Consider the following 54,155-nt stretch of genomic DNA (forward strand, 5'->3'; position numbering starts at 1 on the left):
TCGGCACCGGTGTTCCAAACGTCGCCATCAGGCCATCCCCAAGATACTTGTCCAGCGTGCCGTGATGTCTGAACACCTCGGCTTCCATCCGTGCATGAAAGCCACGCAGAACCTCGATCACATCGTACGGATCTCGCCCCGCGGCAAACTTGGTGAATCCCACAATGTCGATGAACAGAACGGCGATGTTTTCCTTTCGCACCTGCTTCAGCGGTTCGTCATTCTGGCTGAGTTCGTCGACCACGTTGGGTGAGAAGTACCGGGACAGGTTTGCACGCTCCCGCTCCAACCCCGCATTGGTCATCAGCAGATGGTTCAGCCGTCGCATCGAAACACCCAAGGTCACGGCAACCATCACGAACACTATGACTTCCTGAATGCGCAGCGACACAAGAAAATTGTTAGGATCGAGCAAGCCCTGCAGGTCCGGATAGCCCTGCAACGCAACAAAAACCCTCTCGCCCAATTCAGGGAACGGCATCGCAACCCACCAGGCTATGATCCAACCAACGGTCCAAATCATCGCCGTCCACGTCCCGATGGCAACAACCGTGCGCCAGGAATAGGCCAGCGTCCCTGCTGCAAGAATAATGAAGAAATACTGGAAGTTATCGAACCGGAATTGCGTCGCCAGAGGCCGCACATCGTCGCTGAAGGGATTTGGAACGATCATCCCAAGCGTCATGATCAGCAGATCGGCAAAGATCAAAAGCAGTTCGATCCTGGATTGTCCAACCCGCCCGGCACGTTGGATCAACCAGCCGTTTGTACAGATCAGCAACAGGATGAAGTGGTAGTACAGGACCTCCCAATTCGGATTCAGATAGATCAGCAAAATCCCGGTCAAACCCATGGCTACCCAACGGGCCCTGACAGCCAGTTCAAGCCCTTCGCGCTTGTGCCGCTCCAGGGCTGCTTCGGCGTATTTATGGTCCAGATCAAAGTCATCTGGCTGGGTTATGAAAAAACGGCCAAAGCGGGACTGTGTGGGTGCGACGTCGGTCAAGAGTCAGCGCTCCTATACGTTCTGACGGGGTTGACGTATGCAATCATTCCTTGGCCAAAAACAAAAGACCCCGCCGTATCATCGGCGGGGCAAGGCTTAGTGCCATGTGTCAGGCCACAGGCACCGGCGGTATTTGATAATCAGCTGTGCATCTCGGCGCGGATCTGCTGACGCAGCACATCAATCGGCACCGTCTTTCCGTCGCGCTTGAAACACCAGTAGGTCCAGCCATTGCACGATGGCGCGTTTTCCAGATGCGCCCCGACCTGGTGGATCGAACCTTTAACGTTTTGCCCGATCAGGGTGCCGTCTGCGCGCACTTTTGCCTTGTGGCGTTGGTTCATCGAAAAGAGTTCTTCGCCCGGGCGCAGCAAGCCGCGTTCAACCAATTGGCCAAATGGAACACGTGGCTCGGCGCGCTTGCTGGCGCTGACTTCCAGCGCTTCCCGGTCAAACTTGCGCACCTTCGCAATCCGCTTTTCGGCCACCTTGCGATAGCTGTCCTCGCGCTCGATCCCAATGAACTCACGGCCCAGCATCTTGGCCACTGCACCGGTCGTGCCGGTACCAAAGAACGGGTCCAGCACCACATCACCAGGATTGGTCGACCCAATCAACACACGATGAAGCAGTGATTCCGGTTTTTGCGTCGGATGTGCCTTGTCGCCATTTTCATCCTTCAGACGCTCATGCCCGGTGCAGATCGGCAGCACCCAATCGCTGCGCATTTGCACGCCTTCGTTCAGGGCCTTCAGAGCTTCGTAATTGAAGGTATATTTGGCGCCTTCCTGCTTGGACGCCCAGATCATCGTTTCATGCGCGTTGGTGAACCGCTTGCCCCGGAAGTTCGGCATCGGGTTCGACTTGCGCCAGACAACGTCGTTCAGGATCCAATAGCCCGCATCCTGCAAGGCCGACCCAACGCGGAAGATGTTGTGATACGACCCGATCACCCAAATCGCGCCATTCGGCTTGAGCACACGATGCGCCGCCTTCAACCATTCTCGCGTAAACTGATCATAAGCCCCAAAACTGGAAAACTGATCCCAATGATCGTCAACCGCGTCCACCTGGCTGTTGTCGGGTCGGTGCAACTGACCTTTGAGCTGCAGGTTGTAGGGCGGGTCCGCAAAGATCAGATCAACCGACGCCTCGGGAAGACTGTTCATCACTTCGATGCAGTCTCCTGATAGAATCGTGTTTAAAGGGAGCGCGGTTGCGCCCTTTGTCTTGGTTGTGGTCATATCACTGCCTCGGTTCCACGGCGCTTTTGCGCTCATTTGGTTGAGACAAGGATGAGTCAAAGACGATTCGGCGTCAAATTCTTTTTTGAATCAGCAACTTACGATTTACTCTTGATACAAGATATTGTGGACCGGTTTGAACGAACGCCTATGATGTGGGGTCACGCCCAGATTTCGCAGCGCGTCTTTGTGTTGTTTTGACGGATAGCCCGCGTTTGTCTCCCACCCATAGCCCGGATGCTGTTGCGCCAAATCCACCATCAGTTGATCTCGCCAGTTTTTCGCGATGACCGAAGCCGCCGCGATTGAAACGGACCGCCCATCTCCCTTGACCACCGCTTCGGATGGGATCAGCACTCCGCCTGGGATCAGGTTCCCATCGATCAGCAGAAAATCCGGGGCGGGATCCAACGCCGCAACGGCACGTTCCATCGCCAGATGCGACGCCCGCAGAATGTTGATCCGGTCAATTTCGGCAACCGACGCCTCACCGATCGCGCAGGCCGCCCGCTCACGTATTGCAGCCTCTAGTCCTGCACGCCGCTTGGCTGTCAGTTTTTTTGAATCATTCAGGCCGTTGGGTATGTCACGCGCATTCAAGATGACAGCAGCGGCGACCACCGGTCCGGCCAAGGGTCCGCGCCCGACCTCGTCTACGCCGGCGATACGGACATAGCCCTGCTTTCGCAGTGACTGTTCAAGGTCATAATTCGGTGTTGTCATGACCACGAAAAACCGCGTTTGGCGCGGGTTCGCAAGAAAAAAGGAGGGGGCAGCGGTCGCCACCCCCTCCCGGCGCGGTGCTTCTGTGGCACCGCTCCTGCTCGAAAACGCTTACTGGTAAACCACGCGGTATCCTTTCTGACGAAGACAGGCGGGCTCATAGGCTTGCCTTACTTTGTTGCCGTCCCAGAAACCAACCTTGCATTGTTGCGGCAGGCTATTGGCGTGTTTGTAATGCTTGTTCAGGCATTTGGGCCTGAGCAAGGGGCGTTGCGCATAGCCATCATAGGTACGCAGGCAGCGTTGAGGCAGATCATAGCGCGCCACACGATTGGGCAAGGGCCGCACCTTGTGTTTTTTTACATGGCGATCAATTGGAACCGGATTGTACTGGCGCGCCACTTCGTCCCGTCGCTTTTCCTTGTTGTAATGATTGACGGCCGCACCAATGATCGCGATTGCGGCCAGACCGCCAAGAATGTCCTTGGCATCCGCTGCGCGCGCCTGAGACGCGGAGACCCCGGTAACAACGACTGCTGTCGCAACGATCAGAGCTATGAATTTCTTGTGCATGATGCGTGTCCTTTTGGATTCTTTTGCGACCCGCATTGGACCGCGTCCTTGATGCACCAACACTGAGTGCGGCACCGTCGGACAGGCAATAACGGCAAAGTGTTATCCGATATCAGGGCCCGCAAACCCCTTGAGTTATTGAATATCAGGCCAACCCATGCGCAGGATGCGGCCTATGAAACAGATCCTCTCTTCTCTGGCCTGCGCGGCCCTGATATCGCTTGGGTCTGCGGCGTCGGCGGCAGATTGTTACGCGGATTACAAGGCCAAGCAGGACAATCCCTTACGCCTGCACTACGGCGTGATGCAGGTCTCGGCCTGCGACAAAGGGCAGGCCCAGCAAGAGGTTGCCCAGCGCCTCAAGGCTTCGGGGTGGACCTTGCTGAACGTCCAGTCCCTGTTTGGACCGGAAGGGTTGGATCAAAGGAAGGCCAATGCCGGAAAATTCTATCTCCGTTTCTGAGGCGCGGCGGTCCGGTGTTCGGCTGGTCGGCCTGGGAATTGCAGCGATTGTCGCGGTCCTGGCAACCGCCGCCGTTTTCCTGTTCTGGTCGCTTCCGGACGCGAACGCGTTTAATGCACGCGTGGAGCGTCTGTTCGTCGAAAGTGATCTGACCTCTCAGGCCGAAATCCGTCTGCTGGAAATTCTGGCACAGTCCGGCACCGCTTTTGCGGACACGCTGGCCAGCTATCGGATGGTGATTTACGTCCTGCTCGTATTCGCCTGTGCGATGCTGATCTCAGCCCTGGTGTTCCTCGTCATGCTCGTATTGCTGAACCGTCGCATGGCGCAGATTGAGCGCACAGGCATTCAGGTCACATCCCTTTTGATCAGCCGCGAAGAAAACACTGTCTACCTCAACAACATGGACTTCAAACTAACGCCGGCGGCCATGGAAACCCTGTCGGTTTTGGCCGAATCCCGTTTGGATGACGAGGTCCTTTCGGGTGCCCAGATCGAAGGCATGATTTCAGGCCGCGACGCCGCGGATTGTGACGAAGCCGCCGGGGCCACACGAATCAAGCGACTGCGCGATGCACTGGGGAACCAGATGGTCAGTGAACTGCTGGTCAAGAACATCGCGAAAAAAGGCTACATGCTTTCCATCGAAAAAGACGTGATTCAAATGGTCTGATTTCGGCGTCTCTTATGGGTTAGCTTGGTTAAATCCCTTTTTACCTCTTGGAATAGCTCCCGCAAGCGCCCATTCTATTGAAGCCCCAGGCAAGGGAGGTCGATCATGAACGTCCACGCCGCACCGAAAATCAAAGGCTATGGAATCTCGATTGAACGGTTGAGAGGCAGAGTCGCCATCTACCGCAACGATGTTTTGTTGGCCGAAAGTCAGAACGCCAAGGTCATGTACGAAACGCGGCTGCCGCCAGCCATCTATTTTCCACGCGAAGATGTTTGCGTGGATCTTGGCGAAGAAACCGATTTGCAAACCTTTTGCCCTTTCAAGGGGACGGCCACCTATCACGACTTTGTGGTGTCCAGTGAACACCTGCCCAACTCCGTCTGGGCATATGAAGACGCCCTTCCGGAAAGCAGAGCGATCCAGGGTCACATCGCGTTCATGCCGGACGCCTACACCCGTGTCGATCTGGGAACCAATCGCCTGCGCGAGCCCGATGACGGAAACATCAGCGGTCCCTTGATCGACTGGCTCATGCGAGGCGCGTCGCAGGCCGACACGCCTGAAGCCTTTACCAGAGACCTTGCGGAAAAGATGCTGGAGCATGGCATTGCCATTCAACGTCTGAGTATCCTGGCATGGTCCCTGCATCCGTTGATCGCAGGCAAGCATTATATCTGGGAAAAGGGTCAGACCGAAATCCTGACCCACGCCCCCACATATGAAATCCACGATCACCCTTCTTTCATCAACAGCCCGTTGCGCCATGTGTCGAACGGGCTAGGCGGTATTCGCCAAAGACTGAATAGCAAGGATCCGCAGTACAATTTCCCGATCATCGAGGATCTGCGGGCCAAGGGCGCGACGGACTATGTCGCCATGCCGCTGCCGTTTTCGGACGGCCGGACCAATGTGCTGACCCTGACCTGCGATCATCCGGATGGGTTCACGACGGAAAACCTCGGCCTGGTTTTCGAATGCTCGACCGTGATCGCACGGTATTACGAGGTATTCATGCAGCGCGAAAACGCGCAGGTGTTGCTGGAAACATATGTTGGTAAACGCTCAGGCGCCCGCGTGCTGGGCGGTGAGATCAGACGCGGTGATGGCGACGAAATCGACGCGGCAATCATGTTCTGCGATCTGCGCAACTCAACAAGTCTGGAAGAGCAACTTGGTCGAGAAGCCTATATCAACCTTCTCAATGACTTCTTCGAAACGGTCTCCGGTATTGCACATAGCAACGGGGGCGAGGTTTTGAAGTTTATCGGCGACGCGGTCCTCGCGGTCTTTCCGGTGGTTGATGATGATGCCGCGTCCGCACGCAAAAACGCGCAGAATACAGCCATAGAGATCGTCGAAAAACTCGCCGACCTGCGCAAATCCGGGACCGATGTGCATTGCGACTGCTCCATCGGCGTGGCGTTCGGACGCGTGACCTACGGTAACGTTGGTTCGCGGGAGCGGCTGGATTTTACCGTGATCGGTCAGGCCGCAAATGTTGCCGCCCGGTTGGGTGAATATGGCAAAGCAGCAGGTCACCGCATCGTCGTGTCGGAAGACATAGAACCTGCCTGCGTCGATGCGCTGCCACTTGGCGCTGTAAACCTGCACAACGTTTCGCAACCTGTGACGTCATACGCATTGCGCACCTCGGCGGACGCCGTTCTAAACGGGTAACCTGATCTGGAATTTAGCTTCGACCAACTTTGAACGGGCCCGCCCCAGCGGCCTGACGGTGTCGAGCGTTTGAAGGTCCGCACATGTTTGTGCCCTGCCACCGACCTGGTGTTGCGGTGCGTGCCTGGCACAAAAGACTCTGAGTTTCGCGCTTCAGCTTGCAGCCCGCAACAAGATGAGGGCCGTCTGAGGCGGCGAAATCGTGTTTTGTAACTCTGCGATCCGACGTCGCGCCAGATAAGTATCTGTCAGTTTCTCAACAGCGTCCTGATCTGCGAACCGAGCCAGATCGTCTGATCCCGTCATCTGAAACAACCGGTCTTTGAACTCCCGTAACTGCGTATCAATGTCCAGTTACGCGAACGCTGCAGGCAGACCAGTCCGCGTGTGGGGATGACAGGCTGAAACGTCATTGCTGATAGGCCATCAACCGCTCTTCGCGCGGCAGCAGCGACCTCAGAGACTTCAGGCATTTGTAATACTGTTCCGCAACCAGCGCTTCGGTCGCCTCGGCCAGAACCCGGCGGCTGTCCGAATCGGTGAACACCTGACTCAACTCCTCCACCCGGCGCAACAGTTGCTGTCGTGCCTGATCTGGCTCCATGTCCCCGGACAAAACCAGTTGCGCGGCATAGCACACGCGTCGAACCGGTGTGTTTACTTCATCCGGGTGGATCGCATCCCTCAGGCGCAGCACGTTTGCCTGCGGTGTCATGATCGAGAACCGTCCACGGCGATCACCGTTTTCGATGACCACACCGTTAATCAGAACCCGTTCCTTCGGGGCAAGCTTTAAGACCAGCCCACTCATCATGCTGCTCCAATCTGACGAAGTCCGCGCAGAACAGCCATGTTGATCTCGAGCAAGGGTTCAACCGTTGCGTTGTTTCCCAGCACCTGGCTGCTGTGCTGTTCGGTGAACTCGGCCAGATAGAAAATCCGGGCGCGCAGGTCATTCGGCAACCCGTTATCGGAATCTGAAACCCCTGTCGCCAGAACCGTCCAAAGCCGCCTGTTTTCGTGCAGCGCATGAACGAATCCGCCAAAATCCGTTTTCCTGCGCGCCGCCGCCGCCTTCAGGCGATGCGTAATCTTCGAAATTGCCTCATACTCCGTATCCCGCGGTGTGCGTGTCGGAGCGGCAGTCTGCGCGTAGGCGCGGTGAGCAAGCGTTTGAGGTGTCACTTGTAGTCCTTCCAATGAGCCATCTTCAGGCGGTCAAGAGGACCGGGGCGCCATTCTTGCGCCCCGGCCAGGTTCCTGAATTAGCGGAACAGAGACAGGATCGACTGCGGTGCCTGGTTTGCAATCGAGAGAGACTGCGTCGCCAGCTGCTGCTGCACCTGCAGCGCCTGCAACCGGGCCGACGTCTCTTCCATATCCGCATCGACAAGCGATCCGATACCGGATTTGAACGAGTCAGACAGGTTCGAGATGAACTCTTTCTGCGTCTCGATCCGTCCTTGTGCCGAACCAAAGGCCGCCGATGCGTCAATCGTCGTGTCGATCAGCGTTTCAATGGTCCCCAGAGCGGCAACCGCACCTGCATCCGTGCTCACATCAATGGATGCCAATGCTCCAAGGCCACCGGAACCGGCGTTGGTGAACTGCGCCGAAACAGACACGTCCCGATCAGCGGCATCCGCACCCGTACCGGTCACAAAAGACAACGTGCCTTCTGCGGTGGGGTCATAGTCGATCGACAAACCCTGAACCCCCAGAGCATCGATCTGGTTCTTCAGCCCAACTGCGACAACCGCATCGGTATAGGCGGCGTCATAGGTTCCGGACGGATCAAGGTCGGAGTCTTGCACCGTATAGGACACGGTCTGATCACCAACAGTGATCGACACGCTGTCACCAACCGCGAAGTTGTCGGTTGAACTGTCAATGACAATTGTCCCGGTGCCCGTGTCCTTATCCATTGTGAAGCCTGCGGCATCGTTATCAGTGGCCGTGTTGTCAGACCCGGCCAGAACAGCCTTACTGACATATCCGCCGGTAGACAGGTCTTGGCTGGCAACCGAAATCGAAGACGCCGTGACGGCGCCCGAGGCCCCCCGATCCAGCGAGGCAAGAATTGACGCCGTGCCGGCAGATCCGTCTACAAGGTTGAGGCCGTTGAACTGGGCGGCGCCAACGACCGAAGCAATCTGATCGCGCAGAGCAGAAACGTCATCATTGATCTTATCACGGTCAACGTTATCCTCCTGTGCAGCAACGATTTTTTCCTTCATCTGCGTCAGCAGGTCAGTTACGGTTTCCGAGGCATTACGAGCCACCGCAACGGTGGATTCACCCAAGGCGAGACTGTCCTTGATGGCGTTGAATCCTTTGACGTCCGATTCCATCACTTTGGAAATCGCCCAGACGGCCGAGTTGTCTTTGGCGGTTGCGATGTCCTTACCGGTCGAGATCGCATTCTGCGTCTGTGCCAGGTTCTTGTTGACCGATTTGAGGGTTTGCAGCGCGACCATCGCGCCATTGTTCGTCAGAATACTGGACATAGTTGTCATCCTTTTCCGTTCGGGCATTTTGCGCCCATGATCGCCCCGCCTGAAACGCGGGCATTGATGTCTTTCTGACCTGTGCGACGAACCGTGCGGTTGTTCGCGCCACCTGCTGTTTCAAGTGCAGCACCACTTTTGATGCTGATCCCCTAACGGAATGCTAAGACGCGAGAACCGGAAATATCGGATTTGAATCAAACCCCGGCTCAAGCCCGTTTTTCCAGCTTTGCGTTGCTGCGCACCGCAAAGCCGTTACGCTGCCCGTCTGCGCCATAGGTAGTGAATTCCTGCCGGACCTTTCGTAGTTCTGCCATCCGACTGACTACGGCGCGAATTCCATCTGCGGCACTGTTCAGCAAGGCCTGATTGCGTTCGACCTTTTTTTGGACACGGATAAGATCATCGCTGTACAAGACCCCAAGGTCGTTGATTGCACCAATCAGTTTTTCTTTCTCGGGCGCCATCGTGTTCAAGCGGTCCAGATCACCCTCAACAAGCGCTGTACGCTCAAGGTCCAGAACCTCTTCAAGTGTTTTGATAAGGGTTGCATCGGATTCAGCCGTCATTGGGTTTCTCCATCATTGACTTGAGCAGAATTTCGGACAGACCGACGCCGCCGGACTGTGCCAGTTGCCGGGCCTGATTCTGAACCAGAAATGAGGCGAACTGATCTTCCCCGGCACCTCCTCCAAAGGACTGGCGGCTTTTGCCTAGCCCTGCGGATTTCAGCATCTCGGTCAAAAACGCTGCTTCCAGTTCGACCGCCGCAGCCTGCAGTCGAACCGAAGGGGATTGAACCTGCGGTATGGTGGCAGATGCCGGAATCTTCATAGCTTTCTCCGAAATTTGCTTCGAACTGTCCCAATCAAAAATGATTGCGGTTAAAAAAAACGTAACTTCCTGAGGGCAGGTTTCGGGTCGAACATGACGGAGCCGGAGCAAATGCCCAACCCGCTAATGCTGGCGACATCAACGCCGAATGGGACTGCCAAACCCGATGCACGCCAGCGGGATCAGCAGGAGTCCAAAGGATCGACGAGTTTTCAGGATGTCCTGTCTCAGGACCCTGAAAAGGGTGAGTCGGATCCCGAAATTGGTAAAACGCAGTCGGTAGACCCTGAACACGCAACGGAGTCACCCACCGTCGAGACCGAGACAGCGTTGCCGCAAGACACAATGACGGAGGCGCGCACGTCTGATCCGATACGGTCGGGTGAGGACGAACCACTGCCATCCGATGTGGGCGACAAGGGATTGCCCCAAAGCACGCGGGCGGATCAGGTATCACCCGTTTCGAACGCTGACACGCTCGGTGGCGCACAAAGTCCCGACCGCCCTAACGCCGCACCTATTGAGGGCAAGACGAGCCGTGCAAATGCGCCGCAAACAGGGCCGGCCTATTCGAGCGAAGGTGATACGAATCGGCCGTCACCCGAAACTGCACCGCCAATTGCCAATCTGTCCGACAGCAGCGCATCCGAGCGGCGGAAGCGTTTAGGTGAGCTCGAAGAAAGGCCATCTTCTGCCGGACGTGCGGAAGACAAAGCAAAACCGGACAGACAGACAGCGCAGCCAACCGAGCCCGCGCAACAGACAAAAGCAACGACCGCTAACAGCAGCCCGACATTGGTGCAAATGCAACTCATGGCATCGGCCAGGGTCGCAGACACCGACCAGACCACTGCCGGTCGCGAGGTGGACAGTCTTCTCGCAGTACCCGACGAAGCCTCCTTCCAGGCCAATCGGGACACGCTCCAGCAATTGAGTTCGGTTCCGGCGGCAGTACGCGCCGAAGTGGCGCGGGCCATTGCCGGGCAGATGGCCGCGATGATCCAGTCTCGGCCCGGTGCCGGAACGGTGGAAATCGCCCTCAACCCAGAAGAGCTTGGACGCGTCTCCATTGTGCTCAACGGTCGGGAAGACGGATTGCACATGACAATCGCCGTTGACCGGCCTGAAACTCTGGATCTGATGCGCCGTCACATCTCGGTCCTGACGGCGGAGTTCCAGAAACTGGGCTATAGCGGGCTTTCTCTGGATCTTGGGACGTCTGCGGACACCAAACAGCAGGATATGGGATCCGGTTCCGGCTCACATTTCGATTCGTCGTCTGACGAGGTGGCGGCACAGGACGTTCCCGTTGTTCCCGGCAAGAGCACGGGCCGTGGCATTGATATGAGGCTTTGACGCATGATCACTCCAACCCAATCCGCACAAGCCGCCGCGCAAACGCAATCCTCCGGGGCCTCGCAAACGTCGGTTGTGACATCGGATTTTGAGACATTTCTGCTTATGCTCACGGCGCAGGCCAGAAATCAGGATCCTCTTGAACCCATGGATTCATCGCAATACGCCTCGCAACTTGCACAGTTTTCGATGGTGGAGCAGCAGGTTCAGACCAACGATCTTTTGTCCGTTCTGGCTGCAACGATGGGCAGCGTCACTCTGGACGAACTGGCCGGCTGGGTCGGTATGGATGTGCGCACAGCGTCAGCCTTTCAATTCGAAGGTGCGCCCGTAAACTTGTATTCCGAACCCGACCCAACTGCGGATGAGGCCGTTTTGGTGCTGCGCAATGCCGATGATGAGGTCATCGATCGAATCACGATCCCTGAGGCTGAACCCGAGTTTGTCTGGGCCGGGACGGACAAGGCCGGAAATCCGCTGGACGCCGGTCGTTACTCGGCGACGCTGGAAAGCTACAAGGACGGAAAGTTACTCTCTGAGACACCGGTCTCAACGTTCAACCGTGTGGTTGAAGCCCAGTTGGGCAGCGATGCGATCCTTCTGACCCTGGAAAGCGGCGAGGTGGTTTCCGCCGGACAGGTCATGGCGATCCGAACAGGCGCTTGATCTGCAGGGCGAGACGGGCCAAAGCTTGGCAAATTCCGACTCGCCCAATGAACTGGTAAAGCACCTGCCCGACCGCCCTCTTCCGCCCTCAGATCTCGTTCACCAACTTTGCGCCCGGAGGTTGGTTGACCAAGGCGTGCAGTTTGAAACCCTGTATGGTGGTCGCACCAATCAGGTGTGGAAAGTGCTGGGCGATGGCGGCGACAAGGTGCTGAAGCTTTATCGCAAGTCCCTGCGCAACCCCTTGTTTCGGAACGATGCGGAACAGGAGGCCGGTTGCCTCCAAGCGCTTGAGGCCACAGGTTTTGCGCCGCGTCTGCGTGCCTTGGGCCAGCATGAAGACAATCATTGGGTTCTCTATGACCACGCGCCCGGCGCGCCCTGGAAGACGGACCCCGCACCCGTTGGCAGATTGCTGCGTAACCTGCATGCGTTGCCGGTTTCGGTCCCTGTCCCGAATGGCTGCAATGGCAGCGCAGATCTGGCGACCCATGGGCAAGAGATACTGGCCAAGTGTTCGCCTGACGCCCGCGAAGCTCTGGCCAAGCTGCGCCCTTCGGGAACGATCCGCCCGACGACCCGAAAGTGCCTGATACATGGCGATCCCGTGCCGGGAAACATTCTGGTGGCACACAGCGGCCTGACGCTCATTGATTGGCAATGTCCGGCAATGGGAGATCCTTGTGAGGATTTGGCCCTGTTCACCTCGCCAGCCATGCAGCGATTGTACCGGGGAGCGCCCCTGAGCCGGGCAGAGGAAGACCAGTTTCTGGAAGCCTATGGACACCGCGAGATCGTCACGCGCTTTTGTGCGCTGCGCCCGTGGTACTCTTGGCGCATGGCCGCATATTGCCTCTGGCGGGTCGAGAACGGGGCCCCCGATTATTCAGAAGGCTTGCGGCTGGAAATGGGCAGGCTCTAGGCCGACCGGTCACCAAAGATCGGCAAGCGCCATGGCCGCATAGGCGGGCGGCATAACAGCCCGGCGCCAGGGTCCGAACGGAAATCGGCGAGGTGTCTGCATCATCGGCTCCGGTAACTCGCTACCCTGCCCCAAAGCCATGCGCGCCAGTGCGCGACCGCAATAGGTTCCCATGGCCACCCCGTTTCCATGGTAGGCAAACCCCGCATACATACCGGTCTGCCCCGGCACAGGACCAGCAAAGGGCACCAAACCCCGCGATAGGCACACCATTCCCGACCAGATATGGGTCACCTCGACTTGGGACCACGCCGGGAACATGGCGTGAAAGTCGTGTTGCACCTTACGCCGGATGGCAGCCTCGGCGGCGGGCGATGACCGCAACCCACCCCGCATGCCGAACAGAAAGCGCCGGTCCGGCATCAGGCGAAAGTAATGCAAAAGGTGTCGTGTGTCGTGGCTCATCTGATCTGACGTCCAGCCCTGCGCATCCAGTTCAGATTGGGTCAGTGGACGCGTCACCAACACGGTGGATTGCGCCGGCATGTATCGACCGCCCAGCCAAGCTGGTACGTCTTCGCTGGAATAACCATTGGTGCAAATAAGAACTTTCGAGGCCGTGATCTGACCGGTCGGTGTTTGCAGTTGAAAACCTGACGAAGTCTTTTGGATGTTCAGAACAGGGCTCTTTTGGAAGAACTCTGCGCCCCGAGATCTTGCGACGTCGGCCAGACCAAACAGGTATTTTCTTGGGTTCAGGCCAAATCCAACCCGTGTGGAATACCCGCCGAAAAACGCGCCGCCCATGCCGAGCCCCGGCAAGTCTTTCATCTCATGCAACACACCGTTTTCATCGGCGGTCTTTCGCAAGTGCTCCATCGCGCGGCGGGAATGCGCCAGTTGCGTTTCCCCCCTTGAATGCGTGTCCGCATCAATGCCGTGTGTCCTTAACAGAGTGGAAACCAGCTGAACGGCATCTGCCTCAGCCCGGGCATAGGCCTGCGCTGCCTCACTCCCATGTCGGCGCACCAGCGAACCGTGGCCCAGCTTCGATCCGCCCAAGCAACAAAACCCGCCGTTTCGACCGGAAGCGCCCCAGCCCGGGGTTTCCGCTTCGACCACGGCGACGGACGTATTGCTCTCAGACAGATGCAATGCCGCAGCGACACCGGTGAAACCGCCGCCGATGATGGCAACGTCGACCGTTGCATTATCCTGAAGAACAGGCCAGTCCGGGGCGGCGATCGTTTCATCCCACCAACACCCCTCTCTTGGACCGGGCCCATAGGTGTAGTTCGGGAAAATTCGTTTCATTCGGCGCGCGCAGCGGCCATCTCATCCTGCCGCTGGCGCATCATCGCCCGCTTGGTTACCAGAGATGCGGTGATCACCCCCACTGTCACAACTGCGATCATTAACGTCGAAAGTGCGTTGATTTCAGGGCTGACTCCAAGCCGGACCGCTGAAAAGATCTTGATCGGCAAGGTCGTGGCGGAGGGGCCCGAGGTAAAGGAGGCGATCACCAGATCATCCAGAGACAGGGTAAAGGCCAGCAGCCAGCCCGATATCACCGCGGGCGCTATGATCGGCAGCGTCACGAGACGAAAAGCCTGCGCCGGCGAACACCCGAGATCCAGCGCCGCCTCTTCCAAAGACTGATCAAAGGTCACAAGGCGCGAGGACACAACGACCGAGACAAAGCACATCGAAAACGTCGTATGCGCCAGCACGATGGTCAGAATACCACGGTCCAGGCCAATGCCGATGAACAAGAGCAACAGTGACAGACCCGTTATCACCTCGGGCATCACCAGCGGAGCATAGATCATGCCGGAAAACAGCGTTCGGCCAAAGAACCGTCCACCGCGCACCAGAACATAGGCGGCTGCAGTGCCCAGAATGGTGGCCAAAGTTGATGAAAAGACCGCAACCCGCAAGGTGACCCAGGCGGCGTCGAGGAAAGCCTCATTCTGCAACAGCTCTCCGTACCACTTTGTCGAGAACCCCGCCCACACCGTGACCAGCTTGCTTTCATTGAAACTGAAGATGATCAGGATGATCATCGGGATATAGAGAAAGGCGAACCCCAGCGTCAGGGAAACCGCATTGAACCAGCTTAGCCTGTTCATTTCTCGGCCTCCGTCTGATTTTGCTGGTTACGCTGGAACAGCACAATCGGGATGATCAGGATCAGCAGCAGAACCACCGCCACAGCGCTGGCAACAGGCCAGTCTCGGTTCGAGAAGAACTCTTCCCACAGCACCTTGCCGATCATCAATGTGCCTGATCCGCCCAACAGCGACGGGATCACGAACTCACCGATCACCGGGATCATCACGAGGAAACACCCGGCGATGATACCGGGGCGAGACAGAGGAATGGTCACGAGCCAAAACGCCTGCAGACGGGAACAGCCCAGATCCTCCGCCGCTTCGATCAGGGATCCGTCCATACGCTCGAGCGCGGAATAGATGGGCAGGATCATAAAGGGCAGATAGGTGTAGACGATGCCGATATAGACCGCCGTGTTTGTGTTCAGAATGGTCAGCGGGGTCGAAATGATGCCCGTCCAGAGCAGCAGTTGGTTCAGATACCCTTCGTTGCTGAGAATGCCCATCCACGCGTAAACGCGGATCAGAAACGACGTCCAGAAGGGCAGAATCACAAGCATCATGAGCGTCGGGCGCCACTCGACCGGCGCGCGGGCCATCGCGTAGGCGATCGGGTATCCGACCAGTAAGGTCAGCACCGTTGAAATCAGTGCGATCCTAACGCTGGACAGATACGCTTTCCAATACAGATCATCCTCGGTCAGCCAGACAAAGTTTTCCAGGTCCAGTTGGCTGAAAAACTCCCGAATTCCTGCCCAGCCTTTCGAGACATCCAGCGTCGGCGTGTAGGGCGGAATGGCCAACGCGGTGTCCGACAACGAAATCTTCAGAACGATGAAAAAGGGCACCAAAAACAGGGCCAGTAGCCAGACATAGGGAATGGCGATCAGAACAGCGCGGCGCATCAGTCTGCCAGCAAAACCGCTGCCGTGGCGGTCCAGGACAGCCAGACCGGGTCTTCCCATGTGAAGGATCGGCGCGATATGCGCCTTGTGTTGGCCGTCTGCGCCTTGATGATCGTGCCGTTGGCCAGTTCGACGTGATAGGTGGACAGGTTCCCCAGATAGGCGATGTCGTGCACCTTGCCCTGGATGGCATTAATGGCCTCTGCTGGGCGCTCTGCCGATATCGTCACCTTTTCGGGTCGGATCGCCAGGTGACAGGATTGGCCGTTAGATAACCCGGCGGACGAGTTCGCCGTTAAAGGTGCCTGCCCTTCGGCCCATTCGATCTGGTAGGTCTCATCTCCTTTGGGCATTACACGCCCTTCGATGATATTCACATCACCGATAAAGTCAGCAACGTAGACCGAGTTGGGGGTTTCGTAGATGCGGTCAGGTGTGGCGACTTGCATCAGCTGGCCCTGATCCATCACCGCAACACGGCTGGCGACGGTCATCGCCTCTTCCTGATCATGGGTCACGATCACAAAGGTCGTACCGGTTTTTTCCTGAATATCCATCAACTCGAACTGGGTGTCCTGCCGCAACTTTTTGTCAAGCGCACCAAGCGGTTCGTCCAGCAACAGCAGTTTGGGCGCCTTTGCCAAAGACCGCGCCAGTGCCACCCGTTGGCGCTGGCCGCCTGAAATCTGGTGCGGTTTTCGCCGGGCGAACTGCTCCAGCCGGGTCAGGCGCAGCATTTCTTCGACCCGGTTTTCAAGATCTTGTTTGGGCATGTTGTCCCGGCGCAGACCAAAGGCGATATTTTCCCACACGCTCAGATGCGGGAACAAGGCGTAGGACTGGAACATCATGTTCACGGCCCGCTTATTAGGCGGGATCGGATCGATGTCCTGCCCGCTCAGCAGTATGTGCCCTTCGGTCGGGGTTTCGAACCCGGCCAGCATCCGCATCATCGTTGTCTTGCCACAGCCCGATGGTCCCAGCAGGGCAAAAAATTCTTTTTCGAAGATGTCCAGCGACAGGTTGTCGATAGCCGTGAATTCGCCGAAACGCTTGGTCACGTTCTGGAACTGGATCAAGGGTTTCGCCTGCGGGTCTTCCCACGGCGCAAAGACGGTAGAGTTCAAAGCGGCCCCCGTATGTCGGTCTGGACAGGAAAAGCGCATGGCGGCTTTGCAACCACCATGCGCAGGAAGATCAGGTCCCTGACTTGATCTTGGTCCAAAGACGGGTCACAACCCGCTGCGTTTTGGCCGGGTATGGCGTTGTGATGTAGAGATTCTGCATCGTGGCATCATCCGGATAGATCGCCGGATCGCCGATCACGTCTTCTTCCAGGAACTCCTTCGATGCCGCGTTGCCGTTGGCGTAGTACACATAGTTCGACGCTGCGGCCATGTTGTTGGCGTCCAGAATGAAGTTCAGAAACTGATGCGCACCTTCCGGGTTCGGAGCATCTGCCGGAATGGCCATCTGGTCGAACCACATCAGGGACCCTTCAGCAAAGGGATGGTATTCGATTTCCACGCCATTGTCGGCCTCGGCGGCACGATCCCGCGCCTGCAGGATATCCCCCGACCAACCAACGGCCACGCAGATATCGCCGTTCGCCAGTGCGTTGATGTATTCCGAGCTGTGGAACTTCTGGATATGCGGACGGACACCGGTCAGAACCTCTTCGGTCTTTGCGATGACGTCCGTGTCGTGGCTGTCCGGGTCTTCGCCGATGTACTGCAACACCATGGGAATGATCTCGGCCGGCGCATCCAGGAAATGCACACCGCATGAGGCAAGCTTTTCCATGTTTTCCGGTTTCAAAACCAGGTCCATGCTGTTCAGAGCGACATCGTCACCCAGCGCTTCCTTGACCTTTCCGACATTGACGCCAATGCCGGTTGTCCCCCACATGTAGTTGATCGAATAGGCATTGTTCGGGTCGTAGCCGGCCGTACGCTCCTGAATGACGTCCCAAAGGTTGCCTGAATTCGACAGTTTCGCCATGTCCAGTTCCTGAAACGCACCCGCCTGGATCTGGCGCTGCAGGAACGTGCCGGATGGCACCACCACGTCATAGCCCGACCCACCGGCCAGCATTTTTGTTTCCAGAACCTCGTTGCTGTCGAACACGTCGTAGATCAGGGTCAGACCCGTTTCTGATTCGAATTTGCTCAGCAGATCCTCATCGATGTAGTCGGACCAGTTATAAACTCGCACCTCTTCGGCAAATGCCACCGAAGTCCCCAATGCGATGACCGCTGTCATAGTCAGCGTTTTGATTGTCATATTCGTCTCCCTGCAAATGTACGGGTATCTTCCCGTTTTTTTGGATTTGATCAAGTTTTGCGTTTTCCCCCGAACCAGCTTATGGTTTCACGAGGCCTGACACCTGGCAAGTCATGAGATAGAAGATTGGGACGAACCACTTGGATTTGATCAAAAATAAGGCATCCGACCCGAGGATGGATAGTGAGAAACGCCCGGCGCATGAACAGGTCTACCAAACCCTCAGATTGCAGATTCTGTACGGAGATCTGGTCCCGGGACAGCCGGTTACAATCCAAGGATTGACCGATTCTCTGGGTGTTGGGATGACGCCGGTGCGCGAGGCGATTCGCCGGCTGATCTCGGACGGGGCGCTCACTTTTCAAGGCAACCGGCGGGTCAGCGTTCCGCTGCTGTCCAATGGTGATGTCAAGGAGATGATTTTTGCGAGAAAATCAATAGAATCAGAACTTTCAAGGCGCGCAGCCGCTAAGATGGCGCCGGCGGATATCGACCAGCTAGAGCGCCTTGACCAGAAACTTGATCGCACGATTTCCGACGGCGATGTCGGTGGGTACCTGCAATTGAACCACGCGTTTCACGAAATGCTGTATTCCCACGCTCAGGCACCAATACTCAGTGATCTCGCGGATCGCTTGTGGTTGAGATTTGGACCGTCGCTGCGGGTGGTCTGCGGCCGGTTCGGAACCCAAAGCCTGCCGGATCGTCACAAGGATATCATCACCGCCTTGCGACACCGGGACGCTGAAATGGCCGCCGTCGCAACCGCGCAGGACATCGAACAGGGTATGGAACTTATGGCTGATGCCCTAGCTCCCACCTGAATCGGTGCGATTCGATTGACAGTGAATAATTTGATCATATTGTGATCCGCAATCGTTTTTGCAGGAGGTTCTCCGATGTCCACGATCACCAACCACATGCCGACCGCCGAATTGCAGGCCCTGGATGCCGCGCATCACCTTCACCCATTCTCTGCCAACGGATCGCTTGGCAAGGAAGGCGCGCGCGTGATCACGCGCGCCAGAGGCGTCTATCTGACCGACAGCGAGGGCGAGGAGATTCTGGATGCCATGGCCGGGCTGTGGTGCGTCAACATCGGCTACGGTCGCGATGAGCTGGCTGATGTCGCTGCGCGGCAGATGCGCGAACTGCCCTACTATAACACTTTCTTCAAGACGACCCATGTTCCGGCGATCGCGCTGGCGGCCAAAATTGCGGAACTTGCACCGGGTGACCTGAACCACGTCTTCTTCGCCGCAGGCGGGTCTGAAGCAAATGACACCAACATTCGTCTGGTGCGGACCTACTGGGCCGAAAAGGGTCAGCCAGACAAGAATGTCATCATCAGCCGCAAGAATGCCTATCATGGCTCGTCCGTGGGTTCGGCGTCTTTGGGCGGAATGGCAGGCATGCACGCGCAAGGCGGTATCCCGATTCCGAACATCCATCACATCAATCAACCAAACTGGTGGGCCGAGGGTGGCGACATGACACCCGAAGAATTCGGCCTCGCCCGTGCACGTGAGCTGGAAGAAGCCATCCTGGAACTGGGCGAGGACCGCGTCGCAGCCTTTATCGCCGAACCTGTCCAGGGTGCAGGCGGCGTGATCGTCGCGCCCGATACATACTGGCCCGAGATTCAGCGCATTTGCGACAAGTACGATATTCTGCTGATCGCAGATGAGGTGATTTGTGGCTTTGGCCGCACCGGGAATTGGTTCGGATCGGAAACCGTCGGGATCAAGCCACATATCATGACCATCGCCAAAGGCCTCAGCTCGGGTTATGCACCAATCGGTGGGTCCATCGTCAACGACGAAATCGCCGAGGTGATCGGCGGCACCGAATTCAACCACGGTTACACCTATTCCGGTCATCCGGTCGCGGCGGCTGTGGCGCTGGAAAACCTGCGCATTCTCGAAGAAGAAAAGATCGTCGACCATGTCCGGGACGTGGCGGCCCCCTACCTGAAAGAGAAATGGGAGGCACTGACGGACCACCCCTTGGTGGGCGAGGCCAAGATCGTTGGTATGATGGCCTCGATCGCATTGACCCCGGACAAGGCCAGCCGCGCCAAATTCGCGTCTGAGCCGGGCGTCGTCGGCTACGTCTGTCGCGATCGCTGTTTTGCCAACAACCTGATCATGCGGCATGTGGGCGACCGCATGATCGTCTCACCGCCGCTGATCCTGACCCCTGCGGATATCGACGAGATGTTTGTGCGCATCCACAAATCTCTGGACGAAGCGCACGCCGAAATCATCGCGCAGGGATTGATGAAGTCGGCATCCTGAACCATCGCCCACGGCGTCATACGCGATGGGAGGCGGCCATGTGAGGCCGCCTCCTGTTTTGCTTACAAGTCTTTTTGGCGAACTGCCTGTCGACCAGCGCCCGGAGTTGCATACCGGGTGCAAGTACTGTCTAGTACGCCAACTGATCGGACAACCAGGTGAGAAGGTGTTCTGTGCTTGGGTGTTGATCCCGCGCCGTGCCCCTGAACACCGAGAGTTCCGTTGGTCGCTTCACCATCTCTCGACACGGCCTGATCAGCTTGCCCTCGGCGATCATACCTTCGGTCGTTCGCCGCCAGCCAAGGGCAATGCCCTGCCCCGTTGCCGCCGCCTGCAACGTCACCGGATAGCTGTCGAACGGAACAATGCGATGGCGGCTGGGCAGAGATGACCCAACACATTTGAACCAGCCCGGCCAGTCCATCCAATCCTGCGGAACCACGGAATGTGACAAGAGGGGAAAGGCCACAAGATCCCGCGGTGACAGAGGGAGTTCTGCTTCTTTCACCAGCGATGGCGCACACACCGGAAAAATGTCATCGGCCGCCGTGAAAGCCAGACGCGCCGATCCGGAGGTGCGGCCCGAGGTCTGGATGGCGACGTCGAAGGCTTCGGAGGAATCCGTAAACGGTTTTAGGGCACTGACGACCCGCAACTCGACGCCGGGGTGCTGTTCATGAAAGCCCGAGAGCCGTGGCATGAGCCAATAGAATGCCTCGCAAAGCTGGCAATGCAGCACCAGTTCACCGGACCGTCTGCGACCACGCAGTAAGGCGATTTCGCCTGCGATATCCGACAGAGACGCCCCAACCACGCGCCCGAGGCGCCGACCGGCATCTGTCAAAAAGACCGCTCTGTTGCGCCGCTCGAACAGTTTTGTGCCGAGTTCCTTTTCCAGCAACGCTATCTGCTTGCTGATGGCGGTTTGAGTTAACCCGAGCTCAGCCGCTGCCAACGAAAAGCTTTCATGCCGCGCGGCCGCCTCAAAAGGTGTCAGGCGCGACAGTGGCGGCAATCTCCGGGCAAGGCTATCCATAACTTTGGCTCATGCAAAAATCCAAATTACTCATTTTTTCTTTCGCAAGATACATGATTTTTGGGTTCTGACGATACGTACGTGAAAGTCGAATTCCATGTCGCGCACCCAGCTTGGCCTCTTCTTCTGTTTTGCTTTTGTCACGCTCGAAGCGTTTCAGGCGGTTTACCTAGGGTCCGTTTTTCAGAATGCGGACTCGTTTCTCACGGGCACGTGGGTGTTTGGACTCTCTGTCGTTGGATGCACGATTGCCACCGCGATTTTCAGACCAAACGAACTCTGGCTGTCGGTTCGATCGTGGAGAATCGTCCTGGTCCTGAACCTTTTTGCGTCCCTGACATGGACCACCTACTTCATCGCGGTCCAGATCATCGAACCTGCGGTTGTCTTTACGATCTTCTCGGGAATGCTGCCCCTTGGCACAGTCGTGGGAGCCTGGATCGGATTGCCCGAGGCACGTATTCCAAAACGCTCGATGGTGCGTATTGGCACTGCAACGATCCTGGTTTCGATTCTGGCACTTGGTACCGTCACGGTTCTTGGGTTTTCGGGATTTACTCGCGGCGGTGCTGCGACTGCTTTGGCGGGTGTCGTTCTGTCGGCCTTGTCGGGCGGCTGTACGGCGTTCGTGATCCTCTACTCGGTTCGCTTGAATCAAAGGGGCGTCGGCCCGCTCGCCCAATTTGGATTGCGCTTTATTCTGTACACGGCACTGGCATTTGCCGCCTTTCTCGCAGGTTTGGACGACAAGGGCATCCCGTTGGCACTTGAAGATATGGCCGTGATTGTCCTCGTCGGCCTGTGCGTCATCGCCTTTCCGCTGTATCTGGTTCAGAAAGCCATCCCACTTGTTCCGGCATCAATAATTGCAGCCGTGGCCGCTCTGGGTCCGGCCTTCGTTTTCTTGATGCAGCTATTCGACGGCCGTATCGATTACTCAACCGCGACCCTTGCGGGCCTGATGATCTACATGGTCGGGGCGCTGCTGACGGCATACGGCGCAACGGCGAGTCTTGAACCCCAAAGCCGAGGATGAAAAACCGTTGCAACGGAATCCAAGACGGCTTTGCATATCACGGAACGCAGATGTCATTCGTGACCATCACTCAGAACCTCAACGCATGCGCTCCAACAGTTTCAGAGTCGCATACCCATCCGGCAGCAGGCCTTCTGCCAGTTGATATGCGCGCACCGCATTGATTGTGTTCGGGCCAATGCGGCCATCAATGCTCTGCGTATCAAATCCGGCCTGTGTCAGGCGAGTTTGAAGCTCTTTACGCTCGGTAAAACTGAGAACACGGTCTCCGCGCGGCCAGTCAGCTTTGAACGAGCTGCGGCCCGCAAGCCTGTCGGACAAGTGGCCGATGCCAATGACGTAGGCATCCGCGCCATTGTATTTTTCGATGACCTGAAAGTTGTCGAAGATCATCAGGGCCACACCTTGCCCGCCCGCTGGCAGCAGAATTGCCGCCTGCCCGTGATCCGGAACCGGATTGCCATCCTTCGCCAGCACGCCGCGCCGCGCCCATTCCGAGGGCGACAATGTAAAGGTCCGCTTGGCTGTCGCGTAATCAAAACCCTGCGGCAGGCGCACCTCGACCCCCCAGGGCTGTCCTTTGGTCCAACCGTGCCGCTTCAGATACGCCGCCGCAGACGCCAGAGCATCCGTCGGGTCCTCGGACCAGATGTCGCGCCGCCCGTCTCCGTCAAAATCCACCGCGTGGTCCAGATAGGAGGTTGGCATGAACTGCGTGTGCCCCATCGCACCTGCCCAGCTGCCAATCATGTTGCCGGCACTGACATCCCCGGCCTGAATGATCCGCAAAGCCGCGATCAGCTGGGTTTCGAAAAACTGCGCTCTTCGCGCATCAAAAGCCAACGTCGCCAGCGACCGGATGGTTTGATTGCTGCCCCGGTACGCGCCAAACGAGGTCTCAAGCCCCCAGATGGCGGTCACAACCTCTTTCTCGACCCCGTATTTTGCCTCGATCTGTTGCAACACCTGTCGGTTCTGATGCAGCGCTGCGCGACCACTGGACAAGCGCGTGTCGGAAACCGCCGAATCCAGATATTCCCAGATCGGTTTGGAGAATTCGGCCTGATTTCGATCTCGCTTTATGACTTGCGTGTCATATGTCACCCCGGTGAGGGCTTTTGCCAGCGTCGATTGCGAGATGCCGTAATCCAGCGCCCGCCTTTGAAACGCCCCAAGCCAGGCCTGAAACCGGGCGTTTCCAGCCGTCGACACCCGCATCACCTCTGCCGAAGGGCGCGGAACAGGGCGTACCGACACGGTTACATCCGCTGACGCCAGCTGGAGTGTGTTGTCAAATGGCCTGCTATCCGGCCTCAAAGAGTTGCCTGTAGTATCCGCCTGTCCGATGGATGCCCACAATGCGACGGTCATGACGCCGCCTACGCATATACGCATTCCGATTTTTTCCTGATTACTGCTCAACCCTAGGATAGCGCAAAATCAGGATTTCACAAAGCACTCAACGCTCGGACGCGTTCTCTTGTGCCTCGCGCTCCGCCCGTATGCGGGCCAATGCATCGCGCAGCATCGGCACGCGATTTGGCCGAAAGCTCTGATCTGTCACGGACATCTCTTGCATCCGGTCCAGACGGAACACGCGATAATCCTGTCTGAGGTGACACCAACTCAGCAGCACATTCGAGCGGTCCATGTAAACGATGCTCAGCGGGTTCACGCGCCTGCGCGTGGCATCCCCTTTTGCGTCCGTATACGAGAATTCGATCGTGCGCTCGTCCCACGTGGCTTGCCGCAAGTCGGCAACTTCGATCGTGGGTGTGGGCGGTCGATGGAACCGTGTTGCGGCCAGCACCGCGTGGCTCAATCGGTGTGACTGGCGTTGCGGCAGCCGACCCTGCAACTTGCGCAGTGCCGCGCTGGCCGCGCCCGACAATGCCGGATCACCGATCACCTGAACCTCGCGCAGACCGAGAACCAGTGCTTCAAGCTCGTCATCGGTGAATCCCAACGGCGGCAATGTGGCGTCTTCGATAAGGGTAAATCCAAACCCAGCCTCACCGTCTATCACCGCCCCAAGGCCGCGCAGGGCATCGACATCGCGGTGGATCGTGCGGGGCGACACGCCGAGATCCCCAGCCAGTTGAACCGAGGTTTTCGGCGACGGGCCAGAGCGCAAGGCTTGCATGAGCTGGAACAGGCGGGCGGTACGGGACATAGTGCATTCTACCCTATCCCTAATGCCAGAAACTGTCATCAGACACCTCTAGGGTCCGGCCATCCCCAACGATGGAGCCCCTTGATGCTGACCCTTCTTACTTACCCGTCGGCCTTCGGTTTGTTCAGCGCCAGCCCGTTCTGCGTGAAAACCGCACTGATGCTGCAAAAATCTGGCCAGACCTGGGAGCGTTCCGACATACTGGATCCTCGCAAGATGCCGCATCAGAAGCTGCCTGTGCTGCGAACGCCCGAGCGTTTGATACCAGACAGCGACCTGATCCGCGATTGGCTGGAACAGCAAGGGGCCGATTTCGACGCGGGCCTGACAGATGTGGAAAAAGCGCAATCCCGCGCGCTGATCCGCATGGCCGAGGAACATCTGTACTTCCACATCGTTCTGGACCGCTGGGAAAATGATGAGGTCTGGCCCATCCTGCGCGAGATGTTCTTTAACGGTATTCCAGCGCTGATCCGCAAACCAGCGTCAAACGCGATCCGCAAGTCTGTTCTGAAGCGCATCAACGCTCAGGGCATTGGCCGCTTTTCCCTGAATGAACGTCTGGACCGGGTCGAACGCGACCTCGAGGCGATCTCGGCCTATCTGTGGCAATCGCCGTTTCTGCTGGGCGAACGCCCGACCGCTGCGGATATGAGCGTTGGCCCCATGCTGGCCGCGATGCGTGCGACACCCGTCGAAACACCGCTGACCCGACGCATCAAAGAGGATAACGTGCTCAACAGTTATGTAGACCGGATGGAACAGGCTGTACCGCTGTCATGACCCATATTGAAGACCCCACCGTAGCGGCCGCCTTTGCGGCTTTACCATCGGACACACGTACCGGGACGCTTGCCTTGCGCGATCTGATCCTTGAGACCGCCAGCACCCTGCCCGGCGCCCAACCGCTGCAAGAGGCGCTGCGGTGGGGGCAACCGGCCTATCTGGCCCCCAAGGGCTCAACCATTCGGCTGGGTGGGCACAAATCCGCGTCATTTGCCCTGTTCGTGCATTGCCAGAGCCGCCTGATGGGGGATTTCACATCGGCCTTTCCGGGCGAAGACCGGATTGATGGCAATCGGGCCATCCTCTTCGATGATCCGGGCCAGATTGATGACACCCGCCATGGCTGGATCATCGCGCGGGCTTTGACCTATCACCTCTGACGGCGCTTGCGCTCGATCTTGCGTTTGATCTTGTCCTTCTTGCGCTTGGCGCTGACAGCCTTGCGCCGTGTGGGGCGCCCTGTAGACCCACGTCCGCGCGGCAGGGCCTGATCATCTATCGACAGCAACTCCAGTTCCAGCCCGCCGGTGACGGGCGTCGCCTCGGTCAGGCGCACGGTCACGCGCTGACCGATGGCAATGATCAGGCCGGTGTCCGACCCCATCAAGGTGCCCGCCTCGCGGTCGAAATGAAAGAATTCACGCCCCAACGACCGCACAGGCACCAACCCATCCGCCCCGGTTTCGTCCATCTTCACAAAGGCCCCGAACCGGGCAATGCCGCTGATCCGGCCAGTGAATTCATTGCCGACCCGCTCGCTGAGATAGGCGGCCAGATAGCGATCTGTCGTGTCCCGTTCCGCCATCATCGAGCGGCGCTCGGTATCCGAAATATGAGCGGCGGTTTCTTCCAGCCGGTCAACTTCCTCTTCGGTCAGACCATCCTTGCCCCAATCGTGGGCCGAGATCAGCGCACGGTGCACGATCAGGTCTGAATAGCGGCGGATCGGTGACGTGAAATGCGCATAATTCCGAAGCGCCAGCCCAAAATGGCCGAAGTTCTCGGGGTTGTAGTAGGCCTGCGCCATCGACCGCAGCGTGCTCAGATTGATTAGTTCGGCATCTTCGGTTCCCGCAGCCGCATTTAGCAGCGCATTCAGATGCCGCGTCTGCAGCACCTGACCTTTGGCCAGATTCAGGCCTGCCGCCTGAGCCGTTTCCCGCAGGCTTTCCAGCTTTTCAGGCGCGGGTTCTTCGTGCACACGGAAAAGCAATGGACGGCGCTTGGCAATCAGGGTTTCTGCCGCCGCGACATTGGCGAGGATCATGAACTCTTCGATCAGGCGATGCGCATCCAGCCGCTCGCGGAAGGCGACGCTTTCCACCTCACCCTTGTCGCTGAGAACGATCTTACGCTCCGGTAGGTCCAGATCCAGCGGTTGGCGCTCGGCCCGTGCTTTCTTCAAAGCAGCATAGGCGGCATAAAGCGGTTTCAACACCGGCTCCAACAGAGGGCCGGTCCGATCATTTGGGTTGCCGTCAACCGCGTCCTGAACCTCGACATAATTCAGTGACGCCACGGATCGCATCAAACCGCGAACAAAACGATGGCCGATTTTATGGCCGTCGGCGTCGATCTGCATGCGAACGGCGATACAGGCGCGTGGAACACCCTCGTGCAACGAACACAGATCACCCGACAGACGATCCGGTAACATCGGCACCACCCGATCCGGGAAATAGCTTGAGTTGCCGCGCTTGCGCGCCTCTCGGTCCAGCGCCGTGCCGGGCCGCACATAGGCTGCGACGTCAGCAATTGCCACCCAGATCACATGACCGCCAGAGTTCTTCGGGTCATCGTCCGCATGCGCATAGCAGGCATCGTCATGATCGCGCGCATCGGATGGGTCGATGGTCAACAAGGGCACGTCTCGCAGGTCTTCACGGCCTTTCAAGCCAACCGGTTTGGCTGTGTCGGCTTCAGCGATGACCGTGTCCGGAAAATCGTCCGGTATCCCGTGCTGATGAATGGCGATCAGCGAAACCGCCTTGGGCGCTGTCGGGTCGCCAAGCCGCTCGACAATGCGCGCGCGCGGCAATCCCATGCGGTTCTTTGGTCCTGCCTGTTCAGCCTCGACCAGTTCTCCGTCTTTGGCACCCAAAACGGCGCCGTCCTGAACCAGCCATTCGGTCTGACCGGCCTTGTCGATGGGAACAATACGCCCACCCTCTGCGCCCTTGCGGAAAATACCGACAATCCGTTTCGGATTGGAACCGATCCGGCGGATCAGTCGCGCTTCGTAGTTGTGGTCTTCTTCATGCACCACGGTCAGGCGCGCCAGAATTCGATCACCCTCGCCCAGCGCGGGATCGCTTGCACGGGGCACGATCAGAACGATGGGCTCCACGCCTTCGCCATGCCACTCCAGCGGGCGGGCAAACAGGTCGCCGTCCGAATTGGGTACCTTGACTTGCAGCACGCTCACCGGCGGCAAGCGGTCGGGGTCACGATAGCTGCGTTTGCGTTTTTCCAGATGCCCGTCGGCCTCAAGCTCCCGAAGGATACGCTTTAGATCGATCCGATCCGCACCCTTGATGCCGAAGGCCTTGGCGATATCGCGTTTCGAAGTCAGGGTGGGGTTCGCCGAGATCCAGTCCAGGACCTCCTGCTTGGAGGGAATGCGAGTCATGTCTTCCGCCTAGCACGACCATGCGACTGCGTCATGACCAAAAAGAGCGCTGCGCCTCAACGTTGCAAGTCGTCGAGCGTATCGACATCGCTCAACTGTTCCAAAAACGCCAATCGGTGCCGTGGCACCGTGGTCAGTGTGTCAGACAAGGCGTGTTCGGTCGACCAGCGCACGTCACGGAATAGACCGTTGGGCAGCGCCTTGTATCGTTGTGCCCCCACCAGCCAGTACCCGCCATCCGGTGCAGGCCCGAACACCATCTGATCCCGACCCAGCGCGCGGTACGCGTTCGCGATGTGCCGTCGCGTGATGCCCGGGATATCCGCGCCGATCAGACAGACCGGCCCCCTTGGCGCTGACTGCAGCAATCGGCCCATGCGGTCCCCCAGATCACCGCGCCCCTGAGGCTCACGGTTCAGGTCGGAAGGCCATACGCGACTGCGCAACCCCTCGCGATCCGGTGAAACGGCCAACGTGATCCGCCAACGTGGATCGCGCAATCGCAGAATCAGTGATCGGGTCTGATGCCGAAACCACCACGCTGCATCGACCATGCCGATATCCTTGCCCAGCCGGGTTTTGACCCGGCCCGGGCGAGGTTCCTTGACCATGATGACCAACGTGCGTTGCATCGCTCAGGCAAAGTAGTCCGACAATATCCGCGTATAAATCGCCTTGAGCTGATGGATCTGATCGATCTCGACGCATTCATCCACCTGATGCATCGTGCGCCCGACCAGGCCGAACTCGACCACCGGGCAATGGTTCTTGACGAAACGCGCATCTGACGTACCGCCCGTTGTGGACAGTTCCGGCGAAATGCCGGTCTCGGATTCGACAGCTTTTGCGACCAGATCGGACAATGGCCCCGGCGGCGTCAAAAAGCTTTCGCCCGAAACCTTGATTCGCCTTTCCACCGCGACCCCGAAACCCTGCGCAACCTGATCGGCTTCCGATTGCAGCCACTCACTGAGGCTTTCCCCCGAATGCAAGTCGTTGAAACGGATATTCACCGCGCCCCTGCATTGCGCCGGGATGACATTGGTTGCGGTGTTTCCGGTGTCAATCGTCACGACGGCCAGAGTCGACGCATCAAAATGCTCGGTCCCCTGATCCAGTTCGTGACTGGCCAGCCGATCCATCAGCCGCGCCATTGCCGGCAGCGGGTTTTTGGCACGGTGGGGATAGGCTGCGTGCCCCTGCACGCCCGTGATCGTGAACCACGCCGTCATCGACCCGCGCCTGCCAATCTTGATCATCTCACCCATGGTGTTCGGGCAGGTCGGCTCTCCGACCAGACAAGCCGACATGTGCTCACCGGTCTGGTCCATGAAGTCCAACAGGGCCGTTGTGCCGTCCAAGGCATCTCCTTCCTCATCTCCGGTGATGGTCAGAATGATGGCGCCGTCCGGAGGCGTATTCTGTACGAAATCAACCGCAGCGGCGGCAAACGCGGCAACGCCAGATTTCATGTCGGTTGCACCGCGCCCATATATCACGCCATTGTCGATCTCAGCCCCAAAGGGCGGTCTGGTCCACGCGCCTTCGTCCCCGACCGGGACAACATCCGTATGACCATTGAACCCAAAGCTTTTCGCATGACCTTTCGCGCCCCATCGGGCAAACAGATTGCTGATGCCTCCCCGGTCGACGCGGGTGCACTCAAAGCCACCACGCCTCAGAACCGCCTCCAAAAGAACGAGGGCGCCGCCTTCCTCAGGTGTGACTGATGGGCAACGGATCAGGTCTGCCGTCAACTGGACTGGGTCAGTCATAGAGTGCCTTTCAAATGGGTCCCACTTGGGGTTCGTGCACAGATTCAACGAATTGGCCGGATTTCCAACCCCATCGTACAAAAAACTGTTTGTCAGCAACGTCGAATATCGTTTTGACACATCGAGAAAACATGGGGTTTGACCCCGCGACCGTCTTGCCGTGCCTTTCAAAACTGCGTTACAGGGCGGCGAAACAGGTAACGGACCATGAAGCGCGTACTTTTCGCATTGATCGGCCTGACTTTCGCGGTACTTACACAGCAAAGCCAGGCGCAGTCCCTATCGGTCACCACCGTGACCCGCCCTCCGTTTTCCTATGTCGAAGACGGGGCACAGGTGGGGTTTTCCATGGATCTGCTGGAGGCCTTGGCCGAGTCCCTGGACTGGGATTACACGGTCAATCGGGTCGATGCGTTCGGCGAAATGCTGAACTCGGTTCAGGACGGCCGCGCGGATCTTGCGATCGCCAATATCTCGATCACGGCCTCGCGTGAGACCCAAATGGATTTCAGCCAGCCGATTTTCGAGGCCGGTCTGCAAATCATGGTGCCATCCGACGCCGCCCGCAGGCCGTCTTTGCTGCAGGCCTTGTTGTCGCGCGAGTTGTTCATTGCCATTGGCCTTGCCTTTGCCATCCTGCTGGGTGGCGGCATGCTGATGTGGGGGTTCGAGCGTCGCGCCCAGCCATACTTTGACCGGGGACTGAACGAGGCGTGGTTCCCGTCGTTCTGGTGGGCCTTGAATCTGGTCGTGAACGGCGGGTTCGAAGAGCGGATGCCCCGCACACCGTTTGGACGCCTGCTGGGTGTCGTGCTGGTTGTGTCGTCCCTGTTCATCGTGTCGGTATTCACCGCCCGGATCACCTCGGTCATGACGGTGGATGCGATCACCGGTAACGTCAATTCCGTCAATGACCTGTACGGCAAGAATGTTGGCACAATTTCGGGATCAACAGCGGCCAGTTTTCTGAACCGGCGGGAGATCGAGTTTTCAAGTTATCCCGGTCTTGAAGAAATGCTGGATGCGTTCAAGGCCAAGGATCTGGATGCCGTCGTCTTTGACGCGCCAATCCTGTCCTATTTCGCCGCGCATGAAGGCCGCAGGATCGCAACCATGACCGGCGGGATTTTCCTGCGTGAAAACTACGGCATCGTTTTCCCGACCGGGTCGCCACTGGTGGAAGAGGTCAATCAGGCGCTGCTGGCCCTGCGCGAAGACGGAACCTATGACGAAATCTATCGAAAGTGGTTTGGGTCCCGGAATTAATCCTCTGCCGCGTCCTTTCCAAAAAACGGCGTCATCTGCGCAACGATGACCGCGTTTTCGTCCAGGGCCCGCTGCATCAGGGCACGTTCATCGGCCTCAATGTCATGGCCCTGCGCCTCGCGCTCGGCCAACGTGCCGTAACCGGTCACGTCCAAGGGGGCCGTGTCAGCCTGTTTCAGAATGGCGACCGTTTCCCGCACAGCTTCGGCCTCATCAACACCGCTGGCAAAGCACATCAGGGCAGCGCCGGTCGCGCCTTTAGGCAGGCCGTCACCCTCTTTGCGGCCAATCTGGACCAAGAGCGTGTAGACCTGTTGTCGGGACGGTTTCTTTTGCTTTTCCATGGCAGCGCCTTAGCGACGGGGATACCATTGGTCAAGATTTGCACGGGACGCGCGCCCAGTCTGGGGCGCCAATGTCCTCGCCTTCCACGTGGGATCACCCCGTCAGGGTCAGGTCCTGCGCCAGCATGAGAGCGTTTTTGTCTGGATCGTAGAACGTTGCAGTGCTCACCATCCCTTCGATGGTTTCTGTGTCGCCGTCAAATGCGACCCCGGCGGCTTCCAATGCAGACCGAGCCGACTTGATATCGCTGACGCCAAACACAGGCACGGTATTTCCTGGCGCTGGTTCGGCCTGTTCGCCCAGTCCCAGGGTGACGCCTTGGGTTTTCGTCTGCATTTCGCTCCAACCAGCGTCATCAATATGGTGAATCAACTCAAATCCAAGCTTGTCGTGATACCATTCCGCGCTGGCGTGTCGGTCGCGGACTGAAATGGCCAGCGTGATGGTGTTTTCCAAAGAAACGAGCGGCATTTATCTTTCCCTATGACAGAAATTAAAGTAACTATACTTTATGGACATAAAGACACTTGTCAAGCTCACCTCCCGCTCATGGTCTCTGAGCATTTTGGCATCGCTCCACAAAGGCGTGCCCGGTCGGCAAGCGTCCCTTTTGGCAGCGACCAACGCCAGCAGAACGTCTTTTTCAGCAAGCCTTGAACACCTGATCCAACTCGGGCTGCTGGAACGAAACCCGGGTCACGGCCACCCTTTGCGACCGGAATTCAGATTGACCGAAAATGGCAGGAAAGCCGCGGAAGTCGCCAGCAGGATCGTCCGTGCCGTCCCCGATGAAACCGAGTTTTCCTTGCTCAGGCGCAGCTGGACGGTTCCAATTCTGGCCCTGACGCATGCGCCAAAGCGTTTCTCAGGCATCAAATCGGAGTTGGCCACAATATCGGACCGAGCCCTGTCCAAGTCACTTCACCAACTGGAAGCGCAGGCGTGGGTGCACCGCGATATCGTCACCTCGGAACGGGTGCCGCACCCGACCTATCGCGCTGTGAACCGGGGGGCAAAAATCAATCAGGCCATTGATCTGGTTGCATAGAAATCGTGTCAGAACTGTAAAGGAAAAAAAGGCTGCGGATGACAGCCGCAGCCTTTTCGAAAATGGTGACCGATCAGTCCCGCAACAGCTCGTTGATACCGGTTTTGGATCGGGTCTTTTCATCCACGCGCTTAACGATCACAGCGCAGTATAAGCTGATATTGTTCTTGGACGGCATAGACCCGGAGACAACAACCGAATAAGGCGGAACCTCACCATAGGTGACCTCGCCGGTTTCGCGATCAACGATCTTTGTCGACTGGCCGATGTACACGCCCATGCCCAGAACCGAGCCTTCGCGGACAATACAACCCTCGACCACTTCGGAGCGCGCGCCGATAAAGCAGTTATCCTCGATAATCGTCGGGCCCGCCTGCATAGGCTCCAGCACTCCGCCGATTCCCACACCGCCCGAAAGGTGTACGTTTTTGCCAATCTGCGCACAGGATCCGACCGTGGCCCATGTATCCACCATAGTGCCTTCGTCCACATAGGCGCCCAGATTCACGAACGATGGCATCAAGACCACGCCCGGCGCAATGTAGGCCGATTTACGAACGACGCAGTTCGGCACTGCACGAAAGCCCGCAGCGCGCCACTGATTGTCCCCCCATCCGGCGAATTTGCTGTCCACCTTGTCCCACCAGCCGCCATCCTGCGGCCCGCCTGACTGGATTTCCATATCCTTGATGCGAAAGCCCAGCAAAACGGCCTTTTTGGCCCACTGGTTCACATGCCAACTGCCATCGTCGAGCTTTTCCGCAACGCGCAGCGACCCGCTGTCCAACGCGTTCAGCGTATCTTCGATCGCCTCGCGCTGTTCTCCCGATGTGGCGGGCGTGATCGTGTCACGCGCGTCCCAGGCGGCGTCGATAGCGGTTTCCAGTTGCGCGTTGGACATTGGGTGGCTCCCACAAGAATCTGTTCACGTTGGTCTGGCCTATACGCAAGACAAACCCATGGCGCAATGCGACGCTGATACACCCGATTGCGGCTGATTGGCACTTTGTCAGGACGTCAGCGGGTCCGGAGCGATATTGCCGCCACAAATCAGGACTGCAACACGCTCGTCCGGTTCGGGTTTATACGCACCGCAAGTCAGCGCCGCCAGTGCCGTTGCACCGGCCGGTTCAACCAAAATGCGATGCGACTGCCACAACGTCTTCTGTGCCTCTGCAATTGCACGGTCCGGCACGAGAACAGACGCCATGCCCTGCGCCAAACCAAAGCAGATCGATCCTATGCGCCTTGCGCCCAGTGAATTGGCGGCGATTCCGGATACCGAAACGTCGACCGGTGCACCCGCCTCCAGGGCGGCATTCAGCGCGCAGGAGGTTTCGGGCTCGACCGCCACAACTTTGCGCGCGCCCTGAAACCAGGCCAGCGCCCCGGCGATCAATCCTCCGCCGCCAACGGCAATGAGGATAGTATCGGCCTCCAGGCCTTGCACGTCCCATTCCGCAAAGCACGTGCCCTGGCCTGCCACTGTCGCCATCGCGTCATAGGCATGGATTTGCATGGCGCCGGTTTCCTCTTCATGAGCGCGGGCCAGTGTCAGGGCGTTGGCGTATTCCCCGGGCACCACGCTCAGATCGGCGCCCATCTGTTGGATCAGTGCGATCTTGGACGGTCCGGCCAGTTCCGGCACAAAGATCTTGGCGGGATACCCCAGTGATCGCGCCGCAAATGCAGCCGCCGCGCCGTGATTGCCGCCGGATGCGGCCACAACACCCGCCTCAGGCACATCCGAGCTCAGCAGAGTGTTGAACGCCCCGCGCGCCTTGAAGCTGCCGGTATGCTGCATGTGCTCCAGCTTCAACTCTACCGGATAGTCCAGCCCCAGCCTGCGGCTTTCCATCACCGGGGTCACCTGCGCATAACCGTCAATGCGCTTGGCGGCCTCTGAAATCTCTGTGTTCCAATTCATTCTTGTCTTTCCGTGGCTGGCACTCTGCCCGCGAACCCTATAGCTGTTTGGAAAACACGCAAGCAGGGAACCCCCGCAATGAGAGAAGACCGCCTCAGCCCGTTTCGCGATGCGCAGACCGATCGTTCGACCGCGAGCGAAGTCCCGGACACGCCGCAGACCCGGTCCCCGGCCTATCGCCTTGCTTTTGCTGATGACGATTTCCTGTGCCGGGATGAACTGCGCCCTGTGCGGCTGCAACTGGAATTGCTGAAGCCGGAAATGATCATGAGTGAGCGTGAGATTACGTCGACCATCGTCATGTTCGGCGGCGCGCGCATTCCAGAACCGGCACAAAAGCACACCGCCCGCACTTCGACACTGGCGGGGTTATCGCAATATTACGACGAGGCGCGGGAATTTGCCCGCCTGATGACCGAGAAATCCAATCGAACCGGTTGCCGCGAGAACGTGATCGTGACCGGTGGCGGACCAGGTGTCATGGAAGCGGGAAACCGCGGCGCGCAGGATGCGGGCGGCTGTTCTATCGGCCTGAATATCGTGTTGCCGCATGAGCAGGCGCCCAACCACTATGTCACGCCTGAGCTCAGTTTTAACTTCCACTATTTTGCGGTGCGCAAGATGCATTTCCTGATGCGCGCGCGGGCCATCACCATCTTCCCCGGTGGGTTCGGCACGATGGACGAACTGTTTGAATCGCTGACTTTGATCCAGACAGGGCGAATGGAGCGCGTCCCCTTCCTGCTGTTTGGTCGTGAATTCTGGGAGAGGGTGATCAATTGGGAGGCCCTGGCCGACGCGGGCACGATTTCCGATCAGGACCTTGACCTCTTCCGCTTTGTCGACACGGCCCAACAGGCGGTCGATATCATCGAAAACTGGGAGCCCGCCCCGCCCCGTGATGAAATCCCGGGACGCTGACCATGACGACGCCCAAGACCGGAGAAATGCTCCACCTGCGTGGCAACGCACTGAGCAAGGGTGATCCGGTTGCTCTACCGCTAACTCAGAGCAGCATGTTTCACCTGCCCGGCGCACCCGGGGATTATGCGACTTACGGGCGTGTCGACAACCCGACATGGGTCCATCTGGAAGACGTGCTGTCCCATCTTGAGGGCGCGCAATGCCTGAGCTTTCCGTCCGGCATGGGCGCGATTTCGGCGGCATTGTTCGCGACCGTCAAGTCAGGATCTCACATCCTGATCCCGTCAGATGGGTACTATGTCACCCGTCTGCTGGCCGACCGTTTCCTGTCAAACTTGGGTGTTTCAGTCGAAGAACGTCCAACGATCACCTTTGCGGAAGGCGGTTTTGACGGTTTCGATGTGGTGTTTGTCGAAAGCCCGTCGAACCCCGGTCTGGACATGATCGATCTGTCGGCGGTGGCGCGGGACGTGCGCGCCGCCGGGGGCATGACAATCGCCGACAACACCACGATGACTCCGTTAGGTCAGCGCCCGCTCGAGTTGGGGATCGACGTGGTTGTCTCGTCCGACACCAAGGCAATGAGTGGCCATTCCGATTTGCTGATGGGTCACGTGGCCAGCAACAACGCTGACATCATGGATCGCGTCGAAGAGTGGCGGCGCGTCTCCGGCGCGATCCCCGGCCCGCACGAAGCCTGGTTATTGCACCGTGGACTGGAAACTCTGGACGTTCGGTTCGATCGGATGTGCGCGTCCGCTCAGGTTGTGGCCGAACGGCTGGCGACGCACGGTGCGGTAAAAGAAATCCGCTACCCTGGCCTACCGGATGATCCGGCTCATGCCTTGGCCAAAGCTCAGTGCATGCGCTTTGGCTTTCTGATGTCTTTGACGCTGCAAAGTGAAGCCAAGGCCGAACAGTTCATCAACACCTGCACGTTGCTGCGACCGGCCACATCCTTTGGCGGCGTTCACAGTTCGGCGGAACGGCGCGCGCGCTGGGGCGACGATGTCGATCCGGCTTTTATCCGTCTGTCGGTTGGCTGTGAGCCGGTGGATGAGCTTTGGCCAGCCTTCGAAGCCAGCCTGAACGCGCTGTGATCACCCCTTGGGGTCGCGCAGGTCCTTGAAGACGTAGATCGGCAGGACAACACTGGCGATCAGGGCGCCCAGCCAGACCAGCAGCGTTGCGGCCAACAGGTTCGAAATGCCACCGATCGTCAGCCCGGCGGTGATCCAATCGGTCACCAGCAATCCCACGAACGTTACGATCAATGCGATCCCGCCTTTGAGTGCAGGCACGTTTTTTTCGCCGATTTTCAGGATCAGTGGTTCGGCCACGACCTGCACCAGGGTAAAGACGATCACAACCACAATAAAGGACAAAGGCCGGATCGCAAACTCGGCCAACACAAGTGACGCCAACAGCAATCCAATGGCATTTCCGGCCAGCAATGCCAGAACCGACATAATTCTGCGAGACATAAGGCGGCCTCCTGCAATCAACTCTCCAAAGCCTGTCAAGTTTACCAAATTCGCAGGATTTTGCGAAGCAATTCAACCGCCTCTTCCTTTTGACCTGTTGAACCCCCATGATAAAACCCATCTAATCAGATCTGACCAACACCGCCCCACATCAGCGAGAGTGAGATGAGCGACGATCCCTATTCGGTTCTTGGCGTATCCAAGGACGCCAGCGCCGCCGACATCAAGAAGGCCTACCGGCGCATCGCCAAGGACTGCCACCCGGATCTCAAACCCGGCGACGCAGAGGCCGAGGCAAAGTTCAAGGCTGCCGCCGCCGCTTATGATCTGCTCAAGGACCCGGAAACGCGGGCGCGCTATGACAATGGCGAAATCGACGCCTCGGGTCAGGAGCGCCCGCAACAGCAGTATTACCGTGACTATGCCGAGGCTGCAGGCAACCCGTACCGGTCGGGCGCCGCCTATGGCGATCCGGATGATATGTCCGATATCTTCGCCGAATTCATGCGCGGACGCGGTGGTTTTGGCCAGCAGCGCACCCACGAGTTTCACGCCCCCGGGCACAATCTCAATTACTCGCTGCAGATCAGTTTTCTGGATGCGGTGTTCGGCGCCAATCAGAAGCTGACGCTGCCGGATGGAGACCGCATCGAAGTCAAGATTCCGGCAGGGATCACCAACGGCCAGACCATTCGTCTGCTTGGCAAGGGGGCGCCGGGCTATGGCGACGGTCCCCCGGGCGACGCATTGGTGACGGTCTCGGTCTCGGATCACCCGGTTTTTGACCGGCAGGGCGACGACATACACATCACGCTGCCGATCACAATTGACGAAGCGGTGCTGGGCGGCAAAGTGGCGGCCCCCACTATCGATGGCGGTGTGAACGTCAGCGTGCCGGCGGGCACCAGCAGTGGCAAGACCCTGCGGCTGCGCGGCAAGGGCGTCAAGAAACGCGGATCGTCGGACCGCGGGGACCAACTGATCGAGTTGACGGTCGCACTGCCCGATCAAATCGACGATGAAATGAAGCAATTCATGGAAACCTGGCGCGAAAAACACCGCTATGATCCGCGGAAAGGAATGCCGTCATGACCCGCACGTTGACAGAAGAACAGTTGATCGACGCCATCGCGCGCCTGACCTCGGATCGTTTGTCAGAGTATCTGGCGGCTGAAATCGTTGTCCCGCAGCAATCCGAACAGGGCCTTGTGTATCAAAGATTGGACGTCGCCCGTCTTGAGCTGGCGTGTGAGTTGCATGATCAATACGACATGGAGGCGGACGCCTTGTCGATGATGATCTCGCTGATCGACCAGATGCACGGTCTGCGCGCCGAGTTGCGCGAGGTTCTGAACGCCGTTGACGCGCAACCGGAACCAGTGCGCGAGAAACTGATCAAGGTGATTGGCACAGCGCGTTTCCGGCGCATGTGACTTGGTCGGGCCGAGCAAACGTCAGGTTTAGGCTGGTCGAGCTTCCAATTCGCGGTCAGTCACCCACGCGGTAATCTTCCGGGACATAGAATGTATAGTCTCGGTCTGCGACCTGTTCGTGGCATTCGTGGCAATAGGCCACGGCAGCGGGCCGGTCGCCCAACGTGTCCCCAAAAATGGACCCGTCCGGTAAAACCATGATGTATCGCCAGTCGGCGGTCGCGGGACTGGCGTTTTCGGACAGCTTCTCCATCACGAACATCGCACCGGGGTGCACGTTGCCCTCATCCGTCACCGTCATGCTGTCTTTTGCCAGCACGGATCCCATCGGCAGCGTTTCGCCCTCCTGCAAGGTCCCATAATTATGCGCCATCCTGTTGGCATAACTGTTCACGTAGCGCTGACCATGGGTCGCCGAAATGTAAGGCGCATCGTTGAAAAGCGGCCAGCTTTGGTAGTTGCGGATCAGGTCCAGTTGAGCGGCGGCATAGCCGCGCGCCATACGCCGCGTCAAAGACTGATAGAACGCCAGCGCCTCTTCCTTGTTCAGCTCTGCCGGGTTTTCGATTGCAAGATGCGCATCTTGCTCGTCGGAAAAGGAAGCTGTCACCACAGCAAACAAAAGGACAGATGCTGCAGTAAACTTCGGGAATAAATGTCTAAAAAACAAACTCATAATGCTGGCCCACCTGAAAAACAGTTCGCCTATATGCCGCATACCGGTTTGAAATAGGATAGCGGCTTGATAATACACTGCCAGAACCCGCTCCGCCACCTCACCGCTTTGTGCACAAAGGTGAGCCCGAACGAAGCCGGAACAATCAAAAGATACCAAGCTTTTTGGGCAATAAACAGCGGCAGAACATTAAGATTGCAGGCGCGGCAATTCCCGGCGGGCGGACCCTAGCTGTCCAAACCGGCTTCGGCCGCAATCTGCTTTCGCGACTTTCGCGCCCGCTCGGTGGCGGATTTCAACTGGCCACAAGCGGCCATGATATCCTCGCCCCGCGTTTTTCGAATGGGGGACGCATATCCCGCCTGATAGATGATGTTCGCAAAGGCGCGGATACGGTTGTTCGAACTGCGCTTATAGGGCGCGCCCGGCCATTCGTTGAACGGGATCAGGTTGATCTTGGCCGGGATGTTGTGGCGCTTGATGTGGTCGATCAGGCGATGCGCATCCTCATCACTGTCGTTCACGCCATCCAGCATCACATATTCGAACGTGATCCGCTCGGAGTTCGAGGCATTGGGATAACTGGCCAGCGCCTGCAGCAGTTCTTCAATGTTCCAGCGCTTGTTGATTGGCACCAGCACATCCCGCGTTTCGTCGGTGGTTGCGTGGAACGAGATTGCCAACAGGCAACCGATTTCCTCTGCCGTGCGCGAAATCTCGGGCACGACGCCAGAGGTCGACAAGGTGATGCGGCGGCGGGACAGGGAAATGCCCTCGGGGTCCATCGCGATCTTCATGGCATCACGGACGTTCTCAAAATTGTAAAGCGGCTCACCCATGCCCATCAGAACAATGTTTGACAGCAGGCGCGTTTCGTCTTTGGGCGCTCCCGGGGTTGGCCATTCCTCAAGATCGTCGCGGGCCATCATGATTTGCCCGACGATTTCTGCGGCTGTCAGGTTACGCACCAGTTTTTGCGTGCCGGTATGGCAGAACGAACAGGTCAGCGTACAGCCCACCTGAGATGAGATACACAGCGTGCCGCGATCCTCTTCGGGGATATAAACGACCTCAACCTCATGCCCGCCCGCGATACGAACCAGATACTTGCGGGTACCGTCCTCAGACACCTGACGCGTTACAACTTCGGGTGTTTCGATCACGAAGTTCTCGGCCAACTGCGCACGATAGGCCTTGGCGAGGTTTGTCATCTCGGCAAAGTCACGCACGCCCCACTGGTAGATCCACTGCCATATCTGACCAGTCCGCATCTTGGCCTGTTTTTCCGGCGTACCATGCTCGATCAGAACCTCGCGCAACCGGTCCCTTGTCAGGCCGACCAAATTCATTTTCCCGTCCGGCAGTTTGCGCGGAATGGTCATAACATCTTGGGTGATCGGCGCTTTGGCTGACATAGTCTGGTCTCAGGACTTCTGGCTTGGGATGCGCCTCTATATAGGACTGCGCGCAAAGATCAAAAGAATTCGTGCCGATCAATTTGCAAAATTCAGCAATTGGTCCACACGCGTTCTGCCCAGATCAATCCTGCAGGAGGTAATCGCGATACCCGTGCCCGATCCACCGCCAAACGAGGCGCCGACCGCCTCGCAATGTGTATCCCGGAAAACAGCCCACGCGTTTTGCGCAGCTTCGAGGGCGGGCTGGGCCACGGTCCGCTCGGTGACTTCGTCCAGTTCCTTGGCGGCTTGCATCGCGAAAGCATAGCTTTCTGCCAACGCGGCATTGACCCGGTCTTCCATTTCAGAAACGCAGGACCCGACTTCGACCTGCGAACTCGCGTCAAAGCACTCCAATGCGGGGTCTGCGAGTACGATCCCTGGAAGAAATACGGCGAGAAAGGCCCAACGCATGGTCCGGTGCTCCTGATTGCTTGGCAAACTTGCGGCAGCGTAGCACGGTTTTGGCGATAGCCCTAAACGATGTCTGGCCGCGCGGGCAGTGCCCGAGCGGCCAGCAATGCTTCCATTCACCTGCCCGGTTTCCGGGTGGGTGTGCCCCTCAGACGCCAGCAGGCGGAATGTTGCAATCGGCGGCATCCAAGGTTTTTACCGGATCTTCCGGACCACATTGTTCGCCGCTGACCGGGTAAGTCTCGGCTGTGTTTTCGCACGCACTCAAAACCGCGGCGGCCATCATCAGCAAAGCGAGAACAGATATTTTGGACATCGGACAACTCCTCATTTCGTTTGAACCAATTAGTTCAGAGGCGACGATGCTTCACTTTGACACGGATCAAATTGAGCGCCGGACGTAGCGTAAGGATGCAAATTGCACGATGAGAGGGCCAAAAGCCCCGCCAAAATGGCGAGGCTCGGATCCTCTGCCCTGCAATCTTAGTTTGTGCAGCGCTTCTCGGCGTCTTCGATTGCGGCGGTGAAACCCAAAAGCGAGAATGTGTCTTTGGTCTGTGTCCCACGTTCGGACCTTGCCGTCAGAACCGCCTCGGTGCCTCGCTTCATCGCGGTGACGACTTTCAGGTCTTCACCTGCCGTCGCGGGCCAGGCCCACTCTCCTTCGGTGATGAACTCAAACTCGGAATCGTCAATACGGACATTCACGGTGGACCCGGACGCAAAGGGGTAGCCGCCAGTAAAGGTCACCTGACCTTTGACCTCGGAATTGGGGCGATAGAAGACAAACAGCAATATGTCGCTGCGCCGCACGGAAACAACGCGGCCCCCACGGGTGTTCACGGTTTCTTTTGGTGCCGAGACGCTCCAGCATTCAGTGGGATCATCTTCGACGAAAACGCTCCAGTCGGTCTTTGCTGCGACCCGATTGGTGCTTGTCGCCTGCTGAGCGATTGCAGTTGTGGCCAACCCTGCCACACACAGGCCCGCGATCACGCGGACGAGCCTTAATCCCATCTGTCCAGCCTCCTAGCTCGACCCATACCTCTTATCCATCGGAAATGGCTGCAAACCCTGCCGGTTCGTCTGTAACGTTGCGCATCCCGATGATTGCCGACATACACACACTAACGCAGGTTTCGCCACAGGCGAAAGGGCGATTGGCAGAATTTTGCGCATAAAACCGGAGGTCCAGATGACACAGCCCGTAGCAATGACAGAACTGTGGCGCGGACCTTTGTTGGAGAGCCTGCATCTTGGTCACGCAGTGATCTGTGATGATGCGGGCCAAATCGTCCAAAGCTGGGGCAATCCGGATGAGGTGATATACCCACGATCCTCTGCCAAGATGATCCAGGCGCTGCCTCTGATTACGTCTGGCGCCGCTGCGAAGTATGGGCTGAACAGCGAGCACCTGGCGCTGGCCTGCGCCTCACATAGCGGCGCACATATTCATACCGACAGGGTTTCGGCCTGGCTGGATCATCTGGGTCTGGCCGAAGGCGATCTGCGGTGCGGGCCGCAGGAACCATCCGATATGGCGGCGCGCGACGGGCTGATCCTGGCCGATGACACGCCTTGCCAGATCCACAACAATTGCTCGGGCAAGCATTGCGGCTTTCTGACAGTGGCGCAGCACATGGGGGCCGGGCCGGAATACCTCGAAATTGACCATCCCGTGCAACAGGCCTGCCTGTCTGCCGTCGAGGAGACCACTGGTGAGACCAGCCCCGCCTACGGGATTGACGGTTGCTCGGCGCCGAACTTTGCCACGTCGCTGACCGGCTTGGCACGATCCATGGCCTGGTTCGCGTCAGCGGGCGATCGATCCGACCGGGCCAGTGACGCCGCCCGGCAACTCACTGCAGCGATGATCCGGCATCCCGAACTGGTCGCTGGGGAAACGCGGGCCTGCACCGAACTGATGCGCGCCATGGAAGGTCGCGCCGCGATCAAAACCGGCGCCGAGGCCGTTTTTGTCGCCATCATCCCGGAAAAGCGTATGGGCGTCGCGCTAAAGATTACCGACGGCGCTACGCGCGCCAGCGAATGCGCGATTGCGTCCATTCTTGTCAGCCTTGGGGTGCTGGAGGCCGATCACCCGGCCACCCGCAAATTCATGAACGCCACGCAATACAGCCGCCGTGGACTGGAATGCGGCGTGATCAGGCCAGCACCGGGCTTCCCCGGTTAAACCCGTTACATCTCGATTTCGTGGACCTCGGCCACTTCAACCGACCCCGAGCCGTTGACGACCATGGGGCAGCCTTTTGCCATTTCGGTGGCTGCATCGATGCTGTCGGCCTTGATGACTGTGAAGCCCGAGGCTGGATTGGCCCCACCATTGTCGGAAACGCCACCGTGGCTGACCGTATGGGATTGACCCACCGGGTTACCGGGGATTTCCAGCGCATCCCCCATACCCTGAAACCATGCGCCCCAGGCTGCCATTGTGGCTTCGACTTCGGCGGGGTCGCTTGGCGTGGTTCCGCCGTGATAGACAAACAGATATTGAGGCATTTCAGTTCTCCCTGTTGAAAAACTAGTTCAAGCACGCGTCGAGTTTGCGCAGCGACGAGGTCCAGCCCTGTTCATGGTTGGCCGCAGCTTCGGCATCCGCCAGTTCACGATGATCCACGACCAGACGTGCGCCATCGCCTGAGGCCGCCACGGACAGGGTGACATGACTTTCCTTGCCACGCTGGTCCTGATCATCATGCCAGGCCCAGGTAAACCCAACGGACTTGGGGGCATCGACATGGGTAACATGACCGGACACTTTGAACCGCTGGCCGTCATTGTTCATCATGACCGAGTACCAGGGCCCCAGCCGTGAAAAATCCAGATCATGCTCCGGGACATGCACGCCCTCGGGCCCCCACCACCGCAGCAGCTTTGAACCATCGCTGATCCACGCGAACAGCGTCTCGGGGCTGACGGGAAACTCCCGCTCCAGTCTCAGGTCGGCCATGAGTTCTCCCCGTCCAGAAAGCTGCCCAAACGATCGAGGCTGCTCTCCCAAAACTGACGTTTCGAAATTGTCCATTCGGCAATCGCGCGCAAACCGTCCGGCTGAACCGAATACATCCGCTGCGTGCCCTGCACGCGCTGCCGGATCAACCCGGCCTCGCGCAACACCTTGAGATGGCGCGAGACAGCCGCGCCGGACATGCCCTTGCCGTCGATCAGGTCACCAGCGGCCAGTTCCCCGTTTTCCATCAGTTGCTCGACAATCGCGAACCGGGTGGAATCGGACAGGGCAGAAAAAGCAGTCAAAAGCGTGTTCATGACCGCTAATTAACACAACTGTTAAATAAAAGAAAGCCCGCTTCTTTTGGGTGTCAAACGCCCGCAAAATCGCGGCGCGAGTACCCCTGAAGATAAAGCAATGCCGTCAGGTCGCCATGGTTTACGCGCACGTCGCATTGGGCCGCAACCGAAGGCTTCGCATGCAACGCAACACCTGTGCCAGCAAGACTCAGCATGCCCAGATCGTTCGCGCCATCGCCAACAGCTATCACTTCGGTCGTGGACAGGCCCAGCCGGGCAGCTATGCCTTCCAGCGACTCGACCTTGGCCTCTCGTCCCAGGATTGGGCGCTGCACATCACCGGTCAGCTTGCCGTCCTCCGCCAGCAGGGTATTGGCCCGGTTTTCGTCAAAACCCAAAAGATCGGCCACCCGCGCGGTAAAGGCAGTGAAACCGCCGGAAACCAGGGCGGCGTACCCGTCGGCCGCGCGCATTGTCGCCACCAGCTCCCGCCCCCCCGGCATAAGGGTAATGCGCGTATTCAGGACCTTGTCGATCACGGCCTCGTCCAGACCTTTCAACAAGCCGACCCTCTCGATCAGGGCGCCTTCGAAGTCCAGTTCACCGTTCATGGCACGGGCGGTGATATCCTTGACACGTTCCCCTACGCCGGCCTCATCCGCCAGTTCGTCAATGCACTCCTGCTGGATCATTGTGCTGTCCATGTCTGCCAACAGCATCTTTTTGCGGCGCCCTTCACGAGGCTGAACAATGAGATCGACACCCATCTTCTGCAAATCCGCCCAGATATCCCAGTGATTGTCAGGAACGTCCGTCAAGGAGAACTCCGCCGCTTCGTCCGGGTTGAGCCAAATGATTTCGTCGCCACCCCAGGCGTTTCGCAGAGATTCGACCAGAGGACGCTCCAGCGACGGCGTGGCTGGGTTGGTCAGCAGGGTGGCAACGTACATCTTCGATCTCCGGCAGGCTCACCCGCGCATATCGCAGGCGCAGCATTTTCGCCAGAGGTGGATTGCCCCGGCCACGCGCAACCCGTAAGAATTTCTTCGATGTCAGGTCTTTGGGATCTGGGCTTTTGCCAGAAACTCACGGTGCGCGAAGACAAAAAGGGGAAACGGGATGGGCAACCCGCTATATGATCGCCTGTTCGGCATTCACGCCGGCAAGACCACAACGTTTCTGCATATGCCAAATGGACAGACCCTGACCCATGCGGCGTTTCTGGATATGGCTGCCCGACTTGCAAACGCACTGACCGGCATGGGCTTGGACCCCGGCGACCGCGTGGCTGTTCAGGTGGCAAAGTCCCCCGAAGCACTGGCTCTTTATGCGGCATGCGCGCAGGCGGGGTTGATTTTTTTACCGCTCAACACGGCGTACACGACGCATGAACTGACTTACTTCATCGAAAACAGCGGCGCGTCTCTGATTGTTTGCGATTCCAAAAACACCGAGGACCTGAATTCGGTCGCCGAAGCGCAGAATGCGCAGCTGGTAACACTGAACGCCGATGGGTCCGGCAGCCTGATGCGCCGCGCGCTCGGAATGCTGCCTGCCTTTGCTCCGGTTAGTCGGTCCGAAGATGATCTGGCTGCACTCCTTTACACATCAGGCACCACGGGGCGGTCAAAGGGCGCGATGCTGACACAAGGCAACCTTTTGTCAAACGCGCTGACTCTGGTGCAGCAATGGCGGTTCTCGGAAAAGGATGTGCTGCTGCATGCGCTACCGATCTTTCATACACACGGGCTGTTCGTCGCGACAAATACTGTCCTCGCCTCGGGCGGGTCGATGATCTTTCTGCCAAAGTTCGATCTGGATGCCATCCTTCGCTTGATGCCCCAAGCGACGTCGATGATGGGTGTTCCGACATTCTACACCCGCCTGTTGGGCGACGAACGGTTCACGCGTGAACTGGCGCGCGAGATGCGGCTGTTCATCTCGGGCTCGGCCCCGCTGCTGGCCGAAACCCACGACCGGTTTGAACAGCGCACCGGTCACCAGATTCTCGAACGCTACGGCATGACCGAGACCAACATGAACACGTCGAACCCCTATGACGGCGAGCGCCGCGCAGGCACCGTGGGTTTCCCGCTGCCGGATGTCGAGTTGAAAGTGACCGACCCGGAAACCGGCGAAACTCTGCCCGAGGGTGAGATCGGCATGATCGAAGTGCGCGGACCGAATGTCTTCTGCGGGTATTGGGAGATGCCCGAGAAAACCGCTGCTGAGTTGCGTGAGGACGGGTTCTTTATCACGGGTGATCTGGGGCACATCGACCAAGATGGATATGTCCATATCGTTGGTCGGGGTAAGGACCTGATCATTTCCGGGGGCTACAACATTTATCCAAAGGAAATTGAACTGCTGCTGGACGATCAGCCCGGCGTGCGGGAAAGCGCGGTGATCGGCGTGCCCCACCCGGATTTCGGGGAGACCGTTCTGGGCATTCTGGTTCCTGAACCCGGCCAATCGCCGGATCTGGAGGCCGTCCTGCAATCGGTTCAGGCCGATCTGGCCAGGTTCAAACATCCGCGCAAGCTGATTGTACTGGATGAATTGCCCCGCAACACGATGGGCAAAGTGCAAAAGAACGTTCTGCGCGATCACTACAAAGACATGTTTACGACGGCATAGGATTCAGCGGAACGCGACCATTTTCGGTCAAAAGCCAGCATCTGCGGCCCTCGAACACAGCCGTTGTCAGGGTGCGACCGTATCCGGCCCCAGTGTCCAGATTGATGCGGTTTCCGCAATGCTCAGCCCGGTCGACCGGCGTGTGCCCATGGATGACCAGCCAGGGGTGCGCGCGGGGATCATCTATGAACTCGCGCCGTATCCAGACCAGATCATCCTCTGTCTGTTGACTGAGTGGAACGCCGGGCCGGACACCTGCGTGCACGAATAGCAGATCACCCTCCTGATGGTAGACCGGCAGATTGTTCAGAAAGTCGATGTGATCCTGCGGAACGGCGGCCCGGGCGCGATCATGCACCTGATAAATGCGATCACTCCTGCTGACACCGACACCGTAAGAGGCCAGGGTTTGAATGCCGCCGATCCGCTCATGCAGCCAATACAGCTCAATCGGCAAAAGCGTGTCGGTTAATGGAAAATCCTGCATGAACATTGCGAACATGCGGTCGTGATTGCCTTTGACCATCACCCAGTTCCGACCTCGGCGCTGACCTGCGATCAAAAGATCAAGTACACCACGGCTGTTCGGGCCTCGGTCCGTGTAGTCCCCCAGAAACACCACCCGCGCCTCAGGACCGCCATCCGCTTCAATCCGCTGCAATGCAGTCCTGAGCATGTCCAACTGCCCGTGAACATCCCCGATAGCGTAGACAGGCGTTGTCATGACGGTACAATTCCCTTCGCTGTTCTCATGACGCAAAACATCAGAGGCAAAAAGCAATGCCCGCTCCGTTTCCAGTGCGGGCATCAACCTGTTTCATGAACTCAATCCCATGAGTTAAGCGACATCGAACTCCAGCGGCTTGATCTGCGTGAACAGACCGGTTTCCGCCAGCTTGGCGCGCGCTTCGGCCGGTACAGGCTCGTCCACATAAAGAAGCGCAATTGCTTCGCCCCCCGCGCCGGCGCGGCCAAGGGTAAAGTTGGCGATATTCACCCCGTGTGCACCCATCGTCTGGCCCAGCGCACCGATGATGCCCGGGACATCCTCGTTGGTTGTGTACAGCATATGCGCCCCGACCTCGGCATCGATATTGATGCCCTTGATCTGGATGAAGCGCGGCTTGCCATCGCTGAACACCGTGCCTCCGATCGAGCGCTCGCGTTTATCCGTGACGACGGTCACCTTGATATACCCCTCAAAGGCGCCCGACTTGTCTTGATTGGTGGTGGAGATCTGAATGCCACGCTCTTTCGCAATGATCGGGGCCGAGACCATATTCACCTCGGGGTTGAACTTTTTCATGATCCCGGCAACGACCGAACAGTTGAGTGCCGCGAGGTTCATCTCAGCCGCGACACCATCATAGAGGATGTTGATCGCCTTGATCGGCTCATCCGTCATCTGGCCGATGAAGCTGCCCAGATGGCCTGCAAGTTTGATCCATGGCCCCATGACCTTGGCCTCTTCGGCGGTGACGCTGGGCATGTTCAGGGCGTTTTCAACCGCGCCGGTCAGCAGGTAATTCGAGATCTGTTCGGCCACTTGCAGCGCGACGTTTTCCTGCGCCTCGGTGGTCGCCGCACCGAGATGCGGGGTGCAGACCACGTTGGGCAGGTTGAACAGGGCGTTTTCCTTGGCCGGCTCTTCGCTGAACACATCAAAGGCTGCGCCGGCAACATGGCCCGATTGCAGTGCCTCGGCCAGTGCATCTTCGTCGACCAAACCACCGCGGGCACAGTTGATGATCCGCACACCCTTCTTGGTCTTGGCAAGGTTCTCACGGCTCAGGATGTTGCGGGTCTGATCGGTCAGTGGCACGTGTAGGGTAATGAAGTCAGCGCGGGCCAGAAGCTCGTCCAGTTCAACCTTTTCGACACCCATCTGTGCCGCTTTTTCTTCACCCAGATAGGGGTCATAAGCCACAACCTTCATCTTCAGGCCCAAGGCACGTTCACAGACGATACCGCCGATATTGCCGGCCCCGATCACGCCGAGAGTCTTGTTGGTCAGCTCGATGCCCATGAATTTGGACTTTTCCCATTTACCTGCATGGGTCGAGGTGCTGGCCTCGGGGATTTGACGCGCCACCGCGAACATCATCGCAATCGCATGCTCGGCGGTGGTGATCATGTTGCCGAACGGCGTGTTCATCACGATCACACCCTTCTTCGAGGCCGCATCCTTATCGACATTGTCGGTACCGATCCCGGCGCGGCCGATGACCTTCAGCTTGTCGGCCTTGTCCAGAATGGTTGGGGTGACCTTGGTAGCCGAGCGGATTGCTAGGCCGTCATACTGACCGATCACCTCGGCCAGCTTGTCTTTGTCCTTACCCAGATCGGGCATGAAATCCACGTCGATACCGCGATCACGGAAAATCTGCACGGCGGTTTCGCTGAGCTTGTCAGATACGAGTACTTTGGGGGCCATAGGCTCTGGTCCTTGAATTGTATGGAAGGTCCGGGCCTTGGTTGGCCCGGTGAAAAGTCAGGCAGCCTCAGACTGCGCCGCGATCTCGGCCTCGAAGGCCCAAGCCAGCCATGGCAGCATCGCCTCGATATCCGAGGTCTCAACCGTGCCGCCGCACCAGAGGCGCAGGCCCGCAGGCGCATCACGATAGGCGCCAATGTCCAGCGCGATGTTCTCTGCCTCCAACCGCTTGGCCACGGCCTTGGCAAATGCTGCACCGTCCTGAATGCGCGCATCCGTGAACTTGAGGCAAACCGAGGTGTTCGACTGCGTCACCGGATCATCGGCCAGATTGGCGATCCAGTCATTCTGATCGCAGAACGCATGCACCGCCCCGGCATTGGCATCTGCGCGCGCGATCAAGCCCTGCAGCCCACCAGCCGAGCGCGCCCAGTCCAGCGCAAAAAGGTAGTCTTCGACCGCCAGCATCGAGGGCGTGTTGATCGTGGCCCCAGTAAAAATGCCTTCGATCAGCTTGCCCCCTTTGGTCAGGCGGAAGATCTTCGGTAGCGGCCATGTGGGGGTGTAGCTTTCCAACCGCTCCACGGCGCGAGGCGACAGGATCAACATCCCGTGGGCTGCTTCACCGCCCAGCACTTTCTGCCAGCTGAACGTGGTCACATCCAGCTTGTCCCAGGGCAAGTCCATCGCAAAGGCGGCGCTTGTCGCGTCACAGATCGTCAGGCCCTGACGGTCATCCGCAATCCAGTCACCATTGGGCACCCGCACGCCCGAGGTCGTGCCGTTCCAAGTGAACACCACATCATTGGCGAAATCGACCGATGCCAGATCCACAATCTGACCATAGTCGGCCGTCTTCACCTCGGCGTCGATCTTCAACTGCTTGACCACGTCGGTGACCCAACCGGAACCAAAGCTTTCCCAGGCCAACATCTCGACCTTGCGCGCGCCCAGCAACGACCAGAGCGCCATCTCAACCGCGCCGGTGTCCGACGCAGGAACGATACCGATCCGGTAATCCGCCGGAACGCCCAGAATCTCACGCGTGCCTTCGATGGCCGCTTTCAGCTTGTCTTTGCCAACAGCCGCGCGGTGCGACCGACCCAAGGCAGCGTCGGCCAGTTTGGACAGATCAAATGTGGGGGGTTTGGCACAGGGGCCCGAGGAAAACCGCGGATTGGCCGGCCGCGTCGCCGGTTGTTCGTTCGTCATGTGTATTACCCTTCCAGATACACGCCCCTCGTTGGGGAGGGGTGTCCCGCGGACAGAGCTATGGCGCGCAAAAACCAACGGCAAGCGAAAAAGACGCTTTGAGCGTGGAAAACGACAGGAATCCGTGCCGGAATTCGGAACACATGTTTCCGATCGGCATCACGTGTTGAAGTACACGCTTTCCCCCGTTGTCGACGCCTGCTGCGCCGCCAATCCCATCCGCACCGCCCAGAGACCATCCTGCAAGGTCACGTCGGGTGCTGCAACTTCGCCGCGCAGGACGGCCAGAAAACGCTGGTGCTGATAATAGGTCGAGCCATTGTGATCTCCGGCTTGCAACAGGCGCGGATCGACCGGGATATCCTTGGCAACCGGTCCTTTCGGATGTCGCGGGCTGACAATGACCTGAGGCACAGGGGGCTCACCCAGATGATCCGGCCAGAACCGGGTTGGCCCCGGAACCAGTGCTTCGATCTTTGCATCCGGTCCTATGGCCGAAATTTCCTCTTGATAGCGCGATCCTTCGGCAAACATGCACAGTTCCAGCATCGCACGGGCGCCCGAGGCAAAATCGACCAGAACGTATCCATGGTCCAGAATGTCCGGTGTTTGACCTTCATAGGTCTCGTTCAGGTGATTGATCGCCTGCCCGCCACTTGCCGAGATACGAACCGGATCGGATTGCAGGATCAAACGCATGAGGTCAAAGAAGTGGCAGCACTTTTCCACGAAAGTTCCGCCGGTGTTGCGGTTGAACCGGTTCCAGTTTCCGACCTTTACCAGAAATGGAAAGCGGTGTTCACGGATCGTCAGCATTTGCACGTCCCGGCCGGCCTGTGCCTCATCGATCAGGGCTGCAATCGGCGGCATGTAGCGGTACTCCATCGCAACCCAGATCGGGTGGGGATAGCTGCGCTCGATCTCGGCCAGTCGCGCCGCGTCATCGGGATCGGTGAACAAGGGTTTTTCCACCAGCAACGGCAACGGGCGCGTTCGGGATATCTGTTCGATCTGATCCACGTGGAGGTGGTTCGGGCTGGCGATGACGATGCAGTCCAGATCTTCGACCGCCAGCAAGTCTTCAACCGACGATACCATTGCTGCAGTTGGCGCGATGTTCTGTGCGATCTGTTTCATGCCCGCATCCGGCTCAAAAACTGCGGCGACGCGGGTTCCGTCCAGCAACGCGATATTGTGCAGATGCTCTTGCCCCATCATGCCGCATCCGATCAGCCCGTAATTGATGGTCCGGATCATGCGCAGTTCCTCATTCTTCTTACTTCAGCCGTTGTACATAGGTGGCCCGATCCGGATCGAACCACGTTTTCGAAAACTCGACGGGTTCTGCCCGTTCGGACCAGCTAAACCGTTCGATGTATCCAACCGTTTCACCGGCAGGTTTGGTGAAACCCGATGGCGTCCACTCGGGCAGAGAGCTGACCGAAACCCGGTCTTCAGCCCGGGTGATCCAGAACCCCAACTGCTGCTGGTAATAGCGATAAAGCGAGTCCGACAGCAGCGTCTGGTCGATCAGCCCCACTGATTCGTCCAGCCAGATTTCTTCGACGGCAATAATTGTGTCATTCAGATATCGCATTCGACGCACGCGGGATCCGGTATCGGAGGCACCGAATTCCGGCAAAGCGTCAGGCTTACTCAGGTGGTCGACAGACAGGATATCCGCACGCGGCAAACCGCCCCCCTGAGGCAGCTCCAGCCGGAACATCGCATAGACACTGTTTTGCGTTCCCGTCTCCCGCACGTAATTGCCGGATCCCTGAATACGCTCCAACATCCCTTTTTTCTCAAGCTCAGCGAGCGATTTGCGCAACGTTCCGACCGACACCTGCAGCCCCGCTGCCATCTCGCGCTCGGGCGGCAGCCTCTCACCATCTATCAGCCGACCCGCAGCGATGTCGCGGATCAGCAGTTCCGCGATCTGCACATAGATCGGCAAGGCATTCGGGTTTCGGCTGTTCGGAGACACTGGGCGTGCTTCACTCGGTCGCAGGAAAAATTGATACACTATTGATCTACATCAATGTGATTGCTACGCAAGAGGAAAGTCAAAGATGTACGGAGCGTGAATCAAATGACCATCGTCCCCATCACATCCCCCGATCTGGATGCGGCCGAGGTTTCGTGGTTTGCGGCGCTGTGCTCGGACGACTACCAATTTCTCGGGGTGCCGGATGGGGATCTGCGGTCCAGTTGGGACCATTGTTCGGGCATCGTCAAAGAAGCCGAGGCACAGGGGTTCCGCAACATCCTGTGTCCCTCGTCGTATCAGGTTGGGCAGGACACTCTGAGCTTTGTTGCGGGATGCGCGCCCATCACGGAAAAAATCAATCTGCTGGCCGCTGTGCGTTGCGGTGAAATGCAGCCGATCATGCTGGCCCGAACCATCGCGACGCTGGATCACATGCTCGAGGGTCGGCTGACGGTCAACATCATCTCGTCCGATTTCCCGGGCGAAAAAGCTGACAGCGCCTATCGCTATCAACGCTCGCGTGAAGTGGTGGAAATTCTGAAACAGGCCTGGACGCGGGATGAGATCAATCATTCCGGAGAGGTCTATAATTTCTCGGGCCTGACGACCGATCCGGCCAAACCGTACCAGACCGGTGGGCCGCTTCTGTATTTCGGCGGCTATTCTCCGTCCGCGCTGGACCTATGTGGCGAGCATTGCGACGTTTACCTGATGTGGCCGGAAACCAAGGATCAACTGGCCGAACGCATGAAGGCCGTCCATGCCGTTGCTGAAAACTACAACCGGACACTGGACTATGGTTTGCGCGTTCACATGATCGTTCGCGACACCGAAGCCGAAGCACAAGAGTATGCGGACTACATCGTCTCGAAACTGGACGATGAATACGGCCGGGCCATCCGGGAACGCGCGCTGGATGCGACGTCTCTGGGCGTGGCGCATCAGGCCAAGAACCGCGATCTAGCGGATGAGTATGGCTATGTCGAACCCGGACTTTGGACTGGTGTGGGACGGGCCCGATCAGGTTGTGGTGCGGCGTTGGTGGGATCAACCGATCAGGTCATGTCCAAGATCGAAGACTATCAGAAAATGGGTATCCGGGCCTTTATCTTCTCTGGCTATCCACACATGGACGAGGCCCGGCATTTTGGTGCGCGGGTGATGCCCAACCTGAAAACATGTTCTCTTCCTGAAGCCTACGGAAGGATCCCCGCAAACATCCCGGCCACGCCGCTGGGCACTGGAGTCCGTCGTTGATGCAACGTGTGAAACTATCCGAAACGTTGAAAATGAGCCGCCTTGTCTATGGCATGTGGCGACTGGGCGACGACGAAGATACCTCGGCGCACCATGTCGAAGCCAAAATTCAGGCCTGTCTGGATCAGGGCATCACGACATTTGATCAGGCGGATATCTATGGTGACTACGGGGCCGAAGCGGTTCTGGGCAATGCCCTGCGCGCCAATCCCGGCCTGCGCAAACAGATGGAGATTGTCACCAAATGTGACATCGTCGCGCCATGCGGCCGCTACGCGGACGCAAAGGTCAAATACTACGACACCTCGCGCGCGCATATTCTGAAATCCGTCGAGACCTCGCTGCGGGAAATGGCAATCGACCACATCGACCTGCTGTTGATCCACCGCCCCGATCCGTTCATGGATCACCACGAAACCGGAGCGGCCCTGGATGAGGTGATCGCCAGCGGCAAGGTCGGCGCAATCGGCGTGTCCAATTTCCGTCCCTGGGATTGGCAATTGCTGCAATCGGCGATGAAGACTCAGCTGGTGACCAACCAGATCGAGCTGTCACTTGGCGAAATCGGCCCGTTCACCAACGGCGACCTGGCCTTTCACCAGCAACACGGGCAGGCCGTCATGGCCTGGTCGCCCCTTGGGGGCGGTTTGCTGATGGCTGGCAACCCTCCGGTTGGCGTGGTCGCAGACGAGATCGCGGCAGA

Annotated in this window: 61 protein-coding genes (2 of these 61 cut by a window edge); 21 read left to right on the forward strand and 40 right to left on the reverse strand. The window is 58.3% G+C overall.

Going from position 1 to position 54,155, the window contains the following annotated elements:
- From ACR3E0_RS19295 to ACR3E0_RS19310, 4 genes are all read right to left on the reverse strand, one after another.
- Window positions 1–1,006 carry the 5' portion of an adenylate/guanylate cyclase domain-containing protein gene (locus tag ACR3E0_RS19295; protein WP_480480608.1) on the reverse strand. The gene continues 377 nt to the left of window position 1, outside the view, so only the first 1,006 of its 1,383 coding nucleotides appear in the window; it begins with the start codon at window positions 1,004–1,006; its stop codon lies beyond the left edge, outside the window.
- 140 nt (window positions 1,007–1,146) lie between these two features.
- Window positions 1,147–2,250: a DNA methyltransferase gene (locus ACR3E0_RS19300; RefSeq protein ID WP_480480610.1), complete on the reverse strand. Its 1,104-nt coding sequence runs from the start codon at window positions 2,248–2,250 to the stop codon at window positions 1,147–1,149.
- Window positions 2,251–2,355: 105 nt separating this feature from the next.
- Window positions 2,356–2,973, reverse strand: a complete 618-nt coding sequence (locus ACR3E0_RS19305; protein ID WP_480480612.1) for a ribonuclease HII — start codon at window positions 2,971–2,973, stop codon at window positions 2,356–2,358.
- Between the two features lie 111 nt (window positions 2,974–3,084).
- Complete coding sequence (locus ACR3E0_RS19310) at window positions 3,085–3,546, reverse strand: hypothetical protein (protein WP_480480614.1); 462 nt, start codon at window positions 3,544–3,546, stop codon at window positions 3,085–3,087.
- Window positions 3,547–3,721: 175 nt separating this feature from the next.
- Here ACR3E0_RS19310 and ACR3E0_RS19315 point away from each other — a divergent pair, with 175 nt between their 5' ends.
- The 3 genes from ACR3E0_RS19315 to ACR3E0_RS19325 all read left to right on the forward strand — a co-directional run bounded on the left by ACR3E0_RS19315 (window position 3,722) and on the right by ACR3E0_RS19325 (window position 6,362).
- A complete protein-coding gene (locus ACR3E0_RS19315) occupies window positions 3,722–4,009 on the forward strand; it encodes a hypothetical protein (protein ID WP_480480616.1) in 288 nt (95 codons plus the stop codon).
- On the forward strand, window positions 3,981–4,682 hold the full coding sequence (locus tag ACR3E0_RS19320) for a winged helix-turn-helix domain-containing protein (RefSeq protein WP_480480618.1): 702 nt from the start codon (window positions 3,981–3,983) through the stop codon (window positions 4,680–4,682). Before ACR3E0_RS19315 ends, ACR3E0_RS19320 begins: the two co-directional genes overlap by 29 nt.
- 105 nt (window positions 4,683–4,787) lie before the next feature.
- Entirely contained in the window at window positions 4,788–6,362 is a 1,575-nt protein-coding gene (locus ACR3E0_RS19325) for a DUF427 domain-containing protein (protein WP_480480619.1), read from the forward strand.
- A gap of 153 nt (window positions 6,363–6,515) precedes the next feature.
- Here ACR3E0_RS19325 and ACR3E0_RS19330 read toward each other — a convergent pair whose 3' ends face one another.
- The 6 genes from ACR3E0_RS19330 to ACR3E0_RS19355 form a co-directional block, all read right to left on the reverse strand.
- Window positions 6,516–6,668, reverse strand: coding sequence for a hypothetical protein (locus tag ACR3E0_RS19330; RefSeq protein WP_480480621.1), 153 nt, complete (start codon window positions 6,666–6,668; stop codon window positions 6,516–6,518).
- Window positions 6,669–6,771: 103 nt separating this feature from the next.
- Entirely contained in the window at window positions 6,772–7,173 is a 402-nt protein-coding gene (flbT, locus tag ACR3E0_RS19335) for a flagellar biosynthesis repressor FlbT (RefSeq protein ID WP_480480623.1), read from the reverse strand.
- A complete protein-coding gene (gene flaF / locus ACR3E0_RS19340) occupies window positions 7,173–7,547 on the reverse strand; it encodes a flagellar biosynthesis regulator FlaF (RefSeq protein ID WP_480480625.1) in 375 nt (124 codons plus the stop codon). Before flaF ends, flbT begins: the two co-directional genes overlap by 1 nt.
- 80 nt (window positions 7,548–7,627) lie before the next feature.
- Window positions 7,628–8,869, reverse strand: a complete 1,242-nt coding sequence (locus ACR3E0_RS19345; protein ID WP_480480627.1) for a flagellin N-terminal helical domain-containing protein — start codon at window positions 8,867–8,869, stop codon at window positions 7,628–7,630.
- 209 nt (window positions 8,870–9,078) lie between these two features.
- Window positions 9,079–9,438 carry a flagellar biosynthesis protein FlgN gene (locus tag ACR3E0_RS19350; protein WP_480480628.1) on the reverse strand — a complete coding sequence of 120 codons (360 nt, stop codon included), beginning with the start codon at window positions 9,436–9,438 and terminating at the stop codon, window positions 9,079–9,081.
- Window positions 9,428–9,703, reverse strand: a complete 276-nt coding sequence (locus ACR3E0_RS19355) for a rod-binding protein (RefSeq protein WP_480480630.1) — start codon at window positions 9,701–9,703, stop codon at window positions 9,428–9,430. The genes ACR3E0_RS19350 and ACR3E0_RS19355 overlap by 11 nt, the downstream gene beginning before the upstream one ends.
- Window positions 9,704–9,814: 111 nt before the next feature.
- On the opposite strand from ACR3E0_RS19355, the gene ACR3E0_RS19360 reads away from it, so the two are divergent.
- From ACR3E0_RS19360 to ACR3E0_RS19370, 3 genes are all read left to right on the forward strand, one after another.
- Complete coding sequence (locus ACR3E0_RS19360; RefSeq protein ID WP_480480632.1) at window positions 9,815–11,059, forward strand: flagellar hook-length control protein FliK; 1,245 nt, start codon at window positions 9,815–9,817, stop codon at window positions 11,057–11,059.
- Between the two features lie 3 nt (window positions 11,060–11,062).
- On the forward strand, window positions 11,063–11,725 hold the full coding sequence (locus ACR3E0_RS19365; RefSeq protein WP_480480634.1) for a flagellar hook capping FlgD N-terminal domain-containing protein: 663 nt from the start codon (window positions 11,063–11,065) through the stop codon (window positions 11,723–11,725).
- A 136-nt stretch (window positions 11,726–11,861) separates the two neighbouring features.
- Window positions 11,862–12,647 carry a phosphotransferase gene (locus tag ACR3E0_RS19370; RefSeq protein ID WP_480480636.1) on the forward strand — a complete coding sequence of 262 codons (786 nt, stop codon included), beginning with the start codon at window positions 11,862–11,864 and terminating at the stop codon, window positions 12,645–12,647.
- Window positions 12,648–12,656: 9 nt separating this feature from the next.
- Here the strand turns inward: ACR3E0_RS19370 and ACR3E0_RS19375 are convergent, their stop codons facing one another.
- Genes ACR3E0_RS19375 through ACR3E0_RS19395 form a run of 5 tightly spaced genes read right to left on the reverse strand, consistent with a single transcriptional unit; the run spans window position 12,657 to window position 17,946 of the window.
- Window positions 12,657–13,961, reverse strand: coding sequence for an NAD(P)/FAD-dependent oxidoreductase (locus ACR3E0_RS19375; RefSeq protein WP_480480638.1), 1,305 nt, complete (start codon window positions 13,959–13,961; stop codon window positions 12,657–12,659).
- Window positions 13,958–14,776, reverse strand: coding sequence for an ABC transporter permease (locus ACR3E0_RS19380; protein WP_480480640.1), 819 nt, complete (start codon window positions 14,774–14,776; stop codon window positions 13,958–13,960). The genes ACR3E0_RS19375 and ACR3E0_RS19380 overlap by 4 nt, the downstream gene beginning before the upstream one ends.
- Window positions 14,773–15,663 carry an ABC transporter permease subunit gene (locus ACR3E0_RS19385; RefSeq protein WP_480480642.1) on the reverse strand — a complete coding sequence of 297 codons (891 nt, stop codon included), beginning with the start codon at window positions 15,661–15,663 and terminating at the stop codon, window positions 14,773–14,775. The genes ACR3E0_RS19380 and ACR3E0_RS19385 overlap by 4 nt, the downstream gene beginning before the upstream one ends.
- A complete protein-coding gene (locus tag ACR3E0_RS19390; RefSeq protein WP_480480644.1) occupies window positions 15,663–16,829 on the reverse strand; it encodes an ABC transporter ATP-binding protein in 1,167 nt (388 codons plus the stop codon). The genes ACR3E0_RS19385 and ACR3E0_RS19390 overlap by 1 nt, the downstream gene beginning before the upstream one ends.
- Window positions 16,830–16,860: 31 nt before the next feature.
- The gene (locus ACR3E0_RS19395; protein ID WP_480480646.1) at window positions 16,861–17,946 is read right to left on the reverse strand and encodes a polyamine ABC transporter substrate-binding protein; all 1,086 of its coding nucleotides are present in this window, start codon (window positions 17,944–17,946) and stop codon (window positions 16,861–16,863) included.
- A gap of 176 nt (window positions 17,947–18,122) precedes the next feature.
- Here ACR3E0_RS19395 and ACR3E0_RS19400 point away from each other — a divergent pair, with 176 nt between their 5' ends.
- Complete coding sequence (locus tag ACR3E0_RS19400) at window positions 18,123–18,770, forward strand: GntR family transcriptional regulator (protein WP_480480648.1); 648 nt, start codon at window positions 18,123–18,125, stop codon at window positions 18,768–18,770.
- 75 nt (window positions 18,771–18,845) lie between these two features.
- Window positions 18,846–20,243 carry an aspartate aminotransferase family protein gene (locus tag ACR3E0_RS19405; protein WP_480480650.1) on the forward strand — a complete coding sequence of 466 codons (1,398 nt, stop codon included), beginning with the start codon at window positions 18,846–18,848 and terminating at the stop codon, window positions 20,241–20,243.
- Window positions 20,244–20,373: 130 nt separating this feature from the next.
- On the opposite strand, the gene ACR3E0_RS19410 is transcribed toward ACR3E0_RS19405, so the two are convergent.
- Window positions 20,374–21,279, reverse strand: a complete 906-nt coding sequence (locus ACR3E0_RS19410; RefSeq protein ID WP_480480652.1) for a LysR substrate-binding domain-containing protein — start codon at window positions 21,277–21,279, stop codon at window positions 20,374–20,376.
- Window positions 21,280–21,376: 97 nt separating this feature from the next.
- Between ACR3E0_RS19410 and ACR3E0_RS19415 the strand changes: the two genes are divergently transcribed.
- Entirely contained in the window at window positions 21,377–22,315 is a 939-nt protein-coding gene (locus ACR3E0_RS19415) for a hypothetical protein (RefSeq protein ID WP_480480653.1), read from the forward strand.
- A 78-nt stretch (window positions 22,316–22,393) separates the two neighbouring features.
- Here ACR3E0_RS19415 and ACR3E0_RS19420 read toward each other — a convergent pair whose 3' ends face one another.
- Both ACR3E0_RS19420 and ACR3E0_RS19425 read right to left on the reverse strand, forming a co-directional pair.
- The gene (locus ACR3E0_RS19420; RefSeq protein WP_480480655.1) at window positions 22,394–23,710 is read right to left on the reverse strand and encodes a lytic murein transglycosylase; all 1,317 of its coding nucleotides are present in this window, start codon (window positions 23,708–23,710) and stop codon (window positions 22,394–22,396) included.
- 64 nt (window positions 23,711–23,774) lie between these two features.
- A complete protein-coding gene (locus ACR3E0_RS19425; RefSeq protein WP_480480657.1) occupies window positions 23,775–24,488 on the reverse strand; it encodes a helix-turn-helix transcriptional regulator in 714 nt (237 codons plus the stop codon).
- 84 nt (window positions 24,489–24,572) lie between these two features.
- Between ACR3E0_RS19425 and ACR3E0_RS19430 the strand changes: the two genes are divergently transcribed.
- Window positions 24,573–25,271 (forward strand): glutathione S-transferase family protein, encoded by a 699-nt coding sequence (locus tag ACR3E0_RS19430; protein ID WP_480480659.1) that lies wholly within the window; start codon window positions 24,573–24,575, stop codon window positions 25,269–25,271.
- Complete coding sequence (locus tag ACR3E0_RS19435) at window positions 25,268–25,654, forward strand: DUF1801 domain-containing protein (RefSeq protein ID WP_480480661.1); 387 nt, start codon at window positions 25,268–25,270, stop codon at window positions 25,652–25,654. Before ACR3E0_RS19430 ends, ACR3E0_RS19435 begins: the two co-directional genes overlap by 4 nt.
- On the opposite strand, the gene rnr is transcribed toward ACR3E0_RS19435, so the two are convergent.
- From rnr to dapE, 3 genes are read right to left on the reverse strand one after another with little or no spacing between them, the layout of a single operon-like run.
- Window positions 25,645–27,903: a ribonuclease R gene (gene rnr / locus ACR3E0_RS19440; RefSeq protein WP_480480663.1), complete on the reverse strand. Its 2,259-nt coding sequence runs from the start codon at window positions 27,901–27,903 to the stop codon at window positions 25,645–25,647. The genes ACR3E0_RS19435 and rnr overlap by 10 nt on opposite strands.
- A gap of 56 nt (window positions 27,904–27,959) precedes the next feature.
- The gene (locus ACR3E0_RS19445) at window positions 27,960–28,535 is read right to left on the reverse strand and encodes a TIGR04282 family arsenosugar biosynthesis glycosyltransferase (protein WP_480480664.1); all 576 of its coding nucleotides are present in this window, start codon (window positions 28,533–28,535) and stop codon (window positions 27,960–27,962) included.
- 3 nt (window positions 28,536–28,538) lie between these two features.
- Window positions 28,539–29,678: a succinyl-diaminopimelate desuccinylase gene (gene dapE / locus ACR3E0_RS19450; protein WP_480480666.1), complete on the reverse strand. Its 1,140-nt coding sequence runs from the start codon at window positions 29,676–29,678 to the stop codon at window positions 28,539–28,541.
- 207 nt (window positions 29,679–29,885) lie between these two features.
- Between dapE and ACR3E0_RS19455 the strand changes: the two genes are divergently transcribed.
- The gene (locus ACR3E0_RS19455; RefSeq protein ID WP_480480668.1) at window positions 29,886–30,944 is read left to right on the forward strand and encodes a transporter substrate-binding domain-containing protein; all 1,059 of its coding nucleotides are present in this window, start codon (window positions 29,886–29,888) and stop codon (window positions 30,942–30,944) included.
- Here ACR3E0_RS19455 and ACR3E0_RS19460 read toward each other — a convergent pair.
- Together ACR3E0_RS19460 and ACR3E0_RS19465 are read right to left on the reverse strand one after the other, a co-directional pair.
- Entirely contained in the window at window positions 30,941–31,288 is a 348-nt protein-coding gene (locus ACR3E0_RS19460) for a hypothetical protein (protein ID WP_480480670.1), read from the reverse strand. The genes ACR3E0_RS19455 and ACR3E0_RS19460 overlap by 4 nt on opposite strands.
- Window positions 31,289–31,382: 94 nt before the next feature.
- On the reverse strand, window positions 31,383–31,760 hold the full coding sequence (locus ACR3E0_RS19465; protein ID WP_480480672.1) for a VOC family protein: 378 nt from the start codon (window positions 31,758–31,760) through the stop codon (window positions 31,383–31,385).
- Between the two features lie 40 nt (window positions 31,761–31,800).
- Between ACR3E0_RS19465 and ACR3E0_RS19470 the strand changes: the two genes are divergently transcribed.
- The gene (locus ACR3E0_RS19470) at window positions 31,801–32,337 is read left to right on the forward strand and encodes a winged helix-turn-helix transcriptional regulator (protein ID WP_480480674.1); all 537 of its coding nucleotides are present in this window, start codon (window positions 31,801–31,803) and stop codon (window positions 32,335–32,337) included.
- Window positions 32,338–32,410: 73 nt separating this feature from the next.
- On the opposite strand, the gene dapD is transcribed toward ACR3E0_RS19470, so the two are convergent.
- Together dapD and ACR3E0_RS19480 are read right to left on the reverse strand one after the other, a co-directional pair.
- Entirely contained in the window at window positions 32,411–33,238 is an 828-nt protein-coding gene (dapD, locus tag ACR3E0_RS19475; protein ID WP_480480676.1) for a 2,3,4,5-tetrahydropyridine-2,6-dicarboxylate N-succinyltransferase, read from the reverse strand.
- A gap of 108 nt (window positions 33,239–33,346) precedes the next feature.
- Window positions 33,347–34,264 (reverse strand): threonine/serine dehydratase, encoded by a 918-nt coding sequence (locus ACR3E0_RS19480; RefSeq protein ID WP_480480678.1) that lies wholly within the window; start codon window positions 34,262–34,264, stop codon window positions 33,347–33,349.
- A gap of 78 nt (window positions 34,265–34,342) precedes the next feature.
- Between ACR3E0_RS19480 and ACR3E0_RS19485 the strand changes: the two genes are divergently transcribed.
- Window positions 34,343–35,185, forward strand: a complete 843-nt coding sequence (locus ACR3E0_RS19485) for an LOG family protein (RefSeq protein ID WP_480480680.1) — start codon at window positions 34,343–34,345, stop codon at window positions 35,183–35,185.
- Between the two features lie 2 nt (window positions 35,186–35,187).
- On the forward strand, window positions 35,188–36,288 hold the full coding sequence (locus tag ACR3E0_RS19490) for a cystathionine gamma-lyase (RefSeq protein WP_480480682.1): 1,101 nt from the start codon (window positions 35,188–35,190) through the stop codon (window positions 36,286–36,288).
- Here the strand turns inward: ACR3E0_RS19490 and ACR3E0_RS19495 are convergent, their stop codons facing one another.
- Window positions 36,289–36,672 (reverse strand): hypothetical protein, encoded by a 384-nt coding sequence (locus ACR3E0_RS19495; RefSeq protein WP_480480684.1) that lies wholly within the window; start codon window positions 36,670–36,672, stop codon window positions 36,289–36,291. It lies immediately after the preceding gene.
- A 165-nt stretch (window positions 36,673–36,837) separates the two neighbouring features.
- Here ACR3E0_RS19495 and ACR3E0_RS19500 point away from each other — a divergent pair, with 165 nt between their 5' ends.
- Both ACR3E0_RS19500 and ACR3E0_RS19505 read left to right on the forward strand, forming a co-directional pair.
- Window positions 36,838–37,764, forward strand: a complete 927-nt coding sequence (locus ACR3E0_RS19500; protein ID WP_480480686.1) for a DnaJ C-terminal domain-containing protein — start codon at window positions 36,838–36,840, stop codon at window positions 37,762–37,764.
- Window positions 37,761–38,105: a hypothetical protein gene (locus ACR3E0_RS19505; RefSeq protein WP_480480688.1), complete on the forward strand. Its 345-nt coding sequence runs from the start codon at window positions 37,761–37,763 to the stop codon at window positions 38,103–38,105. Before ACR3E0_RS19500 ends, ACR3E0_RS19505 begins: the two co-directional genes overlap by 4 nt.
- A 55-nt stretch (window positions 38,106–38,160) precedes the next feature.
- Here ACR3E0_RS19505 and ACR3E0_RS19510 read toward each other — a convergent pair whose 3' ends face one another.
- The 5 genes from ACR3E0_RS19510 to ACR3E0_RS19530 all read right to left on the reverse strand — a co-directional run bounded on the left by ACR3E0_RS19510 (window position 38,161) and on the right by ACR3E0_RS19530 (window position 41,669).
- Complete coding sequence (locus ACR3E0_RS19510) at window positions 38,161–38,715, reverse strand: cytochrome P460 family protein (RefSeq protein WP_480480690.1); 555 nt, start codon at window positions 38,713–38,715, stop codon at window positions 38,161–38,163.
- Window positions 38,716–39,008: 293 nt separating this feature from the next.
- Window positions 39,009–40,196 carry a dual-specificity RNA methyltransferase RlmN gene (gene rlmN, locus ACR3E0_RS19515; RefSeq protein WP_480480692.1) on the reverse strand — a complete coding sequence of 396 codons (1,188 nt, stop codon included), beginning with the start codon at window positions 40,194–40,196 and terminating at the stop codon, window positions 39,009–39,011.
- A gap of 78 nt (window positions 40,197–40,274) precedes the next feature.
- Entirely contained in the window at window positions 40,275–40,652 is a 378-nt protein-coding gene (locus tag ACR3E0_RS19520) for a lysozyme inhibitor LprI family protein (protein WP_480480694.1), read from the reverse strand.
- Window positions 40,653–40,800: 148 nt separating this feature from the next.
- Window positions 40,801–40,968, reverse strand: a complete 168-nt coding sequence (locus tag ACR3E0_RS19525; protein ID WP_480480696.1) for a hypothetical protein — start codon at window positions 40,966–40,968, stop codon at window positions 40,801–40,803.
- Between the two features lie 167 nt (window positions 40,969–41,135).
- Window positions 41,136–41,669 carry an invasion associated locus B family protein gene (locus ACR3E0_RS19530; RefSeq protein ID WP_480480698.1) on the reverse strand — a complete coding sequence of 178 codons (534 nt, stop codon included), beginning with the start codon at window positions 41,667–41,669 and terminating at the stop codon, window positions 41,136–41,138.
- A gap of 178 nt (window positions 41,670–41,847) precedes the next feature.
- On the opposite strand from ACR3E0_RS19530, the gene ACR3E0_RS19535 reads away from it, so the two are divergent.
- Window positions 41,848–42,846 (forward strand): asparaginase, encoded by a 999-nt coding sequence (locus ACR3E0_RS19535; protein ID WP_480480700.1) that lies wholly within the window; start codon window positions 41,848–41,850, stop codon window positions 42,844–42,846.
- 5 nt (window positions 42,847–42,851) lie between these two features.
- Here ACR3E0_RS19535 and ACR3E0_RS19540 read toward each other — a convergent pair whose 3' ends face one another.
- The 4 genes from ACR3E0_RS19540 to serB are packed head-to-tail and all read right to left on the reverse strand — an operon-like array spanning window position 42,852 to window position 44,872.
- Complete coding sequence (locus ACR3E0_RS19540) at window positions 42,852–43,172, reverse strand: YciI family protein (protein ID WP_480480702.1); 321 nt, start codon at window positions 43,170–43,172, stop codon at window positions 42,852–42,854.
- 22 nt (window positions 43,173–43,194) lie between these two features.
- Window positions 43,195–43,623: an SRPBCC family protein gene (locus ACR3E0_RS19545; RefSeq protein WP_480480704.1), complete on the reverse strand. Its 429-nt coding sequence runs from the start codon at window positions 43,621–43,623 to the stop codon at window positions 43,195–43,197.
- Window positions 43,611–43,940: an ArsR/SmtB family transcription factor gene (locus ACR3E0_RS19550; protein WP_480480706.1), complete on the reverse strand. Its 330-nt coding sequence runs from the start codon at window positions 43,938–43,940 to the stop codon at window positions 43,611–43,613. The genes ACR3E0_RS19545 and ACR3E0_RS19550 overlap by 13 nt, the downstream gene beginning before the upstream one ends.
- Before the next feature lie 53 nt (window positions 43,941–43,993).
- Window positions 43,994–44,872: a phosphoserine phosphatase SerB gene (serB, locus tag ACR3E0_RS19555; protein ID WP_480480708.1), complete on the reverse strand. Its 879-nt coding sequence runs from the start codon at window positions 44,870–44,872 to the stop codon at window positions 43,994–43,996.
- 169 nt (window positions 44,873–45,041) lie between these two features.
- Here serB and ACR3E0_RS19560 point away from each other — a divergent pair, with 169 nt between their 5' ends.
- A complete protein-coding gene (locus ACR3E0_RS19560; RefSeq protein WP_480480710.1) occupies window positions 45,042–46,559 on the forward strand; it encodes a malonate--CoA ligase in 1,518 nt (505 codons plus the stop codon).
- Here the strand turns inward: ACR3E0_RS19560 and ACR3E0_RS19565 are convergent.
- From ACR3E0_RS19565 to ACR3E0_RS19585, 5 genes are all read right to left on the reverse strand, one after another.
- Window positions 46,546–47,283 carry a metallophosphoesterase family protein gene (locus ACR3E0_RS19565; protein WP_480480712.1) on the reverse strand — a complete coding sequence of 246 codons (738 nt, stop codon included), beginning with the start codon at window positions 47,281–47,283 and terminating at the stop codon, window positions 46,546–46,548. The two genes, ACR3E0_RS19560 and ACR3E0_RS19565, sit on opposite strands and share 14 nt — an antisense overlap.
- Window positions 47,284–47,397: 114 nt before the next feature.
- Complete coding sequence (serA, locus tag ACR3E0_RS19570; RefSeq protein WP_480480714.1) at window positions 47,398–48,993, reverse strand: phosphoglycerate dehydrogenase; 1,596 nt, start codon at window positions 48,991–48,993, stop codon at window positions 47,398–47,400.
- 57 nt (window positions 48,994–49,050) lie between these two features.
- Window positions 49,051–50,205 carry a phosphoserine transaminase gene (locus ACR3E0_RS19575; protein WP_480480716.1) on the reverse strand — a complete coding sequence of 385 codons (1,155 nt, stop codon included), beginning with the start codon at window positions 50,203–50,205 and terminating at the stop codon, window positions 49,051–49,053.
- A gap of 159 nt (window positions 50,206–50,364) precedes the next feature.
- Window positions 50,365–51,462, reverse strand: a complete 1,098-nt coding sequence (locus ACR3E0_RS19580; protein WP_480480718.1) for a Gfo/Idh/MocA family protein — start codon at window positions 51,460–51,462, stop codon at window positions 50,365–50,367.
- 19 nt (window positions 51,463–51,481) lie between these two features.
- Window positions 51,482–52,192, reverse strand: a complete 711-nt coding sequence (locus ACR3E0_RS19585) for a GntR family transcriptional regulator (RefSeq protein WP_480480720.1) — start codon at window positions 52,190–52,192, stop codon at window positions 51,482–51,484.
- Between the two features lie 105 nt (window positions 52,193–52,297).
- Here ACR3E0_RS19585 and ACR3E0_RS19590 point away from each other — a divergent pair, with 105 nt between their 5' ends.
- Both ACR3E0_RS19590 and ACR3E0_RS19595 read left to right on the forward strand, forming a co-directional pair.
- Window positions 52,298–53,452 carry an LLM class flavin-dependent oxidoreductase gene (locus ACR3E0_RS19590; protein ID WP_480480722.1) on the forward strand — a complete coding sequence of 385 codons (1,155 nt, stop codon included), beginning with the start codon at window positions 52,298–52,300 and terminating at the stop codon, window positions 53,450–53,452.
- Window positions 53,452–54,155 carry the 5' portion of an aldo/keto reductase gene (locus ACR3E0_RS19595; protein WP_480480724.1) on the forward strand. It continues 187 nt past the right edge of the window, so the window shows 704 of its 891 coding nt (coding positions 1–704); its start codon is at window positions 53,452–53,454; the stop codon falls past the right edge of the window. Before ACR3E0_RS19590 ends, ACR3E0_RS19595 begins: the two co-directional genes overlap by 1 nt.

The organism is Ruegeria sp. AJ12, from assembly GCF_056536245.1.

Excerpts from the sequence above, each read along its gene's own strand:
- ACR3E0_RS19300 (WP_480480610.1), bottom strand. The coding sequence starts at position 2,250 with ATGACCACAACCAAGACAAAGGGCGCAACCGCGCTCCCTTTAAACACG.
- ACR3E0_RS19305 (WP_480480612.1), bottom strand. The coding sequence starts at position 2,973 with ATGACAACACCGAATTATGACCTTGAACAGTCACTGCGAAAGCAGGGC.
- ACR3E0_RS19310 (WP_480480614.1), bottom strand. The coding sequence starts at position 3,546 with ATGCACAAGAAATTCATAGCTCTGATCGTTGCGACAGCAGTCGTTGTT.
- ACR3E0_RS19315 (WP_480480616.1), top strand. The coding sequence starts at position 3,722 with ATGAAACAGATCCTCTCTTCTCTGGCCTGCGCGGCCCTGATATCGCTT.
- ACR3E0_RS19320 (WP_480480618.1), top strand. The coding sequence starts at position 3,981 with ATGCCGGAAAATTCTATCTCCGTTTCTGAGGCGCGGCGGTCCGGTGTT.
- ACR3E0_RS19325 (WP_480480619.1), top strand. The coding sequence starts at position 4,788 with ATGAACGTCCACGCCGCACCGAAAATCAAAGGCTATGGAATCTCGATT.
- ACR3E0_RS19330 (WP_480480621.1), bottom strand. The coding sequence starts at position 6,668 with ATGACGGGATCAGACGATCTGGCTCGGTTCGCAGATCAGGACGCTGTT.
- flbT (WP_480480623.1), bottom strand. The coding sequence starts at position 7,173 with ATGAGTGGGCTGGTCTTAAAGCTTGCCCCGAAGGAACGGGTTCTGATT.
- ACR3E0_RS19345 (WP_480480627.1), bottom strand. The coding sequence starts at position 8,869 with ATGTCCAGTATTCTGACGAACAATGGCGCGATGGTCGCGCTGCAAACC.
- ACR3E0_RS19350 (WP_480480628.1), bottom strand. The coding sequence starts at position 9,438 with ATGACGGCTGAATCCGATGCAACCCTTATCAAAACACTTGAAGAGGTT.
- ACR3E0_RS19355 (WP_480480630.1), bottom strand. The coding sequence starts at position 9,703 with ATGAAGATTCCGGCATCTGCCACCATACCGCAGGTTCAATCCCCTTCG.
- ACR3E0_RS19360 (WP_480480632.1), top strand. The coding sequence starts at position 9,815 with ATGCCCAACCCGCTAATGCTGGCGACATCAACGCCGAATGGGACTGCC.
- ACR3E0_RS19365 (WP_480480634.1), top strand. The coding sequence starts at position 11,063 with ATGATCACTCCAACCCAATCCGCACAAGCCGCCGCGCAAACGCAATCC.
- ACR3E0_RS19375 (WP_480480638.1), bottom strand. The coding sequence starts at position 13,961 with ATGAAACGAATTTTCCCGAACTACACCTATGGGCCCGGTCCAAGAGAG.
- ACR3E0_RS19380 (WP_480480640.1), bottom strand. The coding sequence starts at position 14,776 with ATGAACAGGCTAAGCTGGTTCAATGCGGTTTCCCTGACGCTGGGGTTC.
- ACR3E0_RS19385 (WP_480480642.1), bottom strand. The coding sequence starts at position 15,663 with ATGCGCCGCGCTGTTCTGATCGCCATTCCCTATGTCTGGCTACTGGCC.
- ACR3E0_RS19390 (WP_480480644.1), bottom strand. The coding sequence starts at position 16,829 with ATGCGCTTTTCCTGTCCAGACCGACATACGGGGGCCGCTTTGAACTCT.
- ACR3E0_RS19395 (WP_480480646.1), bottom strand. The coding sequence starts at position 17,946 with ATGACAATCAAAACGCTGACTATGACAGCGGTCATCGCATTGGGGACT.
- ACR3E0_RS19400 (WP_480480648.1), top strand. The coding sequence starts at position 18,123 with ATGGATAGTGAGAAACGCCCGGCGCATGAACAGGTCTACCAAACCCTC.
- ACR3E0_RS19405 (WP_480480650.1), top strand. The coding sequence starts at position 18,846 with ATGTCCACGATCACCAACCACATGCCGACCGCCGAATTGCAGGCCCTG.
- ACR3E0_RS19410 (WP_480480652.1), bottom strand. The coding sequence starts at position 21,279 with ATGGATAGCCTTGCCCGGAGATTGCCGCCACTGTCGCGCCTGACACCT.
- ACR3E0_RS19415 (WP_480480653.1), top strand. The coding sequence starts at position 21,377 with ATGTCGCGCACCCAGCTTGGCCTCTTCTTCTGTTTTGCTTTTGTCACG.
- ACR3E0_RS19420 (WP_480480655.1), bottom strand. The coding sequence starts at position 23,710 with ATGCGTATATGCGTAGGCGGCGTCATGACCGTCGCATTGTGGGCATCC.
- ACR3E0_RS19425 (WP_480480657.1), bottom strand. The coding sequence starts at position 24,488 with ATGTCCCGTACCGCCCGCCTGTTCCAGCTCATGCAAGCCTTGCGCTCT.
- ACR3E0_RS19430 (WP_480480659.1), top strand. The coding sequence starts at position 24,573 with ATGCTGACCCTTCTTACTTACCCGTCGGCCTTCGGTTTGTTCAGCGCC.
- ACR3E0_RS19435 (WP_480480661.1), top strand. The coding sequence starts at position 25,268 with ATGACCCATATTGAAGACCCCACCGTAGCGGCCGCCTTTGCGGCTTTA.
- rnr (WP_480480663.1), bottom strand. The coding sequence starts at position 27,903 with ATGACTCGCATTCCCTCCAAGCAGGAGGTCCTGGACTGGATCTCGGCG.
- ACR3E0_RS19445 (WP_480480664.1), bottom strand. The coding sequence starts at position 28,535 with ATGCAACGCACGTTGGTCATCATGGTCAAGGAACCTCGCCCGGGCCGG.
- dapE (WP_480480666.1), bottom strand. The coding sequence starts at position 29,678 with ATGACTGACCCAGTCCAGTTGACGGCAGACCTGATCCGTTGCCCATCA.
- ACR3E0_RS19455 (WP_480480668.1), top strand. The coding sequence starts at position 29,886 with ATGAAGCGCGTACTTTTCGCATTGATCGGCCTGACTTTCGCGGTACTT.
- ACR3E0_RS19460 (WP_480480670.1), bottom strand. The coding sequence starts at position 31,288 with ATGGAAAAGCAAAAGAAACCGTCCCGACAACAGGTCTACACGCTCTTG.
- ACR3E0_RS19465 (WP_480480672.1), bottom strand. The coding sequence starts at position 31,760 with ATGCCGCTCGTTTCTTTGGAAAACACCATCACGCTGGCCATTTCAGTC.
- ACR3E0_RS19470 (WP_480480674.1), top strand. The coding sequence starts at position 31,801 with ATGGACATAAAGACACTTGTCAAGCTCACCTCCCGCTCATGGTCTCTG.
- dapD (WP_480480676.1), bottom strand. The coding sequence starts at position 33,238 with ATGTCCAACGCGCAACTGGAAACCGCTATCGACGCCGCCTGGGACGCG.
- ACR3E0_RS19480 (WP_480480678.1), bottom strand. The coding sequence starts at position 34,264 with ATGAATTGGAACACAGAGATTTCAGAGGCCGCCAAGCGCATTGACGGT.
- ACR3E0_RS19485 (WP_480480680.1), top strand. The coding sequence starts at position 34,343 with ATGAGAGAAGACCGCCTCAGCCCGTTTCGCGATGCGCAGACCGATCGT.
- ACR3E0_RS19490 (WP_480480682.1), top strand. The coding sequence starts at position 35,188 with ATGACGACGCCCAAGACCGGAGAAATGCTCCACCTGCGTGGCAACGCA.
- ACR3E0_RS19495 (WP_480480684.1), bottom strand. The coding sequence starts at position 36,672 with ATGTCTCGCAGAATTATGTCGGTTCTGGCATTGCTGGCCGGAAATGCC.
- ACR3E0_RS19500 (WP_480480686.1), top strand. The coding sequence starts at position 36,838 with ATGAGCGACGATCCCTATTCGGTTCTTGGCGTATCCAAGGACGCCAGC.
- ACR3E0_RS19505 (WP_480480688.1), top strand. The coding sequence starts at position 37,761 with ATGACCCGCACGTTGACAGAAGAACAGTTGATCGACGCCATCGCGCGC.
- rlmN (WP_480480692.1), bottom strand. The coding sequence starts at position 40,196 with ATGTCAGCCAAAGCGCCGATCACCCAAGATGTTATGACCATTCCGCGC.
- ACR3E0_RS19520 (WP_480480694.1), bottom strand. The coding sequence starts at position 40,652 with ATGCGTTGGGCCTTTCTCGCCGTATTTCTTCCAGGGATCGTACTCGCA.
- ACR3E0_RS19525 (WP_480480696.1), bottom strand. The coding sequence starts at position 40,968 with ATGTCCAAAATATCTGTTCTCGCTTTGCTGATGATGGCCGCCGCGGTT.
- ACR3E0_RS19530 (WP_480480698.1), bottom strand. The coding sequence starts at position 41,669 with ATGGGATTAAGGCTCGTCCGCGTGATCGCGGGCCTGTGTGTGGCAGGG.
- ACR3E0_RS19535 (WP_480480700.1), top strand. The coding sequence starts at position 41,848 with ATGACACAGCCCGTAGCAATGACAGAACTGTGGCGCGGACCTTTGTTG.
- ACR3E0_RS19540 (WP_480480702.1), bottom strand. The coding sequence starts at position 43,172 with ATGCCTCAATATCTGTTTGTCTATCACGGCGGAACCACGCCAAGCGAC.
- ACR3E0_RS19545 (WP_480480704.1), bottom strand. The coding sequence starts at position 43,623 with ATGGCCGACCTGAGACTGGAGCGGGAGTTTCCCGTCAGCCCCGAGACG.
- ACR3E0_RS19550 (WP_480480706.1), bottom strand. The coding sequence starts at position 43,940 with ATGAACACGCTTTTGACTGCTTTTTCTGCCCTGTCCGATTCCACCCGG.
- serB (WP_480480708.1), bottom strand. The coding sequence starts at position 44,872 with ATGTACGTTGCCACCCTGCTGACCAACCCAGCCACGCCGTCGCTGGAG.
- ACR3E0_RS19560 (WP_480480710.1), top strand. The coding sequence starts at position 45,042 with ATGGGCAACCCGCTATATGATCGCCTGTTCGGCATTCACGCCGGCAAG.
- ACR3E0_RS19565 (WP_480480712.1), bottom strand. The coding sequence starts at position 47,283 with ATGACAACGCCTGTCTACGCTATCGGGGATGTTCACGGGCAGTTGGAC.
- serA (WP_480480714.1), bottom strand. The coding sequence starts at position 48,993 with ATGGCCCCCAAAGTACTCGTATCTGACAAGCTCAGCGAAACCGCCGTG.
- ACR3E0_RS19575 (WP_480480716.1), bottom strand. The coding sequence starts at position 50,205 with ATGACGAACGAACAACCGGCGACGCGGCCGGCCAATCCGCGGTTTTCC.
- ACR3E0_RS19580 (WP_480480718.1), bottom strand. The coding sequence starts at position 51,462 with ATGATCCGGACCATCAATTACGGGCTGATCGGATGCGGCATGATGGGG.
- ACR3E0_RS19590 (WP_480480722.1), top strand. The coding sequence starts at position 52,298 with ATGACCATCGTCCCCATCACATCCCCCGATCTGGATGCGGCCGAGGTT.